Genomic DNA, 44418 nt, shown 5'->3' with positions numbered 1-44418 from the left:
ATAGCTCTTTGTCTATCTCTACGTACATATTTCTATATACGCTGACTATTTTATTTGCCTAACTCATGATTAAAACCACAAGTGTGCGGTTCACAATAATCAAAGGATTGTTCACGTTCTTTAGCTGTAGTTTCTTCGCCTGTAAATAAGTGATTACTTACAGTGAATACGCCAAGTGCTTGTACATCGTGACGAGCGGCAAGCATATAAAGAGCAGCTGTTTCCATTTCTACAGCAAGACAGCCATATTGAATTAATTTTTGTAAGTCAACTTCTTCATCATAGAAACGGTCTTGGCAATATACATTACCGATTTTTACAGGGATATTTAATTTTTTAGCATGATGATATGCTTTGCCTAACAATTCAAAATCAGCAAGTGGAGCATAATGAAGTCCATCGCCAAAAGTGCGAACAACGATGCCACTATCAGTAGTTGTTCCTTGTGCGATGACTACATCACGAACATGAACATCATCTTTTAAACCACCGCAAGTGCCGACACGAATTAATTTTTTAGCATGATAATCGCAGATTAATTCATGTGCATAGATAGAAATAGAAGGAATACCCATACCAGTTCCTTGGATAGAAACTTTATGACCTTTATAAGTTCCAGTATAACCAAACATATTGCGAATATGATTGTAGCAAACAGGATTTTCTAAGAATTTTTCAGCGATGTATTTTGCACGTAATGGATCGCCAGGAAGTAAGACAACATCGGCAATTTCACCAATTTTAGCTTCAATATGATTACTCATGAGAATACCTTCTTTCAATAATAGTAATAATAGTAATTTAAAATGATATATTGAAATATCTATAAAAATTTTATCATAATAAATGAAAAAATGCAGGAATTATCCTGCATTTTTAATTTAACAATGTTCGATTGTAGCACCGAGGTATTTATTGACGATTTCTACTGCACAGTAATCGCCACACATAGAGCAAGCAGTTGTGCCTTCTGGATTACGTGAAGCACGTCTTTGGCGTGCTGTTTGTGGATCAATGGCTAAGTTCATTTGTTCTTCCCAATCAAGTTTTTTGCGGGCTTTAGCCATATTTAAATCCCAATCTTTGGCACCTGGTACATTTTTTACAATATCAGCAGCATGAGCGGCAATTCTAGTTACAATGACACCGTCTTTTACATCTTGAACATTTGGTAAGGCGAGATGTTCAGCAGGAGTTACATAGCAAAGAAAATCTGCACCACAAGAAGCTGCCATAGTACCACCGATTGCGGCAGTGATATGATCATATCCTGGAGCTATATCAGTGACAAGTGGGCCAAGAACATAAAATGGAGCATTATGACAAATGCTTTTTTGCAATTTCATATTTGTAGCTATTTGATTAAATGGTACATGTCCTGGTCCTTCAACCATTACTTGCACTCCTCGATCCCAAGCACGTTTTACTAGTCCGCCTAAATTTAGAAGTTCTTGAATTTGGGCATGGTCAGTGGCATCTGCAAGACAGCCAGGGCGAAGACCGTCACCAAGACTCATTGTGACATCATATTTTGTACAGATATCTAAAATATCATCGTAGCGTTCATAAAGTGGATTATTTTTTTCGTTGTAGAGCATCCAACCTGTGATGAATGAGCCACCACGACTAACTACGTCCATATAACGACCTTCTGCTTTCATGCGATTGATTACATCCATAGTTACACCGCAATGAATGGTCATGAAATCAGCACCATCTTTGGCTTGTTTTTCGATGGCATGGAGTAAGTCTTCTTCTGTCATTTTTACTACAGCACCATGGGCTTTGATGGCATCAACTGTTGCTTGATAAATTGGTACAGTGCCAACCATGACAGTGGAGTGTTTTAAAATTGCTTGACGAGAAGCATCTATATTATTGCCAGTACTTAGATCCATTACAGAATGAGCACCAGATGTGATAGCGACATTTAATTTTTCAATTTCAGGAGCTGGGTCTGGAAAAGCACTAGATGTACCTATATTAGCATTTACTTTAGTACAAAGTCCTTCACCTACACCATAAGGATGTAAATTTTGATGATTGATATTAGCACAAATGGCGATAGTACCTTTGGCAACGCGTTCACGAAGAGTTTCAACATCCATTTTTTCTTCTTGAGCTACGATTTTCATTTCATCAGTGATTTTACCAGCTCTAGCTGATTGCATTTGTGTCATTGTCATAATTTTGCCTCCATAAATAAATTAAATCTAAATGGCAAAAAAATAAGCAGATTGCAAAGAAAAGTTGCAAATCTGCTGTGATTATCATTTATTTGCCACTTCCCTACGTTGGTTTTAACCAAATCAGGTTCTAAGGGTCGGAATAATTCCTCTCAGCTTCAAAAGCACCCCTAGTGGATTTTTTTCAATTTTCTTATATTATAGTTTATTATTAGAGAAAAAACAAGGTTGAAGATTATAAATAAAAAAAGGATATCAAAAAGATATCCTTTAAATTTTTAACTATTTATGATTGAGTTAATGGTGCGACTGGCGTGAGTCGAACACGCGACCCTTCGCTTAGGAGGCGAATGCTCTATCCGTCTGAGCTACAGCCGCAGTTTTTAGTTAATAAGCTAAATTTTAGCACAACTAAATTTAAGTCGCAAATTTTTAATTTATAGGAGCACCAATAGGGCCTACAGAACCAATTGGATTAGTAACACCGCTAGCAGCTGGTGAAGTAGTAGTATTCACTGGAGTTGTATTAGTTGGTGTTGTTGTTGCGGTATTAGTTGTTGTGTTAGTTGGTACTGTAGCAGTTGTTTTGTTTATTTGATAACGTGTAGCCCATTCAGGATATTTATTAGCATAATATCTTATTTTCTTGAATTCTACATCTTCGGTGCTTTCTGGAATGATAGAATGCATATTTTGATCAAGATTTGGTGTTTTATCAATCCAATTAGTATCAGGAGACCAGAAATGATATTTTAATGTTCTAGCTGTTAAGTTTTGGACATTATATTCTTTTTTCATAAATTGAATGGAAGATACGTTACCAGCAGAATCTTTATTTTCTTGCCAAATCCAAACGATGATATTGTTATCTATTTGACGAAGTGTTGCAGTATCAGCACTGCTTTCGCCAGATTCATTACTCCATAATCCAAGCCAACGAGCATTGGAAATGAGACGACCACCTTCACCTTTATTGAAGACGCGATCAACAATCATAGCATAAAATTTTTCATCAAAAGATTGAGAATTGATGTCTTTATTTACAGGATTGTCATATTTTAAAGTATAAAGAGCTTTACCATCTTTATCGTAGAAGATTTCTTCCATATAACGTAAAGTTCTTTCTTGAGGATTAATTTGGACGCGGGCTAAGCTATAAACTAATTGATTAGGATCATTGATAGGAAGTTTCATATTAGCGATAGTTTCAGCTGCACCACCAGGAGCATATCCCGTTTTTATCCAATCTTCAATACAAGTAGGAATATTATTTTGACTAGATACAGTCGTTATTCTAGTCATAGAAAAATACTTGCTATATTTATCATCTGAACTAATCCAATACCATTCTGAATCAGCAGCAAAACTGATTTGAGTATGGAATAAAGTGAAAACCATTAATACCATTAAACATATTATATTTTTTATTAATCGCATAAGTATGCACCCTCATTATATAGTATAAAATTATTACTCTCTTATTATACCAAAAATTTTAGCTTAAACAATAAGAAAACCCCTAAAATAGGGGTTTAAAAATTTTTTTAATCTGATTTTAAAGAAAAGCGAATGCGAATGCAAGTACCTTCGTTAAGTTTGCTTTGAATGTTTAAATTTGCATGGTGAAATTCAACGATATGTTTAACGATAGCAAGACCTAAACCTGTACCTTCGACAGTGATTTGAGAACGGGATTTATCTGCACGATAAAATCTTTCAAATACATGTGGTAAATCGTCTGACGCTATGCCTATACCAGTATCTTTTATTTGTAAAATGAGATAATTTTTTTCTTCATTTAGTAGTGAAATATTCACTGAGCCATTATTTTTGTTATATTTTATGGCATTTTCAATAAGGTTATAAATCAATTCTTCTATTAATTGACGAACACCAATAATTTCACTATTTGGATTTTCTTTAAAGATGACTTTCACTTGTTTAGCTAAAGCTTTGTCGTTTAAACGTAGAATGATTTGTTTACAAATAGCAGAAAGATTAAGCGGTTCTTTCATAAAAGTACTATTTTTTTCATCAAGTTGAGATAGCTTGATTATATCTTGAATTAAACTGATTAAACGTTGAGCTTCTTTATAAATTTTGCCTGCAAATAGAGGTATATCATTTGGTCTGACCATATTATTTTGTAATAGTTCAGCAAATCCAGAAATAGAAGTAAGTGGTGTTTTTAATTCATGGGAAACATTAGCAGAGAATTCTTGACGCATTTTTTCTGCCATGCGTTTTTCTGTGATATCTACAAAGAGAATTAAGGCACCTTTTACTATCTTGTGTTTAGTTACAGGACTAGCGATAATTTGATAAGTTTTTTTGTCGAGCGTAAAATAAAATTCCTGTCGTTCGCCACGCATTACATTTTGAGCTGCTTGATAAAGTGTCTCATTATTTACTAATGCAAATAAATTCTTGCCAATGTAATCTGTTTTTTCGGCATTTAAAATATTCAATACGCTATGATTAATAGCAAGAATTTTGTAGGAATGATTGATTAAGATTAAACCTTCTTCAAGGTTATTGATAATCATGGTAAATTCACGTTGTTGATTTTTTAAAGTCTTCATCTGCTGATGTATTTGTTCATTTTGATTTTCTAGGCGGACTAACATCGGATTTAATTCTTCATATAAGTCATTCATGATAGGATGTTCAAGATTGATAGCATTGATAGGAGCAATGATATTTCTAGCCATACGACGAGCGGCTAATAAGGAAATCAAATAGATTAATAACATCATTGCTAATAAGATAGGCAATGCTTCTTGTACCATATCATAGGCACTTACATTATTGCGTGAAAGACGTAAAATGGATTTGTCATTTAGTTTTACGGCATAATAATATGTATTAGTACCTAGTGTAGTAGAAATACGATAAGATTCACCTATACCATCATTTATAGCAGATTGAACTTCTTGCCGTAAAAGATGATTTTCCATGGTAGATGGTTCAGCACTATTATCAAATAAGACAGTGCCATCTGAATCAATCCAAGTAATGCGAGTTTGGGTTTGAGCGTCTTTTAGTAAATCTTTAGGATCTGTTAAATGATGGTCAAATACATAAGTTAAATAAGTAGCCTCATCTTTAACCTCTTGCTTTGTATGTTCAAAAAATAAGGGATAACATAGTGTTAAGGTTACGATAAATGTACAAATAACAGACATGGAGACTAAAAAACACATATAATTAAATATTTTTTGTTTCATACTCATATCAATCAATGATTTTATAGCCAACACCACGGATTGTTTCAATTAACTTGCTGGCTACTCCTAATTTATGACGAAGTGTCTTTATATGTACGTCGACAGTACGTGTTTCAGCAGCGTAATTATAATCCCATACTTCGTCCATAATTTTATCGCGGGAAATAACGATATTTTTATTTTTTAATAGATAATGTAAAAGTTCAAATTCTTTTAAAGTTAGAATTACCTCTTCATTATTTACATATACTTTATGAAAATCATGATTTAATACAAGTAAACCATTTCCAGCTGTTAAATCAGCATTTTGTTTATTTTCATTTAGATTGATTTTTGTACTACGACGTAAAACTGCTTTTATACGTGCGATTAACTCCATAACGCCAAATGGTTTGGTTACGTAATCATCAGCACCATTATCAAGACCTGTTATTTTATCATATTCACTGCCACGAGCTGTGAGCATGATGATAGGTGTATGTTGTGTTTTAGGATTTTTACGAACTTCTTTAAGAATTTCAATACCATCGATGCCAGGAAGCATGATATCTAAGAGAATTAAATCTGGTATATTATTTTTTAGTGCGGGAAAGAATTCTTCTGCATTTACAAATCCTTGAGCTTCAAATCCAGAGGATTGTAAGGCATAGATGACTAACTCACGAACGCTTTCGTCGTCTTCAACGCAGTAAATTTTTTGCATAAGAACACCTCATAATTTAATTTATATATTCAAATAAATAATAAATAGTATATTCATATACAATCAGTATAAAATTTTTTAATACTTACTACAAGAGATGTTTTGATTTTTTACATAGTTTTTACTTTGGCTATATTTTAATTTTAACAAAATATGTATTTTGTTTAATAAACAAAAAAGCATTGTTTTACGATAAGTAAAACAATGCTTTTTTATATGCCCATAATGCCGTTATCTTTTATTCGCCTAGACCTGCTTGGTGCAGGTGGGTATCCTGGATAAGAGCTTTGCTATTCGTTCAAGACGATTCAGCAGTACAAGTATCACACCAGATTCCCGTTTAGAAAGAGTAAGGTTAGACAATATAAAAAGACCTACGCACATTGCAGGCATATCTCCGTTATCAACTGATAATATAATAGCATAAAGATGAAATCTACGCAAGATTAAAACGCAGGATAATTGTAATTGTATTTTTACTTGCACAGATCATGAGGCTCAGTTAAAATAAATATAACGTTATTTGATAAAAGAAGGGATTTTTTTATGGAAAACAATTATAGTGTGGCTATTTCTTGTCGTAGTGACTTAGGATATATTGAATATGATGCTAGTGCAAAATCTGTAAATATTGTGTTGGCAAATGAAGTAGCTAAACAAAATGTAGAAGAATTTTTAAATACTTCATTGACTTTACAAATTCCACATGAAACATTACATGATTTCACAACAATAACAATTAATCCACTAGACAATTTGGATACACTTCAATTAGCACTTACTCGTTTATGGGAAACAACAGGTGTACATGTTGATTGGAGCCGTCCTGTTGATTATGTAAAAAATGGTATTCGTAGTTTAAAAGATTTATAAAATTTGATTTATGAATATTTTTGAGATAGCTACATTACTTGACAAGCGGATAAAAGTTAACTATACTAGATTTAATCTTGTAAGGTAAATTTTAAAAGATTGATAAAAAGAATATTTTTTCAATAAAATTGTATAATTTACGGATATAAGATATATTGATTTTTTATTATTAATAATATAATAAAGTTTAATATTAAATTAGAAAAAAAGGCGTTTCATTGTTGTTTATAACAATGAAACGCCTTTTTTTATTTAGTAGGTGGTATTTTATGATAAGACTAGAACATGTAGAAAAATATTTTGGCAGTATTCATGTATTAAAAGATATTAATTTGGAAGTAAAAGAAGGAGAAAAATTAGTCATCATTGGGCCGTCAGGTTCTGGAAAATCGACGACTGTAAGATGTATGAATTTTTTAGAAGAACCTACTAAGGGAAAAGTTTTTATTAATGGTGAACAATTAACACATAAAAATAAAACAGAGATTATAAAAAATAATATATCAATGGTTTTTCAGCAATTTAATTTATATCCGCATTTGACAGTCTTGGAAAATTTAACATTGGCACCTATAAAATTACATCATAAGAGCAAAAAAGAAGCGGAAGATTTAGCTTATCATTACTTAGATGAAGTAGGGCTGAGAGATAAAGCACATGTTTATCCTTTAACACTTTCAGGTGGACAACAGCAACGTATCGCTATTGCACGAGCCTTATGTACGCAATCAAAGATTATTTTATTTGATGAACCAACATCAGCTTTAGATCCTGAAACTATTCAAGAAGTTTTAGATGTTATGATAAAACTAGCAAAAGAAGCGAATATTACTATGGTTGTAGTAACTCATGAAATGGGATTTGCTAGACAAGTAGCAGATAGAGTAATCTTCATGGCAGATGGACAAATCATTGAAGAAGGTTCACCAGCTACATTTTTTGATAATCCTAATAATGAAAGAGTAAAGAATTTCTTAGGCAAGATTATTCATTAAATATAAACAGATAGCAAAGTGTAGAGGAGTGTAATTATTTATGAGAATTTTAAAAAGATGGGTAATGGGAATTTTAACAGTATGTATGTCTGTTATGATGTTGGCAGGTTGTGGAAGTGAAGCTGATAATAAAACAGCATCTAGTTCTGTACCAAGTGATGTGCAAGAAATCATTGATAGAGGAACTTTAAAAGTTGGTGTAAAAAACGTAACTAAAGGTTTTGGCTATGAAGATCCAGCAACTGGTGAATATTCTGGATTGGAAATTTCTTTAGCTAAAAAATTAGCAGAAAGTTTAGGTGTTGATGTAGAATTTACTCCAGTAACAGCTGCAACAAGAACAGCATTACTTGATTCTGGTGATATTGACTGTGTAATTGCTACATTTACTATTACAGATGAAAGAAAAAATAGCTGGGATTTTACAACTCCATACTATACAGACCATGTAGGTGTATTAGTTGAAAATTCTTCTGGAATTAAAACATTGGCTGATTTAAAAGGTAAAACAGTAGGTGTATCTTCAGGTTCTACTTCTGCAAAATCTTTAGTAGAAGCAATGATTAAAGCAGGTGTTATTTCTGGAGATGGTTATGATGCTAAGACATTCGATCCAGCAACATGGACAACAGCTGTAAGCTTTAAACAGTATGATGATTATCCAGCAATTTCTACAGCTTTGAGTGCTGGTGACGTAGATGCATTTTGTGTAGATAAATCTATTTTAGCTATTTATAATACACCTGGCCGTTCTTATATTGAAGAAGAATTTGCTCCACAAGAATATGGTATAGCAACTAAAAAAGGTTCTGGCTTATCTAAAGTTGTAGAAGATTTTGTTCAAAAAAGTTTAAGTGATGGTACAGTTGATACTTTGATTACTGAAAACAATTTAAAATAAATTAATAAACCCCAAAAATATGATAATAAATCTAAAGCTTTATAAGGCTTTAGATTTATTATTATGTAGTAATTTATAAATTATAAATGATTTTAGTGGTGAAGTTTATGACAGAAATTTTTTCTAAAAATGATTGGATAATGGTATGGAATTATAAAGATACTTTTATTTTAGGTTTTTTAAATACATTAGAGACAGCAATTATTGGCATTATTTTATCGTTGATTATAGGTATAATAATTGGATTAATGGGTACAAGTTCTAATAAATTTTTTCGCATGATAAATCGCATCTATGTCGAAGTTATTCAAAATACTCCGCTATTATTACAATTATGTGTTTTCTATTATATATTGGCTTTTTCGGGATATAAGGTAAGTATATTATTTGCAGGAATTATATCTTTAGGTATTTATCATGGAGCTTATATGGCAGAAGTATTTCGTGCAGGTATAAGTTCTATACCAAGAGGACAGTTTGAAGCTGCAACATCACAAGGATTTAATTATGTTCAAAAAATGTATTATATAATTTTGCCGCAAAGTATAAAAATTATCTTACCGCCAATGGTAAATCAAGTTGTGAATTTAATAAAAAATACATCTTGTTTGTATATCATAGGTGGTTCAGATTTAATTTCCTTAACATATAATTTTGTTACAGGTTCAACTACTGGCGGAGCATATGCACCGGCTTATATTGTCTGTGGTATATTGTTCTTTATAATTTGTTTCCCATTATCAACTCTAGCTACTATATGGGAAAATAGATTAAAGAAAAAAGATGTAATGGCATGATAAAAGGATGTTTTAATTATGAATGAATTTTTAGCGAGTTTATCTATATTGCAAAAGCCAGCTATTTTAGTATTTATATTAAAAGGTGTTGTATTCACTTTAATAATTTCAGTGATTGCAGTTCTTTTAAGTATTATATTTGGTTCTGTGTTGGCTTTGGTGAGAAATTATTGTACAAAGAAGAAAGATATTGTATTTAAATGGTTAGCTACTGCATATATTGAAATTTTTAGAAATACGCCATTATTATTTTGGATTTTTATTGGTATAATAGTCATTCCGGTACCTCGTTTTTTTGGTCATAGTATGTTAGGTTTGTCTTCAGTAGAAACTAAATTATTATTTAAAGCTACATTAGCTTTAACATTATTCACATCAGCTGTAATTGCTGAAATAATTCGTGGTGGACTTAATGCTGTACCGAAAGGTCAATTTGAAGCTAGTTATTCACAAGGTTTTAATACTTTTCAAACGATGGTATATATAATCTTGCCACAGGCTTATAGAAATGTAGTACCAACATTATTAAGCCAAGTTATAACGACTATAAAAGACTCTTCATTTTTAGCTAATGTAGCAACGATTGAATTGATGGCTTGTGTAAAGAAAATTTTAAGTAATGCTAGCTTGTACAACGGAACAAATACTATAAATGTATCTGATGTATTTGTTTTATTTGGCTGTGCAGCTCTAATATATTTTATAATAAATTATACATTATCTTGTGTAGTTAGACGTTTACAAAATAAAAAAGAAACATTATGTGCATAAAAAACACTCCAAAAGTTTGAATATAACCTTACTTTTGGAGTGTTTTTTCCTGAATTGATTTTTATCATGTTATAAACTTATAATATAACATCAATTCCTTGTTTGCGTAAAACTTTACCAGAACGTATACTAGTATGTTTTTTATTTTTTATGACTATTTGTCCATTAACAAATACGTAATGGATACCTTCAGGATACTGAACAGGATTAGTGAAAGTTCCTTTATCAATAATGGTATCTTTATCAAAAATAGTGATATCAGCATAATAACCAGCTTTTAATTGACCTCGTTTTGCGATATGAAATGTATTAGCAGGTTTTTTTGTCATTTTATAAATAGCTTCTTCTAATTTAAGAGCTTTTTCTTCACGTACGTATTTTCCAAGGATACGTGGAAAAGCACCGTAAACTCTAGGATGAGGTTTGCCACTTAAAAGACCATCAGTGCAAGCATTCATTTCTGGACGCTGTAAAAATCGCTTTACATGTTCTTCAGAGCCGTAAAAATCAACCATTCCGACTGCATTTTCTTCTTCGAGTAATAAATCGAAAGTAGCATCATATGGATTTTTATTTTTTAATTTTCCTAATTCGACGAGATTAAGACCGACAGCATTTTCGTTTTGCTTATGTTTTACACTCGTTATATAAATGCCATCTAAACCAGCAAAATCAATAAAATTGTCCCATCCATCAATGCCATGTTCGATATCATAAATCATTTTTTTGCGGAGTGTTTTATCTTGGAGTCTTTCTAAAACTTTATTTGTTCCACCGTCATGAACCCAAGGTGGCAAGATTACACCAAGCATGGTGCTGCCAGCTACATAAGGATACTGGTCAAAGGAGATTTTAATTCCTTCTTTTTCAGCCTCATCAATAAGGCGTAACATAGTATCAACATATTGCCAATTTTTCTTACCGCAAACTTTAAAATGGGAAAAATGGATTTTAACTCCTGATTTTTTGCCTATATCGATGATTTCTTTCATGGAATTTATGATAGTATCGGCTTCACTGCGTTGATGAACAACAAAGATACCATCGTATTTAGCAACGACTTTGCACATGGCAATGATTTCATCGGTTTTACTATAAGCACAAGGCATATAAATAAGACCGCTGGATAAACCAATAGCACCATTTTCTATTTCACGCTGCGTTATATCGCACATTTTTTGTATTTCTTTATCAGTTGGTTGGCGATTATCTAATCCCATGGCTTCCATGCGAATGTTGCCATGTGGCACAAGGTAACATTCGTTTAATGCAGGTTTAATATTATCAATCATTTTTAAGTAATTTTTAGTAGTTTGGTAATTCCAATCGATGGTATCATTTTCGCCATCAAGTCCAGCGAGATTTTTGCACCATGGATTGATGTATTTTATAGGTAGTGGTGCCATGGATATACCGTCTTGACCTAAAATTTCTGTTGTAATGCCTTGCATGATTTTTGGCAGAACGTCAGGTTGACTTAAAATTTCTAAGTCACTATGGCTGTGAGTATCGATAAATCCCGGAGCTATAGTTAGACCGTTAAGCTCAATGATATTATCAGCATCATCTGTATTTATATTGCCGACGGCTGTTATAAAATTATTTTCTATGAGGACATTACCTATATATGGTTTAGTATTGTTTCCATCTACAATAAGTCCATTTTTTAATAGTGTTTTCATAAATAAGACTTCCTTAAAGTAAATTAAGATTCATGTTCATCATGTGCTAATTCTGTTGTAAATTCTTTTGGTGGGAATAATTTAGAAAATACGACGAAGGCTATAAATGCTACAACAAGTCCAGGTAAAATAGGCTGGCCTATTTTAAAGCCAAATAGCATACCATGAGAAATTTGTTCTATATAAACGACAACGATTGTACCGGAGATTAATGAAGCGATAGTTCCGGCAAAAGAAGAACCTTTCCAATAAAGTCCAAGAACATATGGGAAGAAGGCACCAGCAGCACGTAAGGAAAAAGAGAACATTAAAATTGTAATAATGCTAGATGTATTAAATAAAGCTACTAAAAGAGATAATAAGCCGCTTAAAATCATAACTATACGAGCTACTTTCATGACTTCTGCATCTGTTGCTGATGGTTTGATAAATTCACGGTAAATATCATTTGCAAATATAGAACCAGTACCGAGTAAATCAGAGCTTGCACTAGACATAGTGGCAGAGATAACGCCAGCAAATAAAATGCCGCAGATAACAGGTGGCATAGCATGGATTGCTAATGTTGGTAAAGCATAACGGGATCCGACTTCGCTGAATAAAGAAGCATCAAAAGAACCCATATTGATGAGTGCTAAAACGCAAACACCTAAAATTGCTGGGATAAAACCGTATATAAAATTGATGATGGCAGCTAAAACAGAACCTTGTTGAGCTGCTTTGCCATCGCGGGCAGCATAGTAACGAGAAACAGCTTCTTGCCCTATTGTGAAAGTAGTTATATACATAATTGTTAATGAGATGATGTCTAGGATGTTATAACCATGGAATAAATCAAATGTTTCGGGTGGGACATTATTAACTACATTTTGCCAGCCACCAGCTAAATCAAATGCGTATGGAATTGCTATAGCCATACCAAATACAATGAAGAATACTTGAATGAAATCGGTTAATGTAACGCTCCAAAGACCACCCATTACCGAATAGATTGTTACAATTACGCAGATTGCAATGACAGCTAATTTAAAAGAAATACCAATCATTGTAGAAAGAATTACGGCAGAAGCTATCATTTGACCAGCGGTTAGACCGATTAGTGGCAAGAGCATGATGATAGCGGTAATAAATCCAGGAATTTTACCATAACGGCGACGAAAATATTCTGGAACTGTTTTTACAGTAGAAGCACGAAATTTTGGTGCTAAGAAAGTTAGGATTATAAAGGCAAACCCCATTGTAATAACGTACCAAGCAGCACTAATACCAAATTTATCCATACCTTGCTGAACTACACCTAAAGAACTACCACCGCCAATTTCTGTAGCAGCGAGTGTACCAGCCATTAAAATAGGTCCTAGTCGTCTACCAGCAACCATAAAATCTTTATTGCTAGATATCATATTTTTAGAATACCAACCAATAAATAACATAATTGCCATATAAGCAATGACAATTGCGATAACAGTAAATGAAGCAGTCATAATAAACCTCCTATTAAAAATAAAAAAGCTAGAAAAATTTCTACTTTTATTGATTAGTAAAAATTCTTCTAGCTTCGTTGCTATTTTTATTTATTTTAAAAATGCTATATTCATATTGTAATAGCATTGGACAGCTTTTATTAATTGATTAATTTCAATATATTCATTTGCTGTATGAGCTAAATTTTCTTTAGATGGACCGAATCCAAATGTTTTTATATTAGCTTCTCCAGCATAATGGCTGCCGTTAGTACAGAAATTATATTGTGTAATTTCTGGATTAAATCCATTGTTTTTTAATTGTACATATGCTTTTTGAACGAATTCATCATTTTTACTGTAAAGCCAACCAGGAAAAAAGCGTTCGCCAGTGATTTCATTATCTGTATAGCATTTTTCTTTGCCTACGCTATAAGAAACATTGACTTTTAATGTACTATCTTTTGCCATCATTTCTTCCAAAAGTTTTTTAATTGGAGCAAGAACACTTTCTTTTGTTTCACCAACAAGCAAGCGACGGTCATATGTGGCACGACAATAATCAGGTATAACAGAGGCTCCAGGATATGGTGAAGATTTTATATCTGTTAATTCCAATATTCCATCACCAAGAATTTCATGATGTGGTGGCTCTAATGTGTTTATAGCTTCAATAATTTTTGCCATTTTATACACGGCATTGATACCTTTTTCAGGATTAGCAGAATGACAAGATTTGCCGAATGTTTCTACAATGATTTCAGCACGACCTCTTTGACCTATTTTGATATTTAAATTAGAAGCTTCACCAATGATTACATAATCAGGCTTAATATTTTTGCTGACTTCACGAGAAGCAACGCCTTCAAAACATTCTTCATGAACGACACCAGCTATATAAAGTTCTCCTGCAAAATCATTACCAAAATCTTCTTTAAAATATTTTGCAGCAACGCACATAGCAGCAACTGCACCTTTCATATCAGAAGTACCGCGTCCATAGATTTTATCATCATGAATTTCTGCTGCAAATGGAGGATAAGTCCATTCTAATTCATTAGCAACAGGTACAGTATCAATATGACCATCAAATAAAATTTTAGGACCCGGTCTATTACCTTTAATACATCCGATAATATTGCCGTATTTATCAGTAAAAACTTTGTCAAAATTATTTTTTTGCATATAGGTTTTTAAAATATCAGCTACATTTTGTTCATGTCCAGAATAACTGGATTTGCGAATTAAATCTTGACATAAATTGATAACTTCTTGTTTGAATGTAGTGTTCATAGCTTCACCTTCAATTAATGAGTTCTTTTAATAATTACTGTATTTTCCATTCCAAACGATGTCTTCATAATTTTGTTTATCGGTTGCGCCTTCTGTACTGAAACATAAAACAACAGAATTTGTGTTTAATTGTAATTCATCACGAATATCTTTATATTCGTCATTTGTCATAAGTTCAGCAACAAGTCCGCTAGTTACAGCACCGCTTTCACCAGAGATAATACGAGTATCATCAGATAGAGGTGCTCCGAGTAAGCGCATGCCCTTTGCAGAAATATTGTCAGCACAAGCAATGGAAAAATCAGCATGTCTTTTTAAGATGTTCCATCCGATATCACATGGTTCTCCACAGGCAAGTCCTGCCATTATTGTAGGCATATCGCCTTTTACAAAATGAAGTTTTTGGTCGTTGGCTTTAGCTGTGCGGAAAATACAATCAGCCGTTTCAGGTTCAACAACAGTGATAATCGGTTTATCTTCTTTATAAGCATTAGCAAAAAAGCCTGTAATAGCTCCGGCAAGTGAACCGACACCTGCTTGAATGAAAATATGTGTAGGCTTTTGAGTGATTTGGGTATATGCTTCATAAGCCATTGTGCTATAGCCTTGGATAATCCAGCGAGGTATGTCTTGATAGTTTTCCCAAGATGTATCTTGAATAACAACCCAACCGTATTTTTTAGCATTTTCATTAGCCAGACGAACAGCATCATCATAATTTAAATTGGTGATGGAAGCATCAGCATTTTCAGCTTGAATATTTTTTAATCGTTCAAGACTACTTCCTTTAGGCATGTAGACAACGGATTTTTGTTTTAACTGATTTGCAGTCCAAGCAACACCTCTGCCATGATTTCCGTCTGTAGCTGTTACAAAAGTGATATTGCCAATTTGCTTATGTATTTCTGGAGAAACAAGTTTTTCATAGGATAAATCAGATATATCCATATTGAGCTTTTGAGTAATGTATTTTCCGATAGCAAAACTGCCACCTAAAACTTTAAAAGCATTTAAACCAAATCGATAGGACTCATCCTTTACAAAAAAGTTTTTTAAGCCAATTCTTTTTGCTAAATTTTTTAAATTGACAAGTGGAGTTTCTTTATATAAAGGAAAAGACTGATGAAATGCCCTTATTTTTTGAACATGAGTTAAATCGAGAAAACTTATATCATCTGCTATATTATTATCAGAATAAATTTTTGTTATTTGCATATAATCGTTTCCCTCCTAAAAAAAATAGGTGCTTAAAAAACATAAGTTTTTAAGCACCGTTGCTTTTGTCTTATTACGAGAATATATTATCTCATTTTGAGACAAAAGTCAATAAGAATAATTTTATAAATTATATTCTTTGATTTTACGATATAATGTAGCTCTACTAATACCTAAAATTTTAGCCGCTTTGTCGGTTTTACTAATTTCGTTGTTTACTAAATCAAGGGCTTTTTTTATAGCATTCCTTTCCAATTGTGCAAGATTTAATGATGTATCTAAATTAGGTGTTTTAGATGGGTATTTGATAGCGATATTTTCTAAATTACTAGCTATTAGTTCTGCCATTTTTTGAATGAATTGTATCATCCATTCTTTATGTGCTATAAAATGTTCCGTTTGTTGTTTGTTGAAGCTGACTAGTCCAATAACACCAACATTTTCACCATGAAAAATAATTGGTGCGGCGAGCTCAGTATCTTCGGGACATTTTTCATAATAAGGACAGGGTTTACATAATATATGAAAACCAGGATGCTCAATCATAATGATATTTCCTGTTTGAAGGACATGATGATAAACAAAACCTGCATTCATGAGTTCTCCAATATTTTCAGCATATTTACCCGTTCCAGCAATACGTATAAAATTATTATCTGCTACTTCGACTTCCATTTGAATAACTTTAGCGATAGCATTTGCCGTATTTTGCACAATAGGTTGTATTTGTTGTAATAGACTTTTCATATAAATCCCTCAATTGAATTCTACTTGTTAAATAAAATTATAACATAAAAATTATATTATTTAATATTATCCAAAAGTAGAGTATTGAGGAATTGATGATATTACTATTATTTTTGTTGGCTGAGAATATATTTATCTGTGGCAAAATCAAGCATTTCTTGCCATGTTTTGAATTGAGTATTTTTAGCTACATGTTTATCCATTAATTCTTCAGGTAAGTCTTCGAAATCTTTTTGACAAGTGATATTGAATTTTCCACCTGCTAAGAATTTGGCAAAAGTTTTATATTTAGTATATTTACGCATAAAGGAAATATCGAATACTTTGTCAAACTCTATTAATTGTGGTTCAAATTCATTAGGTAATTTATAATATCCTGTGATTTTTACAGCCATAGATAAACCTCCTATATAAATACAATGAAATAAAAATTTTAACTATATAATATAAGATATAGAAAAAATAGTAAATATAATAGAGGTGTGAAATATTTTATGCAAAATTTTATTTTAGTACCTGATTCTTTTAAGGGAACTTTATCTGCTATAGAAGTTTGTAATATCATGAAAGCATCAATAAAAAACTTATATGAAGATGCAAATATCATCAGTATTCCTGTAGCTGACGGTGGTGAAGGTACCGTAGATGCTTTTTTATATGCTCTTGGTGGTGAAAAGAAAAGTGCTTGGGTAAGTGATGCTTTTAATGAGCAGAAAATATTAGCTCATTATGCTATGTTAAAAGATGATATAGCTGTCATAGAGATGGCTGCTTGTGCGGGATTGCCATTGGTGAAAAATCGCTTAGAGCCAGATAAAACAACTACTTTCGGCGTGGGTGAATTAATCATAGATGCTATAAATAGTGGGGCTAAAAAAATAATTTTAGGTCTTGGTGGAAGTGCGACAAATGATGGCGGTTGTGGTATGGCTGCTGCTTTAGGTGTGAAATTTAAAGATGAACAAAACCAAGAATTTATACCAACAGGTGGGACATTGTCTCAAATTTATAAAATTGACATGAATAATATATATTCAAAGATAAAAGATGTAGAATTTATATCTATGTGTGATGTGGATAATCCTTTATGTGGCAAACTAGGTGCGTCGGCAGTTTTTGCTCCTCAAAAGGGTGCTGATGAAGATATGGTTAAATTATTAGATGAAGGGTTAGCTCATTTAGCAAAAATAATTAAACGAGATTTACATATTGAGGTGAAAGATATCAAGGGAGCTGGAGCTGCTGGTGGTTTAGGTGCAGGCAGTATGGCTTTTTTGCAAAGTAAATTAACTAAAGGCATAGATGTTATTTTAGATACGATAAAATTTGATGAGTTAGTTTCAAAGGCAGATATTGTATTTACAGGTGAAGGTAAATTTGACAGTCAATCTTTGCATGGAAAAGTAGTCATGGGTGTGGCAAATCGCAGTCAAAAATATAAAACTCCTGTAATTGTGGTAACAGGAGCTATTGGTGAAAATATTCAAGAAGCGTATAATAAAGGTATAACAGCTATATTTAGCATTAATAAAGAACCTATGGAATTTAGTAAATCAGCCTTGAAAAGCAAAGAAAATATGATATTAACTATGGAAAATATTTTAAGATTATTAAAAATATGAGGTGGCAAATATGCAAAGTGTTTTAATGGAAAAAAATGAGCATCTAGGGATAATTACATTAAACCGTCCTAAAAGTTTAAATGCAATGAATGCAGATTTAGTGGAAGAATTTCATCGTGCATTAGATATTTTTGTAGAAGATGAAGATATTCGCGTAATTATTTTAACTGGTGCAGGTAGAGCTTTTTGTGCTGGTGGTGATTTAGGTTATTTAGAAAGCTTGAATGACGATAATAAGAGAAAAGCTTTTATTGAACGCGTAGGTGAAATGACTTTAAAATTAAGAAATTGTCCTAAGCCTGTAATTGCTATGATAAATGGTGTTACTGCTGGAGCTGGGGTAAATTTAATGTTGGCTTGTGATATTGTATGTAGTAGTGAAGATGCAAAATTTATTCAAAGTTTTGTCAACGTTGGTTTAGTACCTGATTGTGGCGGTATGTATTTATTAAAAGAAACAGTAGGATTACAAAAAGCAAAAGAATTGATGTTTACAGCAGATGTAATCAGTGCCCAAGAAGCGGAAAAGTTAAAAATGGTAATGCATGTTTACACTAAAGAAGATTTAAAAATAGAAACTGAAAAAATAGCACAAAAAATAGCTCAAGGTGCACCAATGGCTATTATGTATATGAAGAAGATGTTAAATAAATCATATGCAAATTTAAAAGACTTTCTAGATGAAGAAGCTTTAGTACAGACTTTTTGTTTAGGTACAAATGATTGTAAGGAAGGCATTTTAGCATTTAAAGAAAAACGTAAACCTATTTTTGAAGGGAAATAATTTAATCATATAAAAATAAAAAGTCCTACGAAATTGCCGAACGTAGGACTTTTATCTTGCTTATATCTTCTAGAATTAGGAAGGATTAATTTAATAATAATATAAATCTTAGTAAATAACAAGTAATTTTAAGAATTTTTTAATATTGTTAAGCTATAATGAAAAAAAGTGCATTTAAGGGAGGGGTTTTTATGCAAAAATCTTGGAAGATTTTAATGGGTGTATTGATGATAATGGTTTTTTCGATATCAATTACTTTTGCTCAGTCAAATTATTATGAAGTGCAAGATCAAACTTTAAGTAGTGAGTATGTGCAGGGAAAATATCCAGTAGTAAATGCAGATAATATTTTAATAAAATCTAGGATAAATAAACAAATTACTAAGATTGTAAATGACTTTGATCAAAATGTTCAGCAATTAAATAAAAATGGTGATGAAGTAACTGGTTTTGTAGGATATGAAGTAAAGGCAAATAGCGATAAAATTTTTAGTGTGATTATAAATTGTTCTACAATGTATAAAGGGGCAGCTCATCCAAATACGTATGCTTATGGATTGAGCTTTGATGAGCAGGGCAATTTAATTCAATTTTCACAGATAGTCAATGTAAATAATCAAACAGGAGAAAATACTTATACAGTAGAAAATTTAAATAAAGAAATAAAATCCCAAGTAGGACAATATTTATATGATTTTTTTGAAGATGTAAAGGATTTTCCTCAAGAATTTTATTTAGATGAAGATATGAATTTGCATGTATTGTTTCAAAGATATGATATAACACCATATGCAGTAGGTCTTGTAGATGTTATTTTGAAATAATAAAGAGTATAAAAAAACTACACTTTAAAAAGCTAATTTTAGCTGATTTTAAGGTGTAGTTTTTTATTTGATTTTAAAGCAAAGAAAATAGACAAATTAAGATGATAAAAAATAAAATCATAGAGATATAATCTATAGCTCTTAATTTAGTATCAATGATAAATACTCTTGGCTTAGGAGAAGAAAAGCCCCTCATTTGAAGACTAAGTGCCATATTTTCACTGCGAGAAATAGAGCGAAATACCATGGGTTTTATAATCATCATATAATCAAAAATGCGACGAAATGGATTTGATGAAGGTTTAAAACCACGACAACTTTGGGCATCACGAACGGCAGAGCTTTCTTCTAATATATCAGGTACAAAACGTAAAATAGCAGTGATCATAAAAGCGTATTGATAAGGTAAATGTAATTGTTTTACTAATGAAGCGGTGAGTTCTCTAGCAGAAGTGGTCTGTAAGAGCAATAATAAAGATACTGCCATGATGAACATTTTGAGAGCGGAAGCAATGGAAGTATTTAAATCAGTACCGCAAACAAGTTGAATTAAAAACAATATAAAACTGAAAAAGGTTAAGATGCCAAGAGCACTCCAAAGTAATTTTGTTTTAGGTAAACAAAAACAGGAAAAAATTTCTATAATAGCTAATATAGTTAAAATATATAAATCATTAGTGATTAAAGATGCTATTGAAATCATAATAGCTAAAATTAATTTTGTTAAAGCAGTTAATTTATACATTATAATCAACCTCGTTTGTGCAAATGAGCGTAAATTTCCATAGGGGTAAGGCAAATATCAAGGCCTAATTCTTGACTGATACAAACAGCTTCAGGTAATTCTAAGCCGAGTTTTAGCGTCAAGTCTTTTTGAGAAAATAAATCAAGTGGTGTGCCATCAAAAGCAAGTTCTCCTTGATTGATGACGATGACTTTATCAGCATGTTCAGCTAAGATATCCATATCATGTGTTACCATGATGATACCTAGACCTTGAGCATTTAATTTTCGCATCAAACGCAATAACATGGTGCGTTCTCTACAATCTTGACCAGATGTTGGTTCATCCAAAATTAATATTCGTGGTTTAGCTGCTAAGGCACATGCAATGGATAATCGCTGTTTTTGCCCTAAGGTTAAAATTTGAGGCATTTCCCAAATGAATTCTTCAAGATTTGTGATTTTTAATACTTCTTCTACGCGTTTTTTTACAGTATGTTCATTGCAACCTAATTTTCGAGGAGCAAAAGCAACTTCTTCAAATACAGTAGGAGCAAATAATTGTTGGTCTGGATTTTGAAATACATAGCCGATATATTGAGCCATTTCATATGGTTCTTTTTTTGTAATATCGATATCATCTAAAAGTATAGAACCTCTATTGGCATGGACAAGTCCCATTAAAAGTCTAGTAAGTGTTGTTTTACCACTGCCATTTCTGCCAGCTATAGCAGTGATTTTTGTATCATCTATATTTGTGGAGATATTTTTTAAGATAAATCTATTTTTTTGATAGCTAAAAGAAATATTATTGAGCGTTAACATGATTATCACCTATTTCATAGCGTATTTTCCAGCGAAGAGGAATAACTTCAGGATAAATTTTTTCTTCATACATGAATTTTAAACAATCATCTACATTACCACTGTAAGCTAGATGACCATTGTCAATTACACAAAGTTGGTCAGCAATATCAAGTACATATTTTAAATCATGTTCAGTTACAATTATGGTTTTATTATATCTTTTATTGAGATTGACTAATAAATTATAAATATCTTTTGCTCCTTCAGGATCAATAGCTGCAACTGGTTCATCGAGAATGATGATAGGTGTATTCATTGCCATTACAGATGCGATAGCAAGTCGTTGTTTTTGTCCGCCAGATAAAGCTGAAATTGGCATGTCTTCTTTATCGGATAGACCTACACTAGCTAAAAGTTCACGTCGTTTTTGTATGATTTCTTGAGCGTTAAGACCAGATGTTTCAAGAGAAAAAGCGATTTCATCGCCTACTGTTTGTGTTACGAGTTGAGCATTATAATCAGCCATGACAACACCAATCAATTCATTGAGTTTTTTAGGTGGTGTATTTAAGATATCAATACCAGCTATATTTATTTTGCTAGTCGTGATTTCACTTAAATAGGCAGGTTTAACGCCTGCTATATTTAAAATCAAAGAAGTTTTACCACTGCCATTTATGCCAGTGATTACACTAAAAGAGCCTTGAGGAATAGTTAAATCAATATCATGTAGGGAAAAATGTTTGTCATTTGTATTTAATTTGGCATTAAAGATTTTAAATGCAGGTAAATATAATAATTGTCCAGCGACAGCACCTAAAAGAGCAACTAAAGCTACAGCAGGAAGCATAGCATAAAGATAAATATTCATAGGAAGTTGCAAAAAGATTTTTGTCAAAGTAACAAAAGTACCGCCACTGATAAAGGTAGTGATAAATACAATGATAAAAGGAACTAAAGAAAAAGTAAGCTTTTTAGTGTTAAGAAGATTACTTTTGACCATTAAAGCACAGACAGTAGCAGCTAATGGATCACTTATTAAATTAGCGTAAGGTAGAGCAGCTTTAGATGTCATCATAGCGATGATGCCAGAGACTAAACCGATGCCAAAACCTTGTTTTATTGTAGGTCTACATAATAATATAGCCATACAATACATTACGATATTCCAATTTAGAGAAACACCACCTATATTTGGTGAAACCATGCGTAAAATTACACCGATGGCTAGTAATAAAGTGGTAGTAGTTATCCAACGCAATTCCATAAATAATACCTCCAATTAAACAAATAAAAAACCTCTCATCCCTATAAAAAGGGACGAGAGGTATATACTCGTGCCACCCTTAGTCAATCTAAGTAGCAATTTATTTACTAAAATACAAAGTGCGGGATTTTTAGATCCGATACTCGTTTCCGTATAACGGTGGAAAAGGCCGATAGTGCTTACCCCATAAATAATTTATGGCTCAGGCTACATCTCGCAAGTCCATTCGCTATCATAAGTGCTTATCGAACTCTCAGCATCGTCGACTCTCTGTAAAGCTTTTATCATAGTTACTATTCTTGTTCATAGATTTTAAATATATTAATATGTGTTCATAATATCAAAACCAAATTTTATTGTCAAGATACAAAATCAATTTTGGTTTTGTATAGTTGTAAAATTGTTGTTGACGAGAAAATCTTTTACAACATTGAAATATTCCTTAGGATAATTAGTAATTGCCTGAGCATGAGTAGAGTCTTTAAACATATGCATGGATTTTTTTGCATGGCAATTATCATATAATTCTTGTAATGTGCTTGGTGGTATCAAAGCATCAGCACTGCCATGTAAAAATAATGTAGGACTTGTAGAATGAGTGACTGCTTTTAACGGAGATAATTTATCTAAAGTTGAACCTGTATGCCAATACATACATATTTGAGAATAAATCCATAAAATATCAAGGAATTTAGAGTCATTAGGTAATTGTATCATGCTGTGTAAATGATTATAATAAAGGCTTTTTAAATCACTATAAGAACTGTCTTCAATATAAAAATCGGCTGGGTGAATGGATAATCCACTGTGTAAAAGAGCAAAAGCTCCACCTAAAGAAATCCCATGAATGCCGATTAATTCTTGTTGTTTTGTATTGCGAAGATAATCGCACCACATATCAATATCGCGTATTTCTGTTTGTCCCCAGGTGATGATGCCATCACTTTCACCATGACCACGCAAATCAATCAATAAGACATTGAACCCTAACTGTTTATAGATATTGATATAGTTTAAGCACATCGAACGATTTTGATAAAGACCATGAATTAAAATGACAGTTTTTTTGTATTTAGAGTTATTATTTATGAAGGTACCGACTAATTCACGGGTATTATCGCCATAAGGATTGTATAGAGCTACTTTTTGAGCGTTGGGATTTTCTTGCTGATATTGTTGAATTCTAGTTAAATCTTGCGAATGGTTGACTATACTAGTCAAATTAATATTTAATTGAGGATTGCTAAGTTCCATATATAAGATATTACCTAAAATCAAGCCTAAAGTATTAAATGTCAAAATAATACCAAGAAAAAGACCAATAAAAAAAATAATGAAAGAATGAAGAAATTTTTTCACATAAATCACCTAGAAAAAATAATAAAAATTAGATAATAAATTAGATAATAACGAGTATATATTATTTATGTAATTTTATAAAGAGTATTTTTTAAAAGTAGTGATAATAATTATCTATAAATAATAAATCTTGCGTATTTATGAATAATTAGTGTATACTTAACTTAAATATACAATACAAAGGAGGGTTTATATTATGGATGTTATAACTCTATCTAGATTGCAATTTGCAATCACAACAATTTACCATTTTTTATTTGTTCCGGTTTCATTAGGTTTATCCATCTTTGTTGCTATAATGCAGACTATGTATTTAAAAACAGATAATATAGTCTACAAGCATTTAGCAAAATTTTTTGGAAAATTATTTATTATTTCTTTTGCCATGGGTGTAGTGACTGGTATTGTACAAGAATTCCACTTTGGTATGAACTGGTCTGAATACTCCCGTTTTATGGGAGATATTTTTGGGGCACCGCTTGCATTAGAAGCATTGACTGCATTTTTCTTGGAATCTGTATTTTTAGGTGTATGGATTTTTGGTGAAGGTCGTTTATCCAAAAAATTACATTGTTTATCTATTTGGCTTGTAGCTTTTGGTAGTAATTTATCCGCTTTTTGGATTTTAGTAGCAAATTCTTTTATGCAACATCCTGTAGGTTATACTATTGCTAATGGTAGAGCTGAGATGACAGACTTTTTCGCATTAGTAACTAATCCTTATGTTGTAGGTCAATATGCTCATACTGTATTGTCAGGTATTGTTACAGCAGGTGTAATAGTTGTAGCTGTAAGTGCTTATCGTTTATTGTCTGGTCAAAATATAGATACATTCAAAACGGCGATAAAATCAGGTATTATTTATAGTTTAGTAGGTTTATTTTTAGTAATGGGTAGCGGTCATTTACAGGCTCAATTTATCGGTAAAAATGTGCCAATGAAAATGGCAGCTATGGAAGCTTTATGGGAAACAGAAAATCCAGCTCCATTTACTGTAATAGCTAATATTGATACAGAAAATAAGGTAAATCATGATGCTATTGAAGTGCCTTATGTGTTATCTTTACTTATTTATGATAGTCCAGAAGGTGAAGTAAAAGGCATAAATGAATTGCAAGAACAATATATTCAACAATATGGTTATGATGATTATATTCCAAATGTAGTTTTATTATTCTGGAGCTTTAGAATTATGATAGCTTGCGGTGTGGCTATGATTGGAGCGATGCTTTTAGCAGGTCTTTTATTCTATACAAAACGTTTAGAAAATACTCGTTGGTTCTTAAATATTTTAGTATTATTATTGCCATTGCCATTTATTGCAAATTCTTTTGGTTGGATCATCACAGAAGCTGGTCGTCAACCATGGATGGTTGTAGGTTTGCAGAAAGTTTCTGATGCTGTATCTCAAAATATCACTAGTACAGAAGTTTTAATTACTTTAATAGGTTTTACACTTATTTATGCTTTATTAGCTGTAGCTGCTATCTTTATAGCTCTTAAGTTCGTGAAAAAAGATGCTCATAAGATGGATGATGAAGGAGGGCAGGCATAATGGATTTACAAATTGTATGGTTTATACTTGTAACAGTTTTATTTGTAGGTTTCTTCTTCTTAGAGGGCTTTGACTATGGTGTAGGTACGATTTTACCGTTTTTTGCGAAAAATGATGTAGAACGTCGTATGCTCATTAATTCTATTGGCCCAGTTTGGGATGGTAATGAAGTTTGGATGATTACTGCTGGCGGTGCTATGTTTGCAGCATTTCCTCATGTATATGCTACTATGTTTAGTATGCTGTATATGGCATTGTTTTTAATGCTCTTAGGTTTAATTGTTCGCGGTGTGGCATTTGAATTTAGAAGTAAACATGATTGTACATTTTGGCGAAGCTTATGGGATTATATGATTTTCTTTGGTAGTGCTTTACCTGCATTTTTATGGGGCGTTGCTGTAAGTAATATGATGAAAGGTTTCGCTATCAATGGTGAAATGATTTATAAAGGTACTTTCTTTGATTTATTATCTTTATATACTATTGTTGGTGGTATTACTTTCTTATTGGTATTTGCTTACCATGGAACAGTATTTTTGACTCTTCGTCTTGCTGATACAAAAATGATTGATAGATTGCGTATTTTATCTGTATGTCTTGGTGGAACAGCAGCTATTTTCTATGTAGTTTGTTTGATTTTAACTGGATTAAATACAGATATGTTTGCGTCAATTTCTTCTGTTATTTTATTTGTTTTAGCAGCTATTTCTTTTGTAGCTTCTATCGCATTAGTTTATAAAAAACAACAATATGTTAAAGGATTTATCGGTTCATCTTTAGCTATTGTATTTACAACAGTTGCAGTATTTGCAGGATTATTCCCACGTATTTTAATATCTACGTTAAATCCAGATTGGAGCTTAACAATTTATAATGCTTCTTCTACTGAATATACTTTGACTATAATGACAGTTGCTGCTGTTTGCTTTGTACCAGTAGTACTCATTTATCAAGGTTGGACTTACTGGGTATTTAGAAAACGTGTAAGTCATCACGACTTAGAATATTAATTTAACAAGATGATAGATAAAAATTTATTAAAAGATATTTTCCCTTTTAAACGTCAGTTGATTTTGGTGATGATATCAAATATTATGCAAGCTATGATGATTGTAGCTATAGCATATATTATTGCTTATATAGCAGATAAATTGCTTTTATCTCGCTTAGAAAGTAGTACAGCAACTCCATTATTGGTGTTGCTGTTTTTCTTTTTTGGTATAAAGGCGATATTGAATTATTTTAATCATTATCAAATGGAGAAAATATCATTAAATGTACAAAGCAATTTACGTAAACAATTATTTGAAGTGTTGGCTCAACGTAGTTTTTTAGCAGAAGAATATGCTAAAGGACAATGGTTAGCTTTGATAACAAAAGGTGTAGATAAATTAGATATTTATTTAACATCATTTATACCACAGTTAGGTTTATTGAGTACAATTCCCCTTATTTTATTGATATTTACTTTTATTAATGATTGGATATCTGGGTTGATTTTTTTAATCACTGCACCTTTAATTCCATTTTTTATGATTTTAATTGGTAAGATTGCCGATAAGGAAAATAAGAAGCAGTGGCAAGTTTTTCAAAGATTAACTATGTATATGGCGGATTTATTGCCTGGTTTATTGATTGTTAAAGCATATAATCAAACGCAAAGACAGTTAAGTGAAATAAATAAAAATGGAGAGCTTTTTAGTCAAGCGACATTAAAAGTTTTACGCATAGCTTTTATTTCAGCTTTTATGTTAGAATTTATTTCCACATTAAGTATAGCTATTATCGCCGTAAATATTGGTCTTAGACTTATTTATGCTCAAGTAGAGTTTTTACCAGTATTTTTTATCTTATTGATAGCACCACAATTTTATCAGCCTTTTCGTCAATTTGGTTCAGCTTTTCATGATGCCATGAATGGGATTACAGCTTCTAGTGAAATTTATGCTATGATCGATAGATTGAATTGTGCTAAAGAAAATAAAATAAATTTAAAATTTAACGATGAAGATATCGTGCAGATTGAATTAAAAAATGTTTGTTATAAGTATAAAGATAGCGATAAATGGGCATTAGATAATTTAAGTTTAAAAATTAGAGCTGGAAAGCAAATTGTATTGACTGGGGATAATGGTGCAGGAAAATCCACTTTATTTAAATTATTGTTAGGTATAGAAAAATATCAATCTGGAGAAATCTTAGTCAATGATTATAATTTAGCTGAGCTAGATAAACAATGGTGGCAAAGTCAAATTGGTTGGGTAGCTCAAGAGCCATATGTTTTTTCAGCGACAATCAGAGAAAATATAACTTTGGGTAGAGATATTAAATTAGATGAAATAAAAAATATTTGTCAGTTGGTGAATTTAGATGAATTTATAAAATCTTTACCTCAAGGATATGATACAGAGATAACTTCCGCGATAAAATTAAGTTTTGGTCAAAAACGTCGTTTAGCATTGGCTAGAGCTTTAATCGGTAGACCAAAATTATTATTGTTAGATGAGCCTATGGAAAATTTAGATGTATATAATGAAAAGTTGATACAAAAAATTTTGTTTGATTTAAAAGGTAAAGTAACAGTGATAATCATAGGTCATCGTCTGCAGACTTTAAAGAATGCTGATGAATTGATTTATCTGCAACAGGGAAAACTAGCAGATAGCAAGGAAATACAGGCTAAAATAAATTATTATAGTGAAATAGTAGAAGGTGAAAGGAGCATTTGAAATGGTACAGATATTGAAGAGTATGATAAGACCTGTAATATGGAGTTTATTGTTAGCAATATTGGTAGGTACTATTTCAACATTAAGCTCAATAAGTTTAATGGGACTTTCAGCATGGTTGATAGCTAGTGCTGCTCTGCAACCGCCACTTTATGTCTTATCACTTGCTATTGTAGGTGTACGCTTTTGCGGTGTAATGAGAGCTGTTTTTCGTTATTTAGAGCGATATCTCACGCATAAAGTTGGATTTTCATTATTTACTCGTTTTAGAGTATTTGTATTGAAACAGGTTATTAAAGTTTTGCCTTTTGAACAAAAAACAGAAAGTGGAGATGCTTTTGATTTAATTGTAAATGCAGTAGATAATTTGAGAGATAGTTTTCTTCGCTTTTTTTTGCCACCTATTATTACAAGCGTAAGTATATTTATTGTAATTTTATGGTTTGGCATATATGATTATAGTTTTGTATTGTTGCTGATTAGTGCATGGATTATCTTTATGATAGTGATACCTTATATTACATGGAAATTGTATTTAAAACTCAGTAATCATAAATTTTTGTTAATACAGGAAATTATTGAGTTTTATGAAGGTAATAGAGAATTAACTTTTTATGATTATAGTAAATATCGATTGAAAAATATTCATCAAAGTATTGAGCAGTATCAACAATATCGACAAAATTTATTTAAAATAAAGTTAAAAGTTAATTTATGTAGTGAATTTATAATGGGAATTTATATGGTCATTTGTTTAGCTATAAGTATTTATTTAGTAAATACTCAAGGCTTTAATCCCATTATGGCGATTACCATATTATTGACTTTTCAAGCTGTATTAGAAGCATTAGCTATTATGCCATTATTGGTGGAACATTTTGATGAAGCTAGCAAGCGTTGGCAAGATTTAGCTATTTTTATGCAAGAAAAGAAGTTTATTTCTAATATAAATAATGGTGTGAAAAGCAAAAATCAAGAAGATGAGCAAGATAAAAATGTAGAGTTATTGCTGAATGATTTAGCTTATGGATATGATAAAGTTTTACTGGAAAATATAAATTTATCTATAAAAAAGGGACAAAAGACTTTAATTGTTGGTACTAGCGGTTGTGGAAAATCAACATTATTTTATGTGTTGATGAGATTATTATATCCATTGAAAGGAAATATCTTTGTACAAGGCATAAATTATGATGATTTAGTTGAAAAATCCATACGTGAACATTTTGCGGTAGCTTTTCAAGAACATCATATTTTCAATGTATCTATACGTGATAATTTTAAAATGCTTTATGAAGATATCACCGACGAAGAAATATATAAATCTTTAGAAAAGGTTTATTTGTTGGATTTTATAAAACAGGTAGGTTTGGATTATAGATTAGAAAATAATGGCAGTAATTTGTCTGGTGGACAAAAACATAGATTGCAATTAGCAATTTGCTTAGCAAAACAAAAAGATATAATCTTATTAGATGAACCTACAGCAGGATTAGATATAAAAACAGCAAATGATATCTGTAATCAGATTATAAGTAAATGTCAAAAACAAACGATGATAGTCACTTCTCATGATGTAAGCTTATTGAGATTTTTTGATAATATTATTATTTGCGGAGAAGGGAAAATAATAGAGCAGGGAAATATAAAAAGTTTATTATCATCTAAAAATAGCTATTTAAATAAATTGATTAGATATAAAAATCTCATATGATAGTAATTTGTTTGTATTTTTTATAGGGATATTCTATAATTATTATAAGATTATAAATAATATTTATAGATTTTGAGGTGATTTTATGTTAGGCATTGAACGACGTAGGGAGATAATGAAACTATTAAATCAACATCAAAAAGTTTATGTACAAGATTTAAGTAAATTATTTGATGTTACAGATGAAACAATAAGGCGTGATTTAGAGAAATTAGAGCAACAAAATTTAGTTAAACGTTGTTATGGTGGAGCGGTGATAAATGACCATACAAGTCAAGATATTTCATTTTTAAAGCGTATTGATATTAATAATAGTAGTAAAATCTATATAGCAAAAAGAGCAGAGCATTTAATTAATGATGGCGATACTTTGATGGTGGATTCAAGTACTACTTGCCTTGCATTGTTGAGATATTTAAAAGATAAAAAAAACCTAACAATAATTACAAACTCTATAAGACTTATAAATGAATTTGTGAATAGTGATTTTAAAATGATTTCTACTGGTGGAGAATTACGAGCTCATTCATATGCATTGACCGGCCCTATAGCTTGTGAAACTATAAAAAAATATTATGTAGATACTGTTATTATAAGTTGTAAAGCTTTGGATATAAAAAAAGGATTAATGGAGTCAAATGAGCCTGAAAGTATTATTAAACGTCAAATGATAGAGCAGGCACAAAAAAGCATATTATTAGCAGATAGTACGAAATTTGACAAGACTGCATTTACAAAAACATGTGATTTATCGCAAATAGATACTATTGTAACTAATGAAGAGCCAAATAGTAAATGGTTTGATTATATTAAAGAAAATGATATACATTTAATATATTAAAAAAAGCTGTAACAAAAGAGAATATCTCTAATTGTTACAGCTTTATGTTTATATTAAAATTTTTATTATTTTATTTAATATTATCAATAAAATAATAAAAATTTTTTTGAAATAAAATATATATTTTATCTTTAAATGTTGTTTTATATTTGATACATTTGATAGTAGTAGATAAATTGATAAAAATAATATAAAAACCAAGAAATCAAAAATAGTAAAGAAAAAGTTTTCAGTAAAATTCAAAAATAAAATAATTTGAAAAAGTATTGATTTCTATATTTTATTGATGTATAATGGAAATTAGAAAACGTTTACTGTAAATGGAAAAAGTTAATTAAAAATTATTAATAATATTATTTTTTAGGAGGATTTTAAAATGGCAGTTTTAGTATGTGGTGGAGCAGGCTATATTGGCTCTCATATGGTTTATGAACTCATTAATAATGGCGAAGATGTTGTTGTAATCGATAATCTTGAAACAGGTCATTTAGCTGCTGTTCATGAAAAAGCAAAATTTTATAAAGGCGATATCCGCAATATGGCAGACCTTGATAAAGTTTTCACAGAAAATAACATTGAAGCAATTATTCATTTTGCTGCAAATTCTCTTGTTGGCGAAAGTATGCAAGTTCCATTAAAATATTTCAACAACAATACTTGCGGTATGGAAGTTCTTCTTGAAGCTATGGTAAAACATGATGTTAAGAAAATCGTATTTTCTTCTACTGCTGCAACATATGGTGAACCAAAACGTGTTCCTATTTTAGAAACTGATGAAACAAATCCTACTAATCCATATGGTGAATCTAAACGCATGATGGAAAAAATGATGAAATGGGTAGATATGGCTAACGGTATTAAATATGTATCCTTACGTTATTTCAACGTAGCAGGTGCTGTTGAAGATGGTCATATTGGTGAAGCTCATACAACAGAAACTCACTTAATTCCAATCATTTTACAGGTTCCACTTGGCAAACGCGATCATATTACTGTATTTGGTACAGATTATCCAACAGCTGATGGTACTTGTATTCGTGACTATGTTCATGTAATGGATTTAGCAGATGCACATATGAAAGCTCTTAACTACTTACGTGAAGGTAATGAAAGCAGTATCTTCAATTTAGGTACAGGCGAAGGCTTCTCTGTAAAAGAAATGATCGATGCAGCTGAAAAAGCTACAGGATTAAAAATTAAAGTAGAATATGGTCAACGCCGTGCTGGTGACCCTGCTCGTTTAATTGCTTCTAGTGAAAAAGCTCAAAAAATCCTTAATTGGCATCCAAAATATACAAGCATGGAAGATATCATTAAAACTGCTTGGAAATGGCATCAATCCCATCCAAACGGATATGAAGACTAATTTTTGGTTTAATTAGTAAAAGGGGATATTTTAAATAATGGATATGAATTTACAAATAAATCGTTTATTAAACTTTGCTCTACAACAAGGTCTTATTGCACCAGAAGATAAATACTATAGTGCAAATTTGCTTTTAGATTTATTGGGTGTAGATGAGTTTGAAGTAGTAGAAGTAAATGAAACATTACCAATTGCTCATGATATTTTAGAAAATATGTTAGATTACGCAGTGGAAAAAGGTCTTTGTGAAGATACTGTAACACAGCGTGATTTATTTGATACTCGTATTATGAATTGCGTTATGCCTCGTCCTTCCGAAGTAGTAGGCAATTTTAAAAAGTTATACGAAAAATCTAAAGTTCAAGCTACAGATTATTTCTATAAAACAAGTATTGCTTCTAACTATATTCGTAAAGATCGCATTGATAAGAATATTATTTGGAAAGCAAATACTGAATATGGAGATTTAGATGTTACTATTAACTTATCTAAACCAGAAAAAGATCCAAGAGATATTGCTAAAGCAAAACTTGTAAAATCTTCTTCTTATCCAAAATGTTTGCTTTGCCGTGAAAATGAAGGTTATGCAGGTCATGCAAATCATCCAGCTCGTCAAACACATAGATTAATTCCTATGGATTTTGAAGGTCATCAATGGTTTATGCAGTATTCCCCATATACTTATTATAATGAACACTGCATTTTATTAAATTCCTTGCATGTACCAATGAAAGTTTGTCGTGCTACTTTTGAAAACTTATTAAATTTTGTGGATTATTTACCACACTATTTCTTAGGTTCTAATGCAGATTTACCAATCGTTGGTGGTTCTATTTTATCTCATGACCATTATCAAGGTGGACATTATACATTCGCTATGGAAAAAGCTCCAATCGAAGAAACTTTCAAAATCGAAGGTTTTGATAATGTTACTGTTGGTCGTGTAAAATGGCCTATGTCTGTAATACGTGCAGCTTCTTCTAATAAGCAAGATTTAATTGATTTTGCTGTACATGTATTAGATGCATGGCGTGGATATTCTGATGCAAGTGTAGATATCTTAGCTGAAAGTGATGGACAACCACATAATACAATTACACCAATAGCTCGTGTTCGTGATGGTAAATATGAATTGGATTTAGTTTTACGTAACAATCGTACTACTGAAGAATATCCATTAGGTATTTTCCATCCACATAATGAAGTTCATCATATTAAAAAAGAAAATATCGGCTTAATTGAAGTTATGGGTCTTGCAGTGCTTCCAGCTCGTTTGAAAAACGAATTAGCAAAAGTAAAAGAATGCTTTATTGCTGGTAAAGAAGATATCAGTGATGATGCAGATATTGCTAAACATGCAGATTGGTATAAACAACTTCGTGAAAAATATACAGATATTAAAGATGATGAAGTTGAAGATATGCTTAAAGCTGAAGTTGGTAAAATCTTTATGGTTGTATTACTTCATGCTGGTGTATTCAAACGCAATATACAAGGTATTCAAGCTTTCAATAAATTTGTAGCAACTTTATAATTTTAATAATTATGCCATCTATAAATTTTATAGATGGCATATATTTAATCAAGAAAATATTGAAAATATAGAAATAATATATTATTATATTTTAATATATTATTATATTTTAATATATTATTTTAATAAGGATTGAAGAGAGAATGAAGTCAACTACGATAATTGATGTAGCCAAAAAGGCACAAGTATCAGTAGCAACGGTATCTCGTGTAGTAAATGGTAATTATCCGGTAAAAGAAGCTACGAAGAAAAGAGTTTTAGAAGCAATAAAAGAGTTGAAATACATTCCAAATATTCAAGCAAGAGAATTAAATACACAACATTCTTCAATTATTGGGATTATTGTGCCTAGTTTATTTAATACTTTTTTTGCTGAGGTAGTGAGTGGAATAGAAAGTTTCGCAACAAGTAGTGGCTATTCGTTATTGTTGACTTACACAAAAGATGACCCTGTCTGTGAAAAAGAATGTATGAATGAATTGCTGATGCGAAATGTATCAGGAATTATAAATATTAGTCCAAATACAGAGCGTGTAGATTGTAGTTTTTTTGACCAGATGGCATCTAGGATACCGCTGGTATTTATTAATTCGTATATAAAAAGGCCAGCTATTTCTTATGTATATAATGATGAACGAATTGGTGCAAAGATAGCTTTAGAATATTTAATATCATTAGGTCATCGTAATATTTGCTTTGTTCGCGGTGAACGAAGTGATTCTTATGAGTTTAAGCAAGATGTATATATTGAGTTTATGAAAAAAATGAATTGTTTTAGAGCCGAAAATATTTTAAATGTCAGTGCGGGCAATAGTATAGATACAGTAGAATTGACAGCAAAGAAGATTACAGATTTTCTGCCTAAGCATAAAGATATTACAGCTATTTTTTGTTGTAATGATTTGATGGGAATTGGTGCTGTGAATGCTTGTAGACGTTTAAATTTAAAAATTCCTGAAGACATTTCTGTGATGGGCTTTGATAATGTTTCATTAAGTCACTTTTTAGAACCAAAACTTACGACAATGGACCAAAATATGATGACTTTGGGATGGACGGCAGCTAGTTTATTAATGGAAAAAATAGCTAGTGATAATAAAACAAGTAGACAAGTAGTATTACAAAATACTTTAGTCTTACGTGATACTACAGGTCCGTGTAAGAAAAATAAGTAAAAGAGGTAAAAAAGATGGCAGTAGTAAAAAGTGAATTTGGTGTAGCTTCTACAGGAGAACAAGTTTATAAATTTAAAATTGAAAATTCTAAAGGTGAATATGTAAATATCATTAACTATGGTTGCATTATTCAAGCTATTGTAGTTGAAGGTAAAGATGGTAAATTACACGATGTTGTTTTAGGTTATGATACTGTAAAAGAATATGAAGATGGTACTTTCTTCTATGGTGCATTTATCGGTCGTTGTGGTAACCGTATAGCTAATGGTAAATTTACTTTAAATGGTAAAACTTATGAATTAGAAACAAATAATGGAGCAAATCATCTACATGGTGGCTCCCATGGTTTCAATACAAAAGTTTATAGTGATTTCACAATTGGTGAAAATAGTGTGTCATTGAGACGTACTTCTCTAGATGGTGAAGCAAATTACCCAGGAAACTTAGATGTAGAAGTAACTTATACTTTTGACGATAATTCTTGTTTGCGTATTGATTATAAAGCTAAAACTGATGCAGACACTGTAGTTAACTTAACAAATCACAGCTATTTCAATTTAGCTGGTGAAGGCAGTGGCAGTGTTTATGATCAAACATTAAAATTGGATTGCCCAGCAATGATTCCAACTGATGCAGGATTAATCCCAACTGGTGAAATTCGCACTATCACAAAAGGCGATGTATTTGACTTTAGTGAAGCTAAACCTATTGGTCAGGATATAGACAAAGATGATGAACGTTTAGTTATTGCTGCTGGTTATGACCATACAGTATTATTACCAGAACATGATGGTTTATATACTTTTGCACAAGCTAAATCTGAAAAAACTGGTATTATTATGGACGTAGCTACAACAATGCCAGGTGCACAGTTCTATTCTGCAAATTTCTTAGAAGGAAAACCAGGTAAACAAGGTCATATTTACAATCGTCGTGATGCTTTCTGCATTGAAACTCAATATGTACCAAATGCTGTAAATTGTGATAAATTCACATCTCCAGTATTGAAAGCAGGACAAGAAACTCATACTACTACAACATATACATTTAGTAAATAATGGTAAATAATATAAAAATACACTTATGTGATTACATAAGTGTATTTTTTTTATTTGAGGGAGAAAAATCATAAATAGTTTGAAGGGTATCGTAATGGAGAGATTGTTTTCTAAAGGTATTAGGTGTGATGCCTTTTAAATTTTTAAATACTTTACAAAAATAATCATCATTATTATAGCCTACATGGTGAGCTATTTTTTTTATCGTCCATGTAGGATTATTGATTAAAAGCTTACAAGCTACAGAAATTCTTAGATTTTGTAAGTATTTCATAGGTGATATGCCAAAGTTTTTATGAAATATTTTGCAAAGATGGTATTTAGAGTAACCGATTTGTTCAGCGATTATATCTATATTTAAAGTACTTTTAGGATAATTTTCTTCAATGAATTTTTTAGCTATATCTATTTTAGTTAAATTATTTGAGTTAGAGGTTAAATTATAATTTAGAAGGTCTATCCAAAATTTATAGGCTAATTTTGTATTTATAAATAGTGATTGTAATTTATTATTGAGAGCTTTTTTATAGAGATTTATTATTTGGATTAATAGATTAGGTTGGTTTTTTAAAGATATAATAGGACCGGATCTGTTATATATTTTACATAAGAAGGGTAAGACTTCTGGAGAGAATTCTAAATAGATGAATTTCCAATGAGTAGAATTTTTGGGTAAGTAATAATGGGAATTGCTAGGAATATTAAGTAAAAAAGCATTGCCAGCTGTGATTGTATAGGTAGAGTTATTTATATTTAAAATACCTTGTCCACTGATGCAATATTGAATAAGACAATGTTTATCATGACGATGTAGATTATGCCAAGAATAGCTATGGTCAGTGATATTTTGAAAGCCGATACCTGTTAATGTTATTAATGGCAAATCAGAGGAAAATTGATATTTTATAGCTTTATAAGGCAATGTTTTAAACATAAAAAGCTCCTTTAAATTTAAATATAAAGATGACAAAAAATTACAGTAGATAACATTTTATTATCATTTTAATATGGTTGATGATATTTTAAAATATTATTTAAGAAATAAATTTGAGGGAGAGAGTAATATGTTATCTATCAACTATGATGAGAAACAAAAGATATTTAATTTATCCAACGGCAAAATTAGTTATATTTTAGGCATTGAAAAAGATTGTTATGTAAAACATATTTATTTTGGCAAATATTTATCATCATATAATGGAAGTAATGCTCAATTATTTTATGATAGAGGTTTTTGTTCAAATCCAATTGCAACAGATAGAAATTTTTCGTTAGATACCTTATTGCAAGAATATCCAGATTTTAATCAAGGGGATTTTAGAAATCCAGCTTATATAATTCAAACGGAAGATGGCAAACGTGTAAATCGTTTTTATTATGATAATTTTAATATCATTGATGGAAAACCTAAATTAGAGGGATTACCGTCTATTTATGTAGATAATGAAAATGAAGCTAAAACTTTGTGCATTATGTTAAAAGACAAGGTGATGAATGCAAGCATTTATTTATATTATACAATTTTTGCTGATTATGATGTTATTTGTAGACATACTGAATTTGTAAATCATGGTGATAAGAGTATATATTTAGATAAAGTAATGAGCTTTAGTATAGATTTTGCTGATAGTGATTATGATGTGATGACATTATCCGGTGCTCATTTATATGAAAAAAATATTTATCGCAGAGCTATAAAATCTGACAGTATTGTATTAGAAAGCATACGAGGAACAAGTAGTCCACAGGCAACTCCATTTATAGCTTTGATGGATAAAAATACTAATGAAGATATAGGCTCTGTATGGGCATTTAATTTTATTTATAGTGGTGATTTCCAAACTAGTGTACAAGTGGGACAATATAAGACTACTAGAGTACAAATGGGTATGAACCCTACGACTTTTGGTTGGACTTTAAGCGGTAAAGAAAAATTTGTTTCTCCAGAAGCTGTATTAGTTTATACAGATAAAGGTTTAAATACTATGTCTCAGATTTTTCATAAATTGTATAGAAATCAACTTTGTCGAGGTTTATATAAAGAAAAAGTTCGTCCTATTTTGTTGAATAGTTGGGAAGCTTGTCATTTTGAAGTCAATGAAGATAATTGCTTGGATTTAGCAAGACAAGCTGGTGAATTGGGTATAGAGCTATTTGTATTAGATGATGGCTGGTTTAAAAATCGCTGTGATGATACGCAAGGGCTAGGTGATTGGCTAGAAGATGAAGCAAAATTCCCACATGGATTAAAAACTTTAGCTCAAAAAATTAAGGAAAAAGGATTATTATTTGGTTTATGGTTTGAGCCAGAAATGATATCTAAAAATAGTGAGTTATATAAAAATCATCCTGATTGGGTGATTAGAAGTATGGATTATGAGCCTATTTTGAGCAGATGCCAATATGTGTTGGATTTATCGAATATAGAAGTTTGTAATTATCTTGTAGAAAAAATAGCTAATATATTAGAAAATGTAGAGATATCTTATGTTAAATGGGATATGAATAGACATTTGACAGATTTAGGTTCTGCTTATTTGAATAGTAAGGAACAAAAAGAATTATCACATAGATATGTATTGGGGTTATATTATATTTTAGAAAAGTTAACACAGCGTTTTAAAAATGTTTTATTTGAAAGTTGTTCTAGTGGTGGCGGTAGATATGATGCAGGAATGCTCTATTATATGCCACAAACATGGGCTAGCGATAATACAGATGCCATTTGTCGTCTGAAAATACAATATGGTACAAGTATATTATTCCCTGCGATTACAATGGGCTCACATGTTTCTATAGTGCCAAACCATCAAGTAGGTAGAATAACACCACTTGAAACGCGTTTTGCTGTAGCTTCTTCAGGAAATTTGGGTTATGAATTGGATTTAAATAAATTAAGTGGTGAGGAAAAAGAAGAGATAAAAAAACAAGTAGTTTGGTATAAACAATATAGAGATATTATACAAAAAGGGACTTTCTACAGAATACAGAGTCCTTTTGCAGGAAATAATACTAGTTGGAATATTGTTTCTGAAGATGAAAATACTATTATTTGTTATTTTTATCAGGTTTTAGTAGAGCCAATATATACAAATCTAATTTTGAAATTAAAAGGATTGCAAGAAGACGCTTTATATACTTTAGTCGGTACAGATAAAGTTTTCAGCGGTAGTGAATTGATGTATGCTGGCTTGATGATACCAAGAATAGAAAAAGATTTTTATAGTAATATTTATGTATTCAAAAAGTTGGTTTAAACGGTAATTTTAGTATATTTATTTAAAATTTTATATATATTTTACAAACGATGCCTATGTAAAACTATACAATTTTACATAGGCATTGTATAATAATAATGAGCTTAACAGAAAATTTCATATAAACAGCATTAGATTTTTTAAATGCAACATTATTTCTCACAAAGAAATCATGAGGTGATAGTAGATGGCTATTAAAAATGTTGAAGTTGACCGTAGAGATTGTCAAAGCTACCGTAACTATTTGAAGAGAGGAGGATTTATCTCCGCGAGCTATTTATCAGTTAGTGGTTTAGATGCTATAAGATTAAAAAAATTAGCTGTTCAAGGTAGATTGGATGCTGTTAGATGTGCGATTGGTAAATCTGTTAGGTGGTACTACTGCGAAAAACAAGCAGAGTTAGCTCATTTACGTGGAGAAGCATGAAATGCATAATTTTTATGTTTAGTAGACTACTTTTTATAAAATATTAAAAAGTAGTCTATTTTTTATAAAAAACTTATTGACAAAAACAAATTCATCTGATATTATATATTTCTGTCAGCAACAATATAATATTGTTTGAGAGCACATGGAGAGTTGTCCGAGTGGTTGAAGGAGCACGCCTGGAAAGCGTGTATACGGGTCCCCGTATCGAGGGTTCAAATCCCTCACTCTCCGCCATAATTGATAGGTACAGGATTTTGCATTGCAAAGTCCTGTTTTTTGTATATGCAGAAATATAGAGGTTTTTATGAAAATAATCTTGATAATAATAATGTTATTGGTATTAAATTTAAATTTAGTATTTGCACAAAATCTAGAAAATAATGAGAGTAATTTAAAAAAGCAGGATATACAGTATTTATCAGCATGGACTTCACTTGCTGTATATAATGATAAATTTAGTTTATTAGCAAGAGATATTTTAAAAAATGATGGTTGGAATATTCGCTTTTATAATGAACAAATAGCAAAGTCTGATGTTAAATATTTATTAGCTGATAAAAAAATAAATGATAAAGATATATATTTTTTATCTATAAGTGGTACGAGTAGTTGGCAAGATGTAAAAACAGATTTAGCAGTAGAAGCAACGGTTTTTCAAGGTCACAGTATAGAAGAGTTTTTACTTAGTAGAAATGATACTGATTTAAGGGAGGATAGACCATTAGTACATAAAGGTTTTTTACAATATGTACAAGACGGTTTTTTCTCGCCTAATAGTACAGGAAAGATTTTGGGACTTGACTTAGTCGAACATTTAAAATTATATCCGGAAGATAAAATTTATATAACAGGACATAGCTTAGGTGGAGCTGTAGCTGAGTTATTGACAGCTCGATTAATAGATATGGGAGTAAATCGTGAGCAAATAGAAACTGTTACTTTTGGGGCACCTGCTGTAGGTAATAAATGTTTTGTGGATATGTATGAGCCTAAAATGAATTTAACGCGTATCACTATGAAAGGTGATATTGTAAAAAATTTAGCACAAATAGCAAATGAGCGTTTTGTGCAGTTTAAAACTAATGAGGTATGGACAGTATCTGAATTAGAAAATGATAAATTTGCCCATAATATGTTACTTTATTTTGATCGAGCTATTAAAAATTATTATGATAGTAAAGTAGATGTACAACAAATAGAAGACATTAAAGCTTGTGATATATATGTAGCTAAGATTAAATATGATTTTCCTCAAGAAGTACAGTCAGAAATAAAATATATGGATTTAGCTTTAACAGATAAATTATCTAGGGAAAATGAAAATTGTTTTGTAGAGAAAGATGATCAAGTAAATGCTTTTGTTAAAGCAAGATCACTAAATGCAAAATATGTAGTATTTTATGATTTTAGTGCAAGTAAAATAAAAGATAGTACATCAAATAAAAGATATTATCTTTATGGAAGTAAGTATATTTATGATATAAATGGCAATTTAATTGGCGGTTTTAGTGCTACATCAGATACAAATGAAATGACTCTATTGCAGGCAGTATTATATTTAGATTGTCAATTTAAATAAAATTTTAAGTAGATAAAAAGAAAAACTTAGCGAATAATATTTGGTGTTATTCGCTAAGTTTTTTTGTTATGGTAATTGAGTGAGTTTTATATCAGATATTTGTTTAATGATAATATCTGCTCTAGATAAATCTTGATTGCCGGAATTAGGATTGGCAAAACCAATACAAAACATGCCTGCATCTTTAGCAGCAATACTACCATTTTTAGAGTCTTCAAGAACGACACAATCTTTAGGATTAACGAATAGTTTTTTTGCTGTCTTTAAATATATATCAGGAGCAGGTTTGCCATGGACTAAATCTTCTCCGGAGACTAAAAATTTAAAGTATTTATCAATGTTGAAAGTTTTTACGATAAATTCAATGACGTTTAAAGGTGAAGATGAAGCTATCGCTAGAGGAATATTTGCTTTTTGTAATTGTTCAAGTAGGTCAGTAATTCCATCAATAGGTTTGAGTTGATGTTCAACAATATACTTTTTAAAGAAAGTCATATGATTATTAGTCATTTCTTGGGGTGTATAAGGTAGATGATGTTTATTGATGAAGTAAGAAAAAACAGATGTGGAAGTCATGCCAATAAGTTTATTGAATTCCTTATCATCGACAACGACATTACTTTTAAGTAAAACTTCTTTAATTACTTTATTATGAATAGGTTCACTATCAATAATTACACCATCCATATCAAAAATAAATGCTTTCATAAAGATACCTCTTTTTGTTTTTAATTAAGTAATTATAGCATAGCAAAATTAAATAGAGTTTAAAAGTAAATTAACCTTATGAAAGATAAATTTATTTAAATTTATAACAATTAGATATATAATAAATAATAACAGATAATATTGTCGAGGTTGATAAAGTGAAAAAAATAGTAATATGTTTATTGGGTCTATTTATTTGTATGCAATCTATAGCTTTAGCTAATGTACATCAATCGAAAGTGGCAAATGTAGAAAGTATTCGTTCTGTATATGCCTATAAAGACCCACAACAAGTGAAGATTTATGAACAGCAAAAATTATTGCAAGAGCAAAATAAAACTGATGAGAAAATTGAAGAACCAGTAGCATTATTTAGAGTTTTTCTTAATAATGATAGATTTTATAAAGATGATAATAAATATAGAGACAATATAGAATTGGCATTTACATCACATAATACAAATAGAAATTATATTTTTGATAATGAATGTCCACCGTATTTAATCATAAAAGATATTAATAATAATGAGTATAAATTAAATTTTGCTAAAACAAAATATGATAATCCATATTGGATAAGCTTTAAATTAACTAAAAAAGAGATGGAGCAAATTGAAAATGCTAAATCAATAAGCATAATTTTGCCAGAAGCAGAAAATAATATCTATTATTTCAATAAGAAAAAAGATAAAATAGAAAAGAAATCTTATGATGATGATATGAAAATAATAGAAAGGGAATATGTACTTCCTGAAACTATAGTTAATGAATGGAAAGAAGTTTTAAATAGCAATAAATAAAAAAAGCCCTACTAAAAATATTTTTAGTAGGGCTTTTTAGTAAGGGGTTTATGATTAATGCTTAGTAAGCGGCATCATTGCCATTACTAGCTTCTGTAGGGGCAGTATCTTTATGTTCTATTCCTGTATGATATGGGCTATTTACATTTACTGTAGGAGCATGCAATTTTATATTGCGTTTTTCTAATACTTGTTTTAAAAGCCATGGTTTATCTGAAATAATACCATCTACACCCATATCGAGTAACATATTCATATCTTTTTCATTGTTGACAGTCCATGGAACAACTTTCATGCCCAAAGAATGTGCTTCATCAACATCTTGTTTGGAGATTTCTGTATAATAAGGAGAAATAATATCAGCACCGATTGCATGAGCAGCTTTTACAGGATCTCCTTGATAATCTTTAATATCTAATCCACCAAGCCATGGAGATTTTTCTTGTTCATAACGGCGTAAAGATTCACTATCACGGCCCCAAGAAGGTTGTTCTTGCCAAAGTGCACTAGTAGAGATATTAGGATTTAATTTTTTCATTTCAATCAATGTTCGCCAATCAAAAGATTGTAAAACGACACGATCTTCCATATTATATTTTTTTACAATATTATTAAATGTTTCTACGAATTTTTTAGGATCAGCATTATTTTTATATCCGATACTTTCTGGATCAGGATAAGATTTTGTTTCAATATTTAAAATGATATCTTTGTTGTCGTAAGATTGAATTAGTTGCATTAACTCTTCTAATGTAGGAATTTTAGCATCGTAAGTAAATTGTGTTTTACCATGTAAATCATAGTATTCACCGCAATTAGGATTCATTACACCAACATCGAATTTCTTTAATTCATCTACAGTCATTAAACGAATATCATATTTATTATTTTCAATATAATTACCATTTTCATCGCGTGTTATATCTGAATTTAAGATAGGATTATGGCTCATAACAATTTGACCATCTTTAGTAAGTTGCATATCACATTCAATAGAAGTTGCACCTAGTTCCATTGCATAAGCATAAGAATACAAAGTATTTTCTGGTCTAACATCTCTACCTCCACGATGTGCTTCTAAATCAAATACATCATAATTGACTTTAGCATAAGTAGTGGAAATATCAATATTATTAAATCCGCTGTAGATTGTTAATGCGGCTAGACCAGTTAATAGAAGTTTTTTAGATATTTTATTCATTGTATTCATCTCCTAAAGATTAATTGTATTTTTTTAATTATCTCATAAATCTGAATATATGTATGTCAGAATATAATGTAATTTTAAAGTAAATTTTTCTTACAAAAATAAAGTGAAAAAATAATAAAAAAAGTGTTGACAAAAGATTAAAAGCTAGATATAATAATTAAGCACTCGACGAGAGGGCAACTCAAAAAGAAGAAAATTGTTAAAAACAAAAAATAAATAAAAA

At 30.8% G+C, this 44418-nt stretch carries 39 protein-coding genes, 2 tRNA genes, 1 other RNA gene and 1 riboswitch; of the genes, 22 read left to right on the top strand and 20 right to left on the bottom strand.

Annotated features, from left to right (window positions below; all coding sequences use genetic code 11):
* Positions 1-50: 50 nt before the first annotated feature.
* The 7 genes from deoD to ssrS all read right to left on the bottom strand — a co-directional run bounded on the left by deoD (position 51) and on the right by ssrS (position 6511).
* On the bottom strand, positions 51-764 hold the full coding sequence (gene deoD, locus Q5I67_RS09560) for a purine-nucleoside phosphorylase (protein WP_302487173.1): 714 nt from the start codon (positions 762-764) through the stop codon (positions 51-53).
* A 117-nt stretch (positions 765-881) separates the two neighbouring features.
* Positions 882-2186, bottom strand: coding sequence for a phosphomethylpyrimidine synthase ThiC (gene thiC / locus Q5I67_RS09555; protein ID WP_302487172.1), 1305 nt, complete (start codon positions 2184-2186; stop codon positions 882-884).
* A gap of 83 nt (positions 2187-2269) precedes the next feature.
* Positions 2270-2368: riboswitch (TPP riboswitch) on the bottom strand.
* Positions 2369-2487: 119 nt separating this feature from the next.
* Positions 2488-2564 (bottom strand) — tRNA-Arg (locus tag Q5I67_RS09550).
* Between the two features lie 54 nt (positions 2565-2618).
* Entirely contained in the window at positions 2619-3623 is a 1005-nt protein-coding gene (locus Q5I67_RS09545) for a hypothetical protein (protein ID WP_302487171.1), read from the bottom strand.
* Positions 3624-3730: 107 nt separating this feature from the next.
* The gene (locus Q5I67_RS09540; RefSeq protein ID WP_302487170.1) at positions 3731-5461 is read right to left on the bottom strand and encodes an ATP-binding protein; all 1731 of its coding nucleotides are present in this window, start codon (positions 5459-5461) and stop codon (positions 3731-3733) included.
* A complete protein-coding gene (locus tag Q5I67_RS09535) occupies positions 5421-6116 on the bottom strand; it encodes a response regulator transcription factor (RefSeq protein WP_296897015.1) in 696 nt (231 codons plus the stop codon). Before Q5I67_RS09535 ends, Q5I67_RS09540 begins: the two co-directional genes overlap by 41 nt.
* A gap of 213 nt (positions 6117-6329) precedes the next feature.
* A non-coding RNA gene (gene ssrS / locus Q5I67_RS09530) (6S RNA) lies at positions 6330-6511 on the bottom strand.
* Between the two features lie 151 nt (positions 6512-6662).
* Between ssrS and Q5I67_RS09525 the strand changes: the two genes are divergently transcribed.
* The 5 genes from Q5I67_RS09525 (at position 6663) to Q5I67_RS09505 (ending at position 10453) form a co-directional block, all read left to right on the top strand.
* Positions 6663-6989: a hypothetical protein gene (locus Q5I67_RS09525; RefSeq protein ID WP_302487168.1), complete on the top strand. Its 327-nt coding sequence runs from the start codon at positions 6663-6665 to the stop codon at positions 6987-6989.
* Between the two features lie 269 nt (positions 6990-7258).
* Positions 7259-7984 carry an amino acid ABC transporter ATP-binding protein gene (locus tag Q5I67_RS09520; RefSeq protein WP_302487167.1) on the top strand — a complete coding sequence of 242 codons (726 nt, stop codon included), beginning with the start codon at positions 7259-7261 and terminating at the stop codon, positions 7982-7984.
* A gap of 40 nt (positions 7985-8024) precedes the next feature.
* Entirely contained in the window at positions 8025-8885 is an 861-nt protein-coding gene (locus Q5I67_RS09515) for a transporter substrate-binding domain-containing protein (protein WP_302487166.1), read from the top strand.
* A gap of 107 nt (positions 8886-8992) precedes the next feature.
* A complete protein-coding gene (locus Q5I67_RS09510) occupies positions 8993-9682 on the top strand; it encodes an amino acid ABC transporter permease (RefSeq protein ID WP_296897007.1) in 690 nt (229 codons plus the stop codon).
* Positions 9683-9700: 18 nt separating this feature from the next.
* The gene (locus tag Q5I67_RS09505) at positions 9701-10453 is read left to right on the top strand and encodes an amino acid ABC transporter permease (protein ID WP_302487165.1); all 753 of its coding nucleotides are present in this window, start codon (positions 9701-9703) and stop codon (positions 10451-10453) included.
* Positions 10454-10530: 77 nt separating this feature from the next.
* On the opposite strand, the gene Q5I67_RS09500 is transcribed toward Q5I67_RS09505, so the two are convergent.
* The 6 genes from Q5I67_RS09500 to Q5I67_RS09475 form a co-directional block, all read right to left on the bottom strand.
* A complete protein-coding gene (locus Q5I67_RS09500) occupies positions 10531-12135 on the bottom strand; it encodes an amidohydrolase family protein (RefSeq protein ID WP_302487164.1) in 1605 nt (534 codons plus the stop codon).
* A 23-nt stretch (positions 12136-12158) separates the two neighbouring features.
* Positions 12159-13619, bottom strand: a complete 1461-nt coding sequence (locus Q5I67_RS09495; protein WP_302487163.1) for a sodium:solute symporter — start codon at positions 13617-13619, stop codon at positions 12159-12161.
* Between the two features lie 90 nt (positions 13620-13709).
* On the bottom strand, positions 13710-14891 hold the full coding sequence (locus tag Q5I67_RS09490; RefSeq protein WP_302487162.1) for a YgeY family selenium metabolism-linked hydrolase: 1182 nt from the start codon (positions 14889-14891) through the stop codon (positions 13710-13712).
* A gap of 27 nt (positions 14892-14918) precedes the next feature.
* Entirely contained in the window at positions 14919-16106 is a 1188-nt protein-coding gene (gene dpaL / locus Q5I67_RS09485; RefSeq protein ID WP_302487161.1) for a diaminopropionate ammonia-lyase, read from the bottom strand.
* Between the two features lie 123 nt (positions 16107-16229).
* Positions 16230-16853 (bottom strand): GAF domain-containing protein, encoded by a 624-nt coding sequence (locus tag Q5I67_RS09480; RefSeq protein WP_302487160.1) that lies wholly within the window; start codon positions 16851-16853, stop codon positions 16230-16232.
* Between the two features lie 107 nt (positions 16854-16960).
* Entirely contained in the window at positions 16961-17248 is a 288-nt protein-coding gene (locus Q5I67_RS09475; protein WP_296897003.1) for a hypothetical protein, read from the bottom strand.
* 99 nt (positions 17249-17347) lie between these two features.
* On the opposite strand from Q5I67_RS09475, the gene Q5I67_RS09470 reads away from it, so the two are divergent.
* The 3 genes from Q5I67_RS09470 (at position 17348) to Q5I67_RS09460 (ending at position 20083) form a co-directional block, all read left to right on the top strand.
* The gene (locus Q5I67_RS09470) at positions 17348-18475 is read left to right on the top strand and encodes a glycerate kinase (protein ID WP_302487159.1); all 1128 of its coding nucleotides are present in this window, start codon (positions 17348-17350) and stop codon (positions 18473-18475) included.
* 10 nt (positions 18476-18485) lie between these two features.
* Positions 18486-19259 (top strand): enoyl-CoA hydratase/isomerase family protein, encoded by a 774-nt coding sequence (locus Q5I67_RS09465; RefSeq protein ID WP_302487158.1) that lies wholly within the window; start codon positions 18486-18488, stop codon positions 19257-19259.
* A gap of 191 nt (positions 19260-19450) precedes the next feature.
* Entirely contained in the window at positions 19451-20083 is a 633-nt protein-coding gene (locus Q5I67_RS09460) for a PdaC/SigV domain-containing protein (protein WP_302487157.1), read from the top strand.
* 73 nt (positions 20084-20156) lie between these two features.
* Here Q5I67_RS09460 and Q5I67_RS09455 read toward each other — a convergent pair whose 3' ends face one another.
* From Q5I67_RS09455 to Q5I67_RS09440, 4 genes are all read right to left on the bottom strand, one after another.
* Positions 20157-20828, bottom strand: a complete 672-nt coding sequence (locus Q5I67_RS09455) for an energy-coupling factor transporter transmembrane protein EcfT (RefSeq protein WP_302487156.1) — start codon at positions 20826-20828, stop codon at positions 20157-20159.
* 5 nt (positions 20829-20833) lie between these two features.
* Complete coding sequence (locus Q5I67_RS09450) at positions 20834-21631, bottom strand: energy-coupling factor ABC transporter ATP-binding protein (protein ID WP_296899805.1); 798 nt, start codon at positions 21629-21631, stop codon at positions 20834-20836.
* Positions 21615-22880, bottom strand: coding sequence for an energy-coupling factor ABC transporter ATP-binding protein (locus tag Q5I67_RS09445; protein WP_302487155.1), 1266 nt, complete (start codon positions 22878-22880; stop codon positions 21615-21617). The genes Q5I67_RS09450 and Q5I67_RS09445 overlap by 17 nt, the downstream gene beginning before the upstream one ends.
* 372 nt (positions 22881-23252) lie before the next feature.
* The gene (locus Q5I67_RS09440; protein WP_296899809.1) at positions 23253-24239 is read right to left on the bottom strand and encodes an alpha/beta hydrolase; all 987 of its coding nucleotides are present in this window, start codon (positions 24237-24239) and stop codon (positions 23253-23255) included.
* A gap of 196 nt (positions 24240-24435) precedes the next feature.
* Here Q5I67_RS09440 and Q5I67_RS09435 point away from each other — a divergent pair, with 196 nt between their 5' ends.
* The 9 genes from Q5I67_RS09435 to Q5I67_RS09395 all read left to right on the top strand — a co-directional run bounded on the left by Q5I67_RS09435 (position 24436) and on the right by Q5I67_RS09395 (position 36211).
* Complete coding sequence (locus Q5I67_RS09435; RefSeq protein ID WP_302487154.1) at positions 24436-25794, top strand: cytochrome ubiquinol oxidase subunit I; 1359 nt, start codon at positions 24436-24438, stop codon at positions 25792-25794.
* On the top strand, positions 25794-26804 hold the full coding sequence (cydB, locus tag Q5I67_RS09430) for a cytochrome d ubiquinol oxidase subunit II (protein WP_302487153.1): 1011 nt from the start codon (positions 25794-25796) through the stop codon (positions 26802-26804). Before Q5I67_RS09435 ends, cydB begins: the two co-directional genes overlap by 1 nt.
* A 9-nt stretch (positions 26805-26813) precedes the next feature.
* Positions 26814-28523 (top strand): thiol reductant ABC exporter subunit CydD, encoded by a 1710-nt coding sequence (gene cydD / locus Q5I67_RS09425; protein WP_302487152.1) that lies wholly within the window; start codon positions 26814-26816, stop codon positions 28521-28523.
* Positions 28524-28545: 22 nt separating this feature from the next.
* On the top strand, positions 28546-30237 hold the full coding sequence (cydC, locus tag Q5I67_RS09420; RefSeq protein WP_302487151.1) for a thiol reductant ABC exporter subunit CydC: 1692 nt from the start codon (positions 28546-28548) through the stop codon (positions 30235-30237).
* 85 nt (positions 30238-30322) lie between these two features.
* Positions 30323-31078: a DeoR/GlpR family DNA-binding transcription regulator gene (locus Q5I67_RS09415; protein ID WP_302487150.1), complete on the top strand. Its 756-nt coding sequence runs from the start codon at positions 30323-30325 to the stop codon at positions 31076-31078.
* A 376-nt stretch (positions 31079-31454) separates the two neighbouring features.
* Complete coding sequence (gene galE / locus Q5I67_RS09410; protein WP_302487149.1) at positions 31455-32444, top strand: UDP-glucose 4-epimerase GalE; 990 nt, start codon at positions 31455-31457, stop codon at positions 32442-32444.
* Between the two features lie 37 nt (positions 32445-32481).
* Positions 32482-33978, top strand: coding sequence for a UDP-glucose--hexose-1-phosphate uridylyltransferase (galT, locus tag Q5I67_RS09405; RefSeq protein ID WP_302487148.1), 1497 nt, complete (start codon positions 32482-32484; stop codon positions 33976-33978).
* Between the two features lie 143 nt (positions 33979-34121).
* A complete protein-coding gene (locus Q5I67_RS09400; protein ID WP_302487147.1) occupies positions 34122-35153 on the top strand; it encodes a LacI family DNA-binding transcriptional regulator in 1032 nt (343 codons plus the stop codon).
* Between the two features lie 14 nt (positions 35154-35167).
* A complete protein-coding gene (locus Q5I67_RS09395) occupies positions 35168-36211 on the top strand; it encodes an aldose epimerase family protein (protein ID WP_302487146.1) in 1044 nt (347 codons plus the stop codon).
* A 31-nt stretch (positions 36212-36242) separates the two neighbouring features.
* Here Q5I67_RS09395 and Q5I67_RS09390 read toward each other — a convergent pair whose 3' ends face one another.
* Positions 36243-37145, bottom strand: a complete 903-nt coding sequence (locus Q5I67_RS09390) for an AraC family transcriptional regulator (RefSeq protein WP_302487145.1) — start codon at positions 37143-37145, stop codon at positions 36243-36245.
* Between the two features lie 130 nt (positions 37146-37275).
* Here Q5I67_RS09390 and Q5I67_RS09385 point away from each other — a divergent pair, with 130 nt between their 5' ends.
* From Q5I67_RS09385 to Q5I67_RS09370, 4 genes are all read left to right on the top strand, one after another.
* Positions 37276-39468, top strand: a complete 2193-nt coding sequence (locus Q5I67_RS09385; RefSeq protein ID WP_302487144.1) for an alpha-galactosidase — start codon at positions 37276-37278, stop codon at positions 39466-39468.
* 187 nt (positions 39469-39655) lie between these two features.
* Entirely contained in the window at positions 39656-39895 is a 240-nt protein-coding gene (locus Q5I67_RS09380; protein WP_302487143.1) for a hypothetical protein, read from the top strand.
* A gap of 147 nt (positions 39896-40042) precedes the next feature.
* Positions 40043-40132 (top strand) — tRNA-Ser (locus Q5I67_RS09375).
* Between the two features lie 70 nt (positions 40133-40202).
* On the top strand, positions 40203-41477 hold the full coding sequence (locus Q5I67_RS09370; protein ID WP_302487142.1) for a lipase family protein: 1275 nt from the start codon (positions 40203-40205) through the stop codon (positions 41475-41477).
* A 66-nt stretch (positions 41478-41543) separates the two neighbouring features.
* Here the strand turns inward: Q5I67_RS09370 and Q5I67_RS09365 are convergent, their stop codons facing one another.
* The gene (locus tag Q5I67_RS09365; RefSeq protein ID WP_302487141.1) at positions 41544-42185 is read right to left on the bottom strand and encodes an HAD family phosphatase; all 642 of its coding nucleotides are present in this window, start codon (positions 42183-42185) and stop codon (positions 41544-41546) included.
* 158 nt (positions 42186-42343) lie between these two features.
* Between Q5I67_RS09365 and Q5I67_RS09360 the strand changes: the two genes are divergently transcribed.
* Positions 42344-42985 carry a hypothetical protein gene (locus Q5I67_RS09360; protein ID WP_296898518.1) on the top strand — a complete coding sequence of 214 codons (642 nt, stop codon included), beginning with the start codon at positions 42344-42346 and terminating at the stop codon, positions 42983-42985.
* Between the two features lie 61 nt (positions 42986-43046).
* Here the strand turns inward: Q5I67_RS09360 and Q5I67_RS09355 are convergent, their stop codons facing one another.
* Positions 43047-44186, bottom strand: a complete 1140-nt coding sequence (locus Q5I67_RS09355) for a glycerophosphodiester phosphodiesterase (RefSeq protein ID WP_302487140.1) — start codon at positions 44184-44186, stop codon at positions 43047-43049.
* Between the last annotated feature and the right edge of the window lie 232 nt (positions 44187-44418).

This window comes from uncultured Megamonas sp. (assembly GCF_958438645.1).
GTDB lineage: Bacteria > Bacillota > Negativicutes > Selenomonadales > Selenomonadaceae > Megamonas.
Note: the sequence above shows the minus strand (reverse complement) of the source record. Positions and strands in the feature narration are given on the sequence as shown.

Excerpts from the sequence above, each read along its gene's own strand:
- Q5I67_RS09480 (WP_302487160.1), bottom strand. The coding sequence starts at position 16,853 with ATGAAAAGTCTATTACAACAAATACAACCTATTGTGCAAAATACGGCA.
- Q5I67_RS09475 (WP_296897003.1), bottom strand. The coding sequence starts at position 17,248 with ATGGCTGTAAAAATCACAGGATATTATAAATTACCTAATGAATTTGAA.
- Q5I67_RS09445 (WP_302487155.1), bottom strand. The coding sequence starts at position 22,880 with ATGGAATTGCGTTGGATAACTACTACCACTTTATTACTAGCCATCGGT.
- Q5I67_RS09515 (WP_302487166.1), top strand. The coding sequence starts at position 8,025 with ATGAGAATTTTAAAAAGATGGGTAATGGGAATTTTAACAGTATGTATG.
- cydD (WP_302487152.1), top strand. The coding sequence starts at position 26,814 with ATGATAGATAAAAATTTATTAAAAGATATTTTCCCTTTTAAACGTCAG.
- Q5I67_RS09365 (WP_302487141.1), bottom strand. The coding sequence starts at position 42,185 with ATGAAAGCATTTATTTTTGATATGGATGGTGTAATTATTGATAGTGAA.
- thiC (WP_302487172.1), bottom strand. The coding sequence starts at position 2,186 with ATGACAATGACACAAATGCAATCAGCTAGAGCTGGTAAAATCACTGAT.
- Q5I67_RS09520 (WP_302487167.1), top strand. The coding sequence starts at position 7,259 with ATGATAAGACTAGAACATGTAGAAAAATATTTTGGCAGTATTCATGTA.
- Q5I67_RS09495 (WP_302487163.1), bottom strand. The coding sequence starts at position 13,619 with ATGACTGCTTCATTTACTGTTATCGCAATTGTCATTGCTTATATGGCA.
- Q5I67_RS09395 (WP_302487146.1), top strand. The coding sequence starts at position 35,168 with ATGGCAGTAGTAAAAAGTGAATTTGGTGTAGCTTCTACAGGAGAACAA.
- Q5I67_RS09450 (WP_296899805.1), bottom strand. The coding sequence starts at position 21,631 with ATGTTAACGCTCAATAATATTTCTTTTAGCTATCAAAAAAATAGATTT.
- dpaL (WP_302487161.1), bottom strand. The coding sequence starts at position 16,106 with ATGCAAATAACAAAAATTTATTCTGATAATAATATAGCAGATGATATA.
- Q5I67_RS09470 (WP_302487159.1), top strand. The coding sequence starts at position 17,348 with ATGCAAAATTTTATTTTAGTACCTGATTCTTTTAAGGGAACTTTATCT.
- Q5I67_RS09505 (WP_302487165.1), top strand. The coding sequence starts at position 9,701 with ATGAATGAATTTTTAGCGAGTTTATCTATATTGCAAAAGCCAGCTATT.
- Q5I67_RS09415 (WP_302487150.1), top strand. The coding sequence starts at position 30,323 with ATGTTAGGCATTGAACGACGTAGGGAGATAATGAAACTATTAAATCAA.
- cydC (WP_302487151.1), top strand. The coding sequence starts at position 28,546 with ATGATAAGACCTGTAATATGGAGTTTATTGTTAGCAATATTGGTAGGT.
- deoD (WP_302487173.1), bottom strand. The coding sequence starts at position 764 with ATGAGTAATCATATTGAAGCTAAAATTGGTGAAATTGCCGATGTTGTC.
- Q5I67_RS09355 (WP_302487140.1), bottom strand. The coding sequence starts at position 44,186 with ATGAATAAAATATCTAAAAAACTTCTATTAACTGGTCTAGCCGCATTA.
- Q5I67_RS09385 (WP_302487144.1), top strand. The coding sequence starts at position 37,276 with ATGTTATCTATCAACTATGATGAGAAACAAAAGATATTTAATTTATCC.
- Q5I67_RS09490 (WP_302487162.1), bottom strand. The coding sequence starts at position 14,891 with ATGAACACTACATTCAAACAAGAAGTTATCAATTTATGTCAAGATTTA.
- Q5I67_RS09390 (WP_302487145.1), bottom strand. The coding sequence starts at position 37,145 with ATGTTTAAAACATTGCCTTATAAAGCTATAAAATATCAATTTTCCTCT.
- Q5I67_RS09525 (WP_302487168.1), top strand. The coding sequence starts at position 6,663 with ATGGAAAACAATTATAGTGTGGCTATTTCTTGTCGTAGTGACTTAGGA.
- Q5I67_RS09510 (WP_296897007.1), top strand. The coding sequence starts at position 8,993 with ATGACAGAAATTTTTTCTAAAAATGATTGGATAATGGTATGGAATTAT.
- Q5I67_RS09370 (WP_302487142.1), top strand. The coding sequence starts at position 40,203 with ATGAAAATAATCTTGATAATAATAATGTTATTGGTATTAAATTTAAAT.
- Q5I67_RS09500 (WP_302487164.1), bottom strand. The coding sequence starts at position 12,135 with ATGAAAACACTATTAAAAAATGGACTTATTGTAGATGGAAACAATACT.
- Q5I67_RS09380 (WP_302487143.1), top strand. The coding sequence starts at position 39,656 with ATGGCTATTAAAAATGTTGAAGTTGACCGTAGAGATTGTCAAAGCTAC.
- cydB (WP_302487153.1), top strand. The coding sequence starts at position 25,794 with ATGGATTTACAAATTGTATGGTTTATACTTGTAACAGTTTTATTTGTA.
- Q5I67_RS09400 (WP_302487147.1), top strand. The coding sequence starts at position 34,122 with ATGAAGTCAACTACGATAATTGATGTAGCCAAAAAGGCACAAGTATCA.
- Q5I67_RS09465 (WP_302487158.1), top strand. The coding sequence starts at position 18,486 with ATGCAAAGTGTTTTAATGGAAAAAAATGAGCATCTAGGGATAATTACA.
- Q5I67_RS09455 (WP_302487156.1), bottom strand. The coding sequence starts at position 20,828 with ATGTATAAATTAACTGCTTTAACAAAATTAATTTTAGCTATTATGATT.
- Q5I67_RS09460 (WP_302487157.1), top strand. The coding sequence starts at position 19,451 with ATGCAAAAATCTTGGAAGATTTTAATGGGTGTATTGATGATAATGGTT.
- Q5I67_RS09435 (WP_302487154.1), top strand. The coding sequence starts at position 24,436 with ATGGATGTTATAACTCTATCTAGATTGCAATTTGCAATCACAACAATT.
- Q5I67_RS09535 (WP_296897015.1), bottom strand. The coding sequence starts at position 6,116 with ATGCAAAAAATTTACTGCGTTGAAGACGACGAAAGCGTTCGTGAGTTA.
- galE (WP_302487149.1), top strand. The coding sequence starts at position 31,455 with ATGGCAGTTTTAGTATGTGGTGGAGCAGGCTATATTGGCTCTCATATG.
- Q5I67_RS09545 (WP_302487171.1), bottom strand. The coding sequence starts at position 3,623 with ATGCGATTAATAAAAAATATAATATGTTTAATGGTATTAATGGTTTTC.
- galT (WP_302487148.1), top strand. The coding sequence starts at position 32,482 with ATGGATATGAATTTACAAATAAATCGTTTATTAAACTTTGCTCTACAA.